This is a genomic window from Ferdinandcohnia jepli, from assembly GCF_047246645.1.
Taxonomy (GTDB): domain Bacteria; phylum Bacillota; class Bacilli; order Bacillales; family Bacillaceae_L; genus Ferdinandcohnia.
Map to the genome: position 1 here is coordinate 1 of NZ_JBFOKR010000011.1, position 57,671 is coordinate 57,671.

Below are 57,671 nucleotides of genomic sequence, written 5' to 3' on the forward strand. Positions count from 1 at the left end.
TAAAGAAAAACAAAGAAATACTAAGAAATCTGTAGGTTTCGTGAGGGAGGCTCACGGTCCGCCCGCGGAAAGCGAGTGCCAGGAGCGGAAATCACAAAACTTTGTACCTTTCACTCTCACTGAAAAGACGCAAATAGCAACAATTTTAAATAAGAGCTTATAGTTAGGAGGAAACGAAAGATGGATGTAACTAAAGTGTTAGATGCAAAAGGACTTGCATGTCCTATGCCAATTGTAAAAACGAAAAAGGCTATGAATGAACTCGAACCAGGACAAGTTTTAGAAATACACGCTACGGATAAAGGTGCTAAAAATGATCTTGCAGCTTGGGCAAAGTCCGGCGGTCATGAGTTAGTGAAGCATGAAGAAGAAGATGAAGTTTTAAAGTTTTGGATAAAAAAAGGCTAATTAATAAGGGAACCGTTTTGGTTCCCTTTTCTTAAGAGGAGGTTAAAAAACAATGGATTTTGCATTTATTATTACAATCTTTTTAATTGGATTTATCGGTTCATATATTTCAGGAATGCTTGGAATTGGTGGATCCATCATCAAATATCCAATGCTATTATATATTCCGCCTTTATTTGGATTGGCTGCATTTAGTGCTCACGAGGTATCAGGAATCAGTGCAATACAAGTGTTTTTCGCAACAATCGGTGGTGTTTGGGCCTACCGTAAAGGCGGTTACTTAAATAAAGCCCTTATCTTGTATATGGGTGTTAGTATTTTAGTAGGTAGTTTTGTTGGTGGATTTGGTTCCAAGTTCATGTCTGAAGGTGGAATTAATGTTGTATACGGTGTGTTAGCATTAATTGCAGCTATCATGATGTTTGTTCCGAAAAAAAATGTGGACGATATTCCATTTGACCAAGTTACTTTTAATAAATGGCTTGCAGCAATTCTTGCCTTAATCGTGGGTGTTGGTGCTGGAATTGTAGGAGCAGCTGGTGCGTTCTTACTTGTACCAATTATGCTCGTGGTCTTGAAAATTCCAACAAGAATGACAATCGCGTCATCACTTGCAATTACGTTTATCTCATCAATCGGTTCTACAATCGGGAAAATTTCCACAGGACAAATTGAATATACTCCAGCCATTATTATGATTGTGGCTAGCTTGATTGCATCACCATTAGGTGCAATTGCAGGGAAGAAAATAAACACAAAAATTCTACAGGTAATTCTAGCGATATTAATTGCTGCTACTACCGTTAAGATCTGGATGGATATTCTGTAAACGCCAATAGGCGTTTTTTTTACTAATCTTTTAAAAAATAGAGATTATAATATAAACATACCCTATTTGGTATAATAGAAATAAGTATATGTTTAGTACTGTAACTATCACATCTATAACGTTATGGAGGTCTAGAATGCCTGTCTTTCAAATTGGTAGTTTGGCAATAATGGTAAAGTGGCTAATCTTAGGTATAGCTTTATTAGTTGGAATGTTAATTTCACGTTTTTGGCTATTAGGGACACAAGAGAAAGAAATAGGAAAGAAAGCTTTTGGTCAACTTACTAATAGTATTTTTATAGGCTTTTTAGCATGGAAAGGAAGTTTGCTACTTTTAGACCCGGTACTAGTTTTAAAAAACCCATTATCCCTTTTATATTTCACGGGAGGTACAAAGGGAATTTTTATAGCGATTATTATTATGGTTTTTTACACCATCTATCAACTTAAAAAACAAGTAATACAGCCACGCTTGTTAATTCACTCTACTTTACTTCTTATTCTTGGTACTCAGGTGGCATATTTTGTGTTGGCATTGCTACTACTAAATCAACATGATATTTTCTACTTTGTAACAAGCATATGTACATTTCTTCTATTACTGGTGACACTACTAATTAAGGATTTACAAAAAGTAGAATTCAAAAAGGAAGTGCTATCTGTGAACAAGAAGGTGGCTGTAATTACTGCTCTCTTTGGTTTGATTGTTTGGACTTTATATACTAATTTCTCCACAGAAGGGATGTCTTCACCAATGGAGACAGAACAATTTCGGGAGGTTGATTTGGAAGTAGGAATATCAGAAGGACAATTAGCACCTGACTTCATATTACAAACGATAGAAGGCGAAGAACTCCAGCTTTCCAGCTTAAGAGGAAAGAAAATAATTCTAAACTTCTGGGCTACTTGGTGCCCACCGTGTAAAGCCGAAATGCCTCATATGCAGCGTTTTTATGAAGAACAAAACGTAAACAATATAGAAGTGATTGCTGTAAACCTAACAACAGCAGAAAAAAGTACGAAAGATATCGCTCCTTTTGTAGAAGATTATGGTTTAACTTTTCCTATACTATTAGATGAAACAGGTGACATCGGTAACACGTACCAAGCATATACAATTCCAACTAGTTACGTTATTGATTCGTATGGAATTATTCAAAAAAAAATAGTGGGCCCAATGGATAAAGAAATGATGGAAGAACTTATTAAGAACATTAAATAAAAGATTAAAAATGGAAATACAATGCATTTGACTACATACCTAATAGGGTATAATATGATTGTAGATTATATACTATAATTAGCAGCGAGGTATTTAAAATGATATTATTACTTACAGTAACGCTTAGCGCTGTTGCATTTTTAATCTTTTATCGATATTTCCCGGTATTGGGGATTCAATGTAAAGATATAACAAATTTACAAGACACAAACCTTATAGTAGTTGACGTTAGAGATTACAATATATCGTACAAGAATCCTTGTAAATCAGCAATTAATATACCAGTTGCGTATCTCGAAAGATTTTACAACGAAATACCTGAAAAAAGGATTCATATAATAGCCTCCACTCAGTTGGAAAAAAACGTGGCTATTCGTATACTGAGACGGAAAAGGTTTATCGTTACTGGTTATACCTTAACAGAATATTGTTGTAAAAAAGCAACCGATTTTGCTGTATGATAATAGATAGAATAAAAAAGAGGTGTTTCATATGGATTACAACGATCAAATGAAAAACCGTGTAAAACGAATTGAAGGACAATTACGCGGGATCTTACGTATGATGGAAGAAAATAAGGATTGTAAGGATGTTATTACTCAGCTTTCTGCTGCACGCACAGCTATCGATCGGACAATTGGGGTAGTAGTAAGTTCAAACCTAGTTGCTTGTGTACGAAATGCAGACGAAAAGGGAGAAAATACCGAAGAACTAGTGAAAGAAGCAGTAGAACTATTAGTGAAAAGCAGATAAAGACCTCTTGATAGGTCTTTTTTATTTTGCCTACAAATTTAATTATGAAATGTTTCGTAAATAGACAAAAATATACAAAATCTTAGTGAAATCTGTCACTTATAATATAATTGTCGAAGTATTTTTACTAAATTGACGTTCAATATATTAGTAATTATTGGGAATAAGGAGCATTTATAATGGTTAAATGGTTGGACGATTTACATATTCACGAGCTGTTTCACCAAGTACTTGATGTAAATAGTGATTTGTATTGCTTCAAGAGTGACAAAGGCACATGGCAATATACAAACGAGTATATTTTAAAGCTATTAGAACTTGATAAAACGGAAGTAATTGGAAAAAATGATTTAGAACTGGCCGCCTTATATCCTCATTTAAGAATCTTTTTTGAAAATAGTAATCATACAGATGAACAGACATGGAAAAGTCATAAGGTAAAAAGATATGTTGAAAGAATTACCACGAAAAAAGGAGTTTCACAATTTATAGAGGTTATTAAAATGCCCTTTTACTATGAAGATGGTAGCCGTAAAGGGTTATTAATAATCGGTAATGATATTACAGTTGAAAAATTTAATGAGATTGAGCTTGCATCAAGGATAAGAGAGCTCAAGGATTTTAAATTTGCATTAGATCGATCTTCTATACTCTCAATTACGGATAAAAAAGGTACAATCACTTATGTAAATGATGCCTTTTGTAAAGCTTCTCAATACAAAAGAGAGGAACTACTTGGTAAAAATCATAGAATACTTAATTCGGGCTATCACACAAACATCTTTTTTCGTAAATTATGGAGAAAAATTCAGAGTGGACAAGTTTGGACAGGTGATATAAAAAATCGAAAAAAAGATGGTACAGAGTACTGGCTACGAACGACAATTGTTCCCTTTTTTAATGAAGATGGTGAGCCGTATCAATATATGTATATTCGTCAGGATATTACAGAGCAAAAGGATAATGAGGCCAGGATTCTTCAAATGATTTATCTCGACGAGATGACGGGTCTGCGAAATCGCCGATGTTTTCAAGATGAAACAAGCCAGTGGTTAACAGAGAATGAAGAAAAAAAAGAGATGGCCCTTATCTTTTTAGATTTATATCGTTTTTCGTATGTAAATGATACATTGGGACATAACGAGGGTGATGTACTTCTTCAAGCTGTTGCGGAACGATTATCTCTCCATTTAGAAGGAAAAGGTGATGTGTATCGATTCGGTGGGGATGAATTTATTATTGTACTTAAAGGTATCCCAAAAGAAGAGGTTGAAGCTCGTGCTCAAGAGTTAGTTTCTTTGTTTGATGAACCCTTTTATACAAAACACGAAAAGGTATATTTAACGATTAAGATTGGTATTAGTCTATACCCTCACGATGGTGAAGAATTAGAATCACTAGTAAAAAGAGCAGATCATGCAGTATATATTGCAAAAGACCTTGATACGAAAACAATTCAATTTTTTACAAATGAAATATACGAACACATGACGAGAACGATGAAGTTGGAAAAAGCTTTGCGAGAAGCGGTAGAAAAGAAGGAATTAACATTAGTTTATCAGCCTCAGGTAACCATTTCTTCTACTGAGATTGTTGGGGTCGAGGCTTTACTACGCTGGGAGCACCCAACGTTAGGAAGTGTTCCACCGTCGGCTTTTATTCCATTAGCTGAGCAAACGGGTTTAATCGTTCCCTTAACAAAGTGGGTGATTGAAACGGTATGTAAGCAGCATTTGGTATGGAGGGAAACGGGGTTACCCCCGGTCAGGGTAGCAGTTAACTTGTCGCCAGCATGTGTAAACAATGACACCATTCAGTACATGGTTAAAATACTTGAGGAGACTCGTATAGAGGCTCACTATCTAGAATTAGAAATAACTGAAAGCGTGATGAAGGACCCCATTTTCAGTACTAAAATTGTGCAACAACTGAAAGCCTTGGGGATTCGAGTTTCCATTGATGACTTCGGCACCGGTTACTCATCTTTGGCTTATCTAAGACAATTTCCAATTGATAGTTTAAAAATCGACCGCACGTTCATTAATGAAATTCAAAGAGACAATGGAGTTATTGTTAAGACCATTTTAGATATGGCCTCTCATTTGAAATTAGGTGTAGTTGCTGAGGGGGTAGAAAATAAAGAGCAGGCTGAATTTCTCAAAAGCCTCAATTGCGATGAGGGACAGGGTTATTTTTACGCAAAACCGTTACCAGTTGATGAAGTTACAAAACTGCTCTTTAATCAAAGGGAACTAGTTCCAAAATCTATGTAAAGCAAAAAAGAAAAGTGAGGGAATCACTTTTCTTTTTTTGGCGGTTGACTACTAGCCAGTTCATCTATCAATTTTTCAGCGGCTCTTTTATAAAATAAACTACTTGCTGTTAAAGAAAGGATCAGTAGGATCTTTTCCAGCTTTTCAGTGTCTTTATCAGTTAATGAAGACACTTCCTCAGTTACATCTTCCACTTTCATTTTTAGGTCTACTGAAAATTCAGCAGCATTTTTTTTGTGCAAATTAAGGTAGATATTATAAAAGTTTTCAAGATTAAAATCATGATCAATATTAATTTTCTGTGTTAAACCATCTAATGTAGTTTTTATATCATTTATTGATAGACCACTTTTTAATTGATAAATCAAACTAAGCAAAATGAGGTGCTCTCTAGAATATTTTTTATTTTTTATAGGGACAAGAAGTTTCCCTTTAGCGTAATTATTAATCATTGTCTTCGTTAAAACCTTTTCATCTTCATTTCTTTTTGAAGGACCATATGTATTTTCAAAGAGCTGGATTACCTGGTCCATATATAAATCGATGTTTGGAATGTCGTCTAACGAAATATTTCTTTCTATATCTAAGGAATTCAGAATTTCATATTTGTGGTCCATCATATACCCTCATTTTTCATAAATTTTCTCATCTCTTATTTTAGCCTAAAATTATTTTTCAGTAAACATTGACTACTTGTTGGAATGGGTATATTATAATAAGTAGTATCGGAAACTACATGTTAGGGTTTTGGTAATCAAGAAGTGCATCATCTGACACTCATAGAGTCGGTGAAAGCTTAACAGTATTGAAGGAAGCGAAAGTTAGTCATTCATAAAGGTAATGCAAGCCATAATATAATAAAAAAGCGGTGATAAAAATGAAAATCGTTTGTTTTGGAGATAGCTTAACAAGAGGAGTTTCATATGTAAAAGGCCGGATGCGCATTTTAAAAGAAAACTATCCTGCGTTTCTACAGGAGCTAGCGTTGGTAAATCAAAAAGAAGACCTTGCTGTCATTAACAAAGGTGTATTTAATGATAATTCAGATTTACTGTTATCAAGATTACAAAAAGATGTCATTCAAGAACATCCGGATTATGTAATTATTGGAGTTGGCGGGAATGATTGTAATTTTAGATGGGATGAAGTTGCAGTAAAACCAGATGCAGAACACCAACCAATTGTTCCAATAGACCGTTATATTGAAAATTTAAAACAAATTATTAATCAAGTAAGAGAATCAAATAGTGTTCCGATATTAATGACATTACCACCACTTGATCCAGTTCGCTATTATAAGCTTCTCTCTGAAAGATACGGTAGTTCAATAAGTCATTGGATTAGTTTACAAGGTGGAATAGAACATTGGCATGGCCTTTACAATCGCAACTTAACAAAACTAGCAGAACAGCTTGAAGTAGTAAAAATAGATGTAAGAACCGCTTTGAAACAATCTGGAGACCTTATGAATTTTATTAGTGATGACGGAATCCACTTAACAGGCGAAGGATATAAAACAGTAGGCGTTGAAATATTTTCTGCGCTAGTAGGGAAAAATCATCTTGTAACAAATTAAAGAATTGCCTCCATGTGGGGCTTTTTTTGTTAGCATTTTACATAAAATACGAGCTGGCAAAAGCTACAATATTTTAAAAAAGGGCTCTATATTTTATGGGACCTTAGCAAAATGATTGTAATTAATAAAAGGAAAGACTGTATATTAATGGACATAGACTAAAAAGAAAAGATAAGATAGTTATAACATTAATAGAAAAGGTAGTTGAGAAGCATGAGTTATCGTTCAGATTACATACTTACAATGAAGGATATTGTTCGTGAAGGACACCCCATTCTTTCGGTGAAAACAAAGGATGTACAACTCCCACTATCCGAAGAGGATAGAGAAACATTGATATGTATGATGAATTACGTGAAGAATAGCCAGGACCCGGAGTTAGCTAAAAAATATGGATTGCGCCCAGGAGTTGGACTATCTGCGAATCAAGTTGGTTTGGATAAGAGAATGTTTGTCGCTTATTTTACAGACTTTGATGAGAAACTACATGAATACGCATTATTTAATCCAAAAATTGTAAGTCATTCTGTTTCAATGATATATCTGCCCGATGGTGAAGGCTGTTTATCTGTTGACCGACCTGTTGAAGGCTTGGTACCACGATATGAGAAAATTAAGGTGAAAGCAGTAGACCTTGAAGGAAACGAGGTTGTACTACGGCTTAAAGGATATGCTTCAATTGTTGCACAGCATGAAATTGACCACTTAAATGGCATCATGTTTTATGATCGCATTAATAAAAACAATCCTTTCCAACTTCCAGAAAATGTAGAAATTAAAAGCCTTTACTAGGAGGTCCCTGATATGAAATATGATTTCAATGAGCACGTCGACAGATTACAAACGGGTTCAGTAAAATGGGATGAAGTCGAGAATCTTTTTGGAGATAAAGAGATTCTTCCAATGTGGGTAGCGGATATGGATTTCAAGTCGCCACAACCAGTAATAGATGCACTCCGGGAGCGGGCTGAACATGGGATATATGGTTACACAACAAGGCCCAATTCATACTATGAGGCTACAATCGGTTGGATGAAACGTCGTCATAATTGGGATATTGAAAAAGATTGGATTTGTTATAGTCCAGGTGTAGTACCAGCTCTGAGTATCATTGTAAACACATTTACCCAGCCTGGGGACAAGATTATTGTTCAACCACCTGTCTACTATCCTTTTATGAATGTGATAAAAAACAATGGAAGAGAAATCGTTCATAATCCACTGAAGCTACAACAAAATCAATATGTAATGGACTTTGATGATTTAAAATCAAAGCTAGATCCAAGTGTAAAGATGATTATTTTATCAAGTCCTCATAATCCAGTTGGCAGAGTTTGGACCAAAGCTGAGCTACAAACACTAGGAGAGATTTGCGCTGAACATAATGTATTGGTTGTTTCCGATGAAATACATTTTGATCTTGTCTATAAAGGTAATGTCCACACACCGTTCGCAGCTATAAGTGAGTCTTTTGCACATAATTCAATTACTTGTACAGCACCAAGTAAAACATTTAATCTTGCTGGCATGCAAACTTCAAATATCATAATTCCAAATGAAGACCTTCGTAATCGATTTAATAAGTCAATGGAGAATTTGGCCTTGGGTTTGACAAACACCTTTGGAGTAACTGCACTTGTTAGTGCATACGAGCAAGGGGATGATTGGCTTGATCACTTACTTGATTATCTAAAAGGTAATCTTGAATTTCTTACAAAGTATATTGAAGAAAATATACCAAAGATTAAAGTAATTCAGCCTGAAGCAACTTATTTGGTTTGGTTGGATTGTAGAGGCCTTGGAATTAGCGCAAAAGAATTAGAGCAGCTCACTCAAAAACAAGCTAAGGTAGCTTTAGATGAAGGATATATTTTCGGAATAGAAGGAGAAGGATTTACAAGGATTAACATTGCCTGTCCTAGAAAACTTTTAGAAGAAGGATTATTTCGTTTGAGTAAGGCGATAAGTAATTTAAAATAGTATAAGTGAAGCAGGAGCGAGAAGAATAACCAAAAAGCTTGAAAGGAAAAGAATTCCTTCCAAGCTTTTTTAATTAGTATTCTGGATTGAAATCTTCTTTTTGCTTTCGAACTAAGCAAAGGATTCCAGCAATTAAGTAAAGGATACTTGCAATTATTGATAATAAGAATGTTGCTAGCGTACTTAAAACTGCAACAATGATTAGAATGATTCCTGCAGCCTTAGGTCTTTTATTACCTTTTAATAGTACAAGTGAAACAATACCAAGAACGATTGACAGTAGTCCAACGATGATAAAATACCAACCACCTGCTACTACCATATCTGTAATCATACCCATGTCAACTCCAGTTAAGGCTGGGTCTGTAGCAGCTGCATTTTCCATTTCAGTAGCGAATTCATCGTTACCTCCTAAACCTAAGAAGATAAAACCAAATAATGTAATAAATGCAAATAAACATGCCCCAATAATAGTTAAAACAATTTCTCCTGTGCGTTTCATTAAATGCTCTCCCCTTTAGAAAATATTCTCTTTAGTTTTGATTTTACTAGTTATAACCTATTAAACACAATACCTCATTACTCCTGTTTCAAAAAAGAGTTTACTTTATTTACGCAGAAAAATAAAAAAGGTTTCAAAAAAAGTAAATCTACTATAAACATAGATTATTGCTGTTGTTACAAAAATATTAAAGGAATATTAAAAAAATTTTGCGTAAATCCATAATTATATGTTAACCTATACTTATATAGGATTTTATTTGGTATTTATTCCAGATAATTCCTTTTTATTTTAGTGGTAGTAAACCTCTTAATCTAGGGGATCTACATAAAAAAATAATATTTTTAGGGGGAATGCAAATGCTTAAGAAGTACTCGTTTCTTACTTTGCTATTAGCATTGGTTTTAGTCATTGCTGCATGTAGCAGTGATAACACGAATGGTGACGACAAAGATGATAGTGATGAAGGAACTGGAAACACAGAGACAGTTGATCTTCTCATGGGTACTGGTAGCCAAGGTGGTACATACTTCCCACTTGGTGCCGAAATGGCGAATGTTTGGAACAACAATATTGAGAACGTAAACGTAACATCAACAGAATCTGGTGCTTCAGTAGAGAACTTAGCTAAGATTTCTAATGGTGAATTTGACTTAGGAATGACAGTTAACCTTCCTGCTTATAATGCATTAAATGGAACTGGAGATTTTGAAGGTAAAAAGGTAGAAAACTTTGCGTTTATCGGCCATATTTACCCAGAAGTACTTCAAATCATTACACGCGAAAGCACAGGTGTTGAAACAATTGCTGACTTAAAAGGTAAGCGTATTGCAATTGGACCACCAGGAAGTGGAACACAAACTGCAACAAAAGCAGTACTTGCTGCATATGGAATTAATGATGGAGACTATGAAGCATACCAAGAAGGTTTTGGTGACGCGAAATCAAAACTTCAAGATGGTACAATTGACGCTTCATTCGGTTTATTAGGACTACCAGATGCTGGTATTGATGAACTTCAGGCTTCTGTAAAAGATGTTAAATTCTTAGAAGTGACTGGTGCTGAGTTAGCAAAAGTAGAAGAAAGCAGTGGTTACACTGGTTATACAATTAAGGCAGGTTCTTACGAGTGGTTAAAAGAAGATGCTAATGTTGTATCTGCTTATGCAGTACTAGTTGCTAATACAGACACAGTTGATGATGAGCTTGCTTATCAACTTGCTAAAGTAATGATTGAGAAAGCTAGTGAAAATACACATGCTCAATCAGCTCATATGACAAAAGAAAATGCTTTAAGTGGTTTAGGTGACCTGCCAATTCACCCAGGCGCTGAAAAGTATTACAAAGAAATTGGAATACTAGATTAATAGCTTTAGAGTGTAAGAGGGCTTGACACATTGTGTTTTAGCCCTTTTTTTAAACGTGAGGAAGTTTTGGATTTAAAGTCGTATTTGGTAGGTGCTAGGCGTGAAAACGTGCAAAGCGGCATATGAAAAGGCTGGTAGGAGCTAGGCCAGAAAAAGTATCAAACGGCACATGAAAAAGCCGTATAAGGTAGGAGCTAGGCAAGAAAAAATATCAAGCGGCACATGAAAAGACCGTATAAGGTAGGAGCTAGACAGGAAAAGTATTCAGCGGCACAGGAAAAGCCGCAATAAGGTAGGCGCTAGGCCAGAAAAAGTGTCAAGCGGCACAGGAAAAGGCAATATACGGTAGGTGCTAGGCAAGAAAAAGTGCCAAGCGCCACATGAAAGCTCAATAATAAAAAAGTAGATTTTACAGGTGGTGAGATGTATGAAGTTTTGGAGGGCACGTCGTATGAAGGAGATGAATGATTCAAACGATCAATCAAAAGAAAACGAAAATCTATCGACTGATGAGATATTGGAGAAATACGATAGGGAAAGTACGTACCGCCGTAATTTAGGTCACTGGAAGTGGCTTGTCTTAGTAATGGCTGTAGGCTTAACTCTGTTTCATCTTTATACAGGATATCGTGGTGCCTTTGAAGCAAGGATACAAGGTCCCATACATTTAGGTACAGCATTGGCATTAATATTTTTACTATATCCAATAAAAAAAGGATTACACCGTAAGCAAAAGGGAATACCTTGGTACGATGTGTTACTAGCTATTATTTCTCTTTGTGTGGGATATTACAATGTTGTCTTTTATGAAGAATTAGTTTCAGAGAGGATAGTATTTGGCTATACGACCCCTGACTTTATTGTGGCAACACTTGGGGTTTTATTAGTTTTAGAGGCTGCGAGAAGGTGTGTGGGGCTACCAATCGTCATCGTTTCAAGTATTGCAATTCTATACGCATTATATGGAAATCTAATCCCAACCAAATTATTTGCACACCGTGGATTCTCTTGGAACACATTGGCTACTGATCTTTATTTAACGACTAAAGGAATCTATAGCACGCCAATTCAAGTTTCATCAACTTTTATTTTCTTGTTCTTGTTATTTGGTGTCATGTTAATTCGAACTGGTGTTGGTCAATTTTTCAATGATATTGCGTTTGCTATCACAGGAAGATACACAGGCGGTCAGGCAAAAGCGGCAGTAGTTGCCAGTGCGCTGCAAGGTATGGTGTCAGGTAGCTCTGTTGCAAATACTGTAGGTTCAGGCTCTTTCACCATTCCAATGATGAAAAAGGCAGGTTATAAACCTGAATTTGCAGCAGCTGCAGAGGCTTCTGCTTCAACGGGTGGTCAGATTATGCCGCCGATTATGGGAGCGGCCGCTTTTATTATGGCATCCTATACAAATATTCCGTATAGCCAGATCATGTTAATTGCAATCATACCTGCGGTCCTATATTTCTTAGGTGTATTTTTAGCGGTACACTTTGAGTCAAAGAAAATGGGAATTACCGGAGCTCCAAAGGAAACTTTACCTAGAGCAAAAGAGTTAATGATTTCTAGAGGATACTTGTTATTACCATTAATAGTCATTTTTTATACATTATTAACTGGTAAAACACCAATGAGGGCTGCACTTCTTGCTATATTGGTTTCATTCCTTGTTAGTTTAGTTAGGAAGGACACAAGGATGTCACTTAAAGGTATTATCAGTGCTCTTGAAGAAGGTGCAAGAGTTGCGTTACCGGTTATTGCGGCTTGTGCCTCAGCCGGTATTATCGTTGGTGTAGTTGTTCAAACAGGACTCGGAGGACGTATTGCAGATGGTATTATTGCACTTGGTTCTGGAAGTCTCATATTGACATTGTTCTTTACGATGATTGCATGTTTAATCCTAGGTATGGGATTACCAACAACTGCAAACTATGTAGTAACTGCAACAATGGCAGCACCTGCGTTGATCCTTGGATTAGATGTTCCGGTATTAGCTGCTCATATGTTCGTATTCTATTTTGGTATTGTTGCAGACATTACACCTCCAGTTTGTTTAGCGGCCTATGCTGGCGCAGGGTTAGCCAGGGCAAATCCATTTAAAACAGGTGTAACAGCTACAAAGCTTGCGACAGCAGCGTATATTATTCCATATATCTTTGTTATAAATCCACAAATGCTGTTAATTGATTTTGAGGTTCCATTCTTAACGATATCAGTCATAACAGCGATTATAGGAATGGTTGGGATTAGTACAGCAATGGTAGGCTTTTTTATACGAAAAGCGTTTGTATGGGAACGCCTAATTCTATTTGCTGCGGGTCTATCCTTAATTTCACCGAATGTTTATTTTGGTCTTGCTGGAGTTGTGGCTCTAGGATTGGTTTTATTTATTCAATCACGACGTCCGAAAGAAACAATCCAAGCCCCAACAGTTGCACTTTAATAGAACGATAAAACCACCCTTAAGGGTGGTTTGTTTGTTTATAGAATTCGTTTATTTCCTCTACTATTTTTTGTGCTTCATGGTATCCAGTATCCGTTTTCTTTGTATTACCAGAACTTATCCCTTCAAGCTGTGTAGTCATGGCTTTCATATACTCTTCAATTGATTTTTGGATCTGTTGCTTAACCAAACGTAATGTCTTATTTTCAGGGGTAGAGTCTAATTCAATAAGATTATATATATACAGTGCCTCTTGGTTTGCAATGTCCATTGTATCTATTGCTGCTTCTAATTCATCATTATTTTTCATTTCTTCTAATAACATAGTTAATTCGTTGTTCAATTGAATAAACTTTTGGACATGAGATCGTAAACTATCAAAATTCACTTGGTCTTCTTTCGATAACTCACCTTCAAGTGAAGAGTATAGGTCACTAGGTGAATCTGAGCCGCAACCTGTTAAAATTGTCACTAGTACAAGTAAGTAAATGTTTAACTTAATTACTGTATTTTTCATATCAAATCCTCCTAAACATCCATATAAAAGAATATGAAACTTGTCCATTTTGTATGACATCAAGTTGTGGTTATCTAGTTTGACTTTTACTAGAAGGTATATTATCTTGAAGTTAAGATATTTGAATATGATTTATATTCCTTATTCAACTTTTATTATTTACGGGCAATACTAGGAACAGCAAACTGATTTTGGAGGGAGACGTATGAAACATATATTTCAAGAAGGTAAAGATAAAACAAGACCAACATTATTATTATTACATGGTACTGGGGGCACTGAAACAGATCTATTACCACTTGCAAGTCATATTGATGAGACTGCATCCGTATTAAGTGTTAGAGGGAATGTTCTTGAAAATGGCATGCCACGATTTTTTCGTCGGCTAGCTGAGGGTGTGTTTGATGAAGAAGATCTTATTTTTCGGACAAAAGAGCTAAATGATTTTCTTGACGAAGCAGCAAATACGTATTCATTTGACCGATCAAATATTGTTGCAATTGGTTATTCAAACGGTGCTAATATTGCCGGTAGCCTTTTGTTTCATTATAGCACCGCACTAAAAGGAGCGATCCTGCACCATCCAATGGTCCCAAGACGTGGTATAGAATTGCCAGATTTATCAGGGACTCCTGTATTTATTACTGCAGGTAAAAATGATCCGATTTGTCCTGCACAAGAAACGGTTGATCTTCAAGAGCTATTAGATAATGCAAAAGCAGACGTAGATGTTCATTGGGAGTACAATGGTCATATGCTCACCGGTACTGAGGTTGCAGCTGCTGCGGAATGGTACAAAAAACACTTTTAAATAGGAAACCTAATGCCATATCAGCATTAGGTTTTTTTCTATTTCAGGGCATCGGCCCTTTATATCCAATATTTGCAGTCGTATATCAATTGAATAAAAATTATTTTGTGCTATAATAATTTTCTGTTGACTTATATAATAAATGGATAAAATAGCAATGGATAGATACCAAAATTCTATCCTTTTTTATTTGTTAGGCTGGTTGCATTTCTAAAATAAAGTGGAGGGATTCAATTATGAAAAAATGTAATATAAAACATAGTCCTCTACTTTTATTCGGACTACTTGTTTTACTCTTTTCTATTAAAACGTATATTGCGTATAACGTGGAATTTAACCTTGATATTAAAAATGACATACAAAAATTTTTACTTGCGATAAATCCAATTAGTTCTGCAATCTTTTTCTTAGCAATTGCTTTCTTATTTACTGGCAAAAGACGCCATGTGGCATTTGTAACAATCCACTTTTTACTATCCTTTGTACTCTTTGCAAATATAATGTACTATCGTTTCTTTACGGATTTCATTACATTACCAGTTCTTATGCAAACAAAGAATTTTGGAGACTTAGGTGGGAGTACATTAGCGTTATTTGAAGCATATGATATTTTGTACTTTATAGATGTAATCATTGGAATTGTAATCATTCTCTCGGGCGCTTTTTCACTTAAGGGGACGATAAGAAAACGCACAGTTGCTTCAGTATTTGTATCAGCTATCCTACTTTTTATGGGGAATTTACATCTGGCTGAAGAGGATCGTCCTGAACTATTAACTAGATCATTTGACCGAAATTATTTAGTTAAGTATTTAGGAATGTACAACTATCATATTTATGATGCTATTCAAACAGCAAAGTCATCCTCTCAACGCGTTTTAGCCGATAGTGATGATATTACTGAAATTGAAAATTATACAAAAGCTAATTTTAGTCAACGCAATGAGGAGCTTTTTGGACAAGCCAAAGGCATGAATGTCGTTTATTTGGAATTAGAGTCTTTTCAAACATTTGTGTTAGATTATAAACTTCATGGTGAGGAAGTTACACCGTTTTTAAATAGTCTTACAAGAGATGAGAGCACATTTTATTTTCCTAACTTCTTCCACCAAACTGCACAAGGAAAAACATCGGACTCTGAATTTATCTTAGATAACTCGATTTATGGTCTCCCGCAAGGTGCTGTATTTATGACAAAGGCACAGAATACGTACCAAGCTTTTCCAGCAATTTTAAAGGGGAATGGTTATGAGTCAGCATCATTCCACGGTAACTATAAAACGTTCTGGAATCGTGAAAATATGTACAAGGCATTCGGGTATGAACACTTCTTTGATGCAGAGTATTATGAAATGACACCAGAAAATACAATTAATTATGGTTTAAATGACAAACCGTTTTTTGAACAATCAATGCCATTATTAAATAGTCTTCCAGAGCCGTTTTTCGCAAAATTTATTACGCTCACAAACCATCATCCATTCGTTTTAAAAGAGGAAGATGTAACGTTAGCACCAGGTGATTTTGGAAGTAAAACAGTTAATCAGTATTTCCAAACTGCGCGTTATATGGATGAAGCTATTGAAGAGTTTTTTGGATATTTAAAAGAGAGTGGTTTGTATGACAATACTATGGTTGTACTTTATGGTGACCACTATGGTATATCTGAAAATCATAATAAGGCAATGGCGAAGGTGTTAGGAAAAGAAATTACACCATTTGAAAATGCACAATTGCAACGAGTACCTTTGTTTATACACATTCCAGCTGCTGAAGGAAAACAAGTAGAAACCTATGGTGGTCAAATTGATGTTAGACCAACTATTCTCCACTTATTAGGAATAGAAACAGAAGAATATATTGAATTTGGATCTGATTTGTTCTCAGATGAACGTAAGCAAATTGTACCTTTCCGTAATGGAGATTTTGTAAAGAAGGATTACACTTATGTTAAAGGTGTTTGCTACGATAATGCTTCTGCACAAGAAGTTGAAAAGGATTCTTGCCATGCATCGAATGAGTATGTAAAATCTACACTTGCGATATCAGATAAACTTGTATATGGAGACTTATTACGCTTTTATCATCCAACTGGTTTTACTCCGGTTGAACGTTCCCAGCTTGATTACTCAATACGAAATACGGCTATAGATTCTTTAGAACAACAAACAGAACGAAATGAATAGTGATTGAAGGCATCTCTTATAGGAGATGTCTTTTTTTAGGGGGATTTTTTAAAAATATGAAACCTTTTACGGCAGTTATCGTCTATACTACACAGGAATAACCGGTCATGCTTTCTCATGGGGGGATTACATGAAAAATTCAGAAGCATTTGAGAGCTTAACTAATGAGTTGCTCATTGAAAAACTGATAGACGAATATAGCGATATGGTAAAACGTCTTTCTTATACTTATGTGAAGGATTGGCAAGTAGCAGAGGATATTACGCAGGAGGTTTTTATAGCTTGTTATAAGAGTCTGGGTCATTTTAGGAAGGACTGTAGTTATAAAAACTGGATATACAAAATTAACATTAATAAATGCAAGGATTTCCTTAAAGGAAAATGGCTTGTGCCGAAAGAGTTCCTTGAGAAATTATTTTTAAACGAAAACCAAAAAAGTTTGTCTACCGAAGAAAGAGTTATGCTCATCAATGAGGAACGAATCTTATCACAAAATGTGCTTAGCCTACCAGTTAGGTATCGTGAAATTATTATCCTATATTATTATGAAGACATGAAAATGAAGGAAATCTCAGATTTAACTGGTTTACATATTGCAACTATAAAAACAAGATTGAGCCGTGCAAAGAAAATCCTGCGTAAGATTTATGAAGGGGTGTGACAAAATGGAGCTAGATAAAAAACTGAAACACCTCCATAAGAGTATGGATCAGTCCGTGTTTAAAAATCACGCTTCAACCGTTTCAGATAAGGAAAGGTTAAAGAATATCGTACTTTACTCTTCTACTACCGATACCAGAAAAGACCGCTATTATAGATTTACAATGGTTTCTCTTACATTAGGTGTCACTTGTATATTCTTACTTGTAATGAGTCTCTACCTTTCTACTAAAATTGAGAATCTTGAAAAGAAAGTATCCGATGTGGTTCAGGCTGACCATGATAAGAAGATTATGTTGGATTTTAAGATTAAGAGCGGCGGTGGTACCTACTTACCTGACTTGAATATTAGTAATTATGCAGAGGGGATGGTGGGAAGTGACAAATATACCATTTATGCTGGTTCTTCAAAAGAAGCTCATGAGACTGGGTTGCTTTACTTAGTAATTAATAGAGGAGAAGGATATACCACCTCAATTAGATATAATTTTGGAATGGACGGTCCCTTAAAGATTTCGTCGATTAAAGATCAAGAATTGGTTTTACATGTGGATGATGGATATGTTATTTATTTCGATATTTTAAATCGTACTGTTTTATATGGAGAAGAGCGATTAGGAAATTTACTGAATAGATAGAGGACATAGAGAAGGGGGGCTTTTATGAAATTAGCATTAAAGGTTGGAAGGTTACTTTTGGTTAATTTTCTGGTTGTGATTGGATTAATTTTAGTGACCATGATACCTAGAGAGACAAATCAGGTAGAGCTAAATGAGTTTAATGTAAAATATATTTTTTCAATTCAGGCGTATTTTACGAATTTCCTTGACTATGTGAAGGAGCGATTTGAGACCCTTAATTTAGGAGAGACTTGGGATCATACGTCAGTTTTTCAAGAAACTATTTTCTACTTTTCAAATAGTCTTCAATTAATGGGTGTTTCCTTACTTTTAGCATTTGTCATAGGTATTGTGTTGAGTTTTCTAGCACCTAAGACTAAAATGCCAAGTTGGTTGAAGGTACCTAATTTTCTACTTATGATACCGCTGGTTTATTCAATTTCTCTAATTGGAGCTGTGAAATCGGTATTCTTTATATCCGTGTTAATTTCTTTATATCCTTCTTTTTATATTGCTAGCCTTTTGAAAGAGAAATCAACTTTACTTAAAGAAAAAGTCAGTTTTATATTTACCAATTTATCTAAAGTAATTTTACTGTTACTCTCAAATCTAGTTCTTGTTGAATGGCTAACAGAATTTACGGGTGCTGGATATAAGCTTGTTACCTTAATAGACTTTAGCGCGGAGCCTTTTACAAGAGCCAACCGTAGCTATGAATATGAGCTTGTAATAAGTTTATTACTTTGTTTTATTTTTATGGTGTTACTCGCGCAATGGATTGAGTTTCTAGTGAAAAAGTATGTAAAAGAGATTGAGACACACTGGGGTTGGTATGTGTTTTCTCATTCTTTAATCATCCTTGGTACTGTCATTCTAATCTTGATTCCACGCGGTGCAACTCAAGACTATACAGATATCGTGTATATTTTTTCCATGGATACATATAAAGACAACATTACGCAGCTAGTTAATGGAATCATACAAGATCAAACATTAGGAAAAACTAAATCTGGCTTCATTGTTGAAGAGGAGATCGCCAACTATTTCCCACGGAGTTTAAAGATTATTCTTTTTGCCTTCATTATTAGTATTGTAATAGGAATTGCAAAGGGTATTTTTGACTTTACATATCAAAACAGGTGGTTTTCGTTTATTGGTAGAGGAACGACATGGCTAACGTCTTCCTTTCCTGACTTCTTTTTAATTATTCTATTGCAGTGGTTTGTATTAGTAAACTTTCAATCTATTGATATTATGGGATATGAAGAATGGTATAACTTTATCATTCCTTCATTATTGATCTCGATTCATCCGATTATGTATGTAGCAACAATTACACGAGGCTCATTTATCGATGAGAATGGTGAGCAGTATGTATTAGTTGCTTATTCAAAGGGGTTAACCAAAAATAAGGTTATCATCAGGCATATTTTTAAAAATGCAATTCCAGCTATCTGTAACCATTTACCTTCCGTTATCCTGTATATAATGTCAAACTTGTTAATCATTGAATGGTTATTAGATTATAAAGGTGCCGCATATCGCTTATTCAAAGCTATCGAATTTAGTAAGTCGATTCCATTACAGGGGGGGCTTGCAACCGAAGAGGCGCCACTCATATTTGGTATTTTGCTCTGTTTTATGATTCCATTAGTTCTTGCGCAAGTGATAAGTGTAGTGACCAAATATAAATTTAACAAGGTGGGGAGGGAATAGCGTGAAGAAAAATGCTTTATTATGGGTTGGAATCGGAATGTTTCTTGTGTTAGTTGCAGCAATGATTGCTTCGCCATTTATTATAGGTGAAGGGGAAGTTGAGCCTGAACGTGTGAGGTTTTATGATGACGGATCTATGGCAAGAGCACCTTTTCCACCTTTTAAGGAAGATGTACTTGGTACTGATCATGAAGGTAGAGGTATCTTAGCCTTGTTAGTGGTTGGTACGAAGGATACTCTACTTATTATCTTTTCGATTACGTTGCTTCGATATGTCATCTCGATTCCATTGGCATTACTTGGCTCCGAGAAAAAGGGTGCGTCACATTGGATTATAACGATGCTGCATTCTTTCTTTTCTGCTATTCCGACATTAATTGCTGCTATTTTATTTATTAATCTACCATTTTTAATTTTTTCGCAAACGAGAAATATCTGGGCCGTACTCATATTGGCATTTATAGAAGTAGATAGAACGAGCCATCTCTTTCAACAACAAGCACATGATATATCGCAAAAAGAATTTATTCGAGTTGCAATTGTACAAGGAAATAGCCCAATTGGACTTATCTTTAGACACTATATCCCATATATGCTACCGAATATAATAAGTAACTTTTTTATGGACCTTGGCAGGGTAACCGTATTAATCGGCCAACTTGGTTTATTCAGCATTTTTGTGACTCAAAAATTTGTAGAATTGGGTCATGGATTTGGCGAACTGCAAAATACAAGTCTAAATTGGGCAACTCTACTTGGGGAAACAAGATATGCACTCATGTCAGCACCATGGGTCCCGATTTTTCCCGCACTGGCGCTGTTTTATACGATGCTCACCTTTAATATTATTGGAGAAGGTCTCCGTAGAACATTTAGTAAGAAGGCGGAATACTTGTAGATTGAATTTGCAACTAATCCTATTTGGGGTGGTTGCTTTTTTGTGTTCATTCTTAAATAGTGTTAACGTGCATAGAAACCTATTAACGAGCATAGAACCCTACACTAAAACCCTTACGATAAACGTAAGGGTTCTAGTTACATTAAGATATATCCAATGGTCTAAGGTTTGCTTCAATTTCCTGTCGTTTTGGTTCAAGAAACGGTGGGAGAGCAAGTGTTTCTCCTAGCGTCTCTAAGGGTTCATCCACATCAAATCCTGGTGTGTCTGTTGAAAGCTCAAACAGAATTCCGTTTGGTTCTCTAAAATACAGAGCCTTAAAGTAAAAACGATCTACTTTTCCTGAATTAGGTAGTCGGGTTGCTCTAATTTTTGTAAACCACTGTTCATACTCTTTCGCATTTGGTATGCGGAACGCGACATGATGGACTCCTCCACGTCCTAAGCGCTCCTTTGGCAAATCTGGACGAATTTCAATATGAACCTCTGCACCTGGACCACCTTCTCCAGTTGCATAAACACTAATATCAGGAAAATCGCCTGCTAGAGAAGGATAGGAGGTAACATAGCGGAAGCCCATGACCTCTGTTAAAATTCGAACAGTAGGTGCTGCGTCAGAAACAGTAAGTGTGACTGGGCCTAAACCAATAATTGCGTGCTCTGATGGAATACCTTCAACACCCCAAGGTTCTCCGGCAGATACTCCCTTTTCTCCGTTATCAGCCACTAAAATAACTTTAGTTCCCTCATAATCTTGAAAGGCTAGTGTTTCTCTATCTGCTCGTTTTGTTATATCATCGGTTTCAATACCAAATTCCAACAATCTCATTTTCCAAAAATGCAAAGAATCTGTATTTTTCACTCGTAAAGAAGTCGAAGAAATACTTGAAACACCAGGATGAGTTCTACCTAGTCCGGGGATGTCAAAGAAAGTAATTTCTGTTCCTGGATTCCCTTTCGCATCTCCATAAAATAAATGATAGGATTGGGTGTTATCTTGATTAACGGTTTTCTTAATTAGGCGCATCCCTAAAACCTTTGTGTAAAACTCAAAGTTTCTTTCAGCTTTTCCAGTTAAAATGGACACGTGGTGTAATCCTAAAAGCTGCATACTACCACTCCCTCTATATAAAATTATCTTGAATTCAAGATAATTATACCATACTAACACAATTTAGCCATGGGAAAAGACCAAGGCAAAGCCTTGGCCAATTAATCATCTTTTTTTAGGACATTCTGTTTTTCAGCTTTTACTTCTGTATATGAAGCAAACTCTACAAGCTCTTCACTAATTCTATTGCCTTTTTTTACATTGTTATTACGTTGAGCATTTGCATTTCCTCGTTTTGTTCTACCCACATCCTCATCTCCATTCTTAATAGTCATAATGGAAGTAGCTTAACATTTGGTAGTATGGGTAATTTAAGTTGAATTATGTACTAACATTGTGTATGGTCTGTGTCTAAGTAGCAATGCGTATATCAGTTTTTTTACAGCAAGCAGGAAATTCGTTGTTCCTTAGAGAAAGGTTTAAGGTAGTTTGATCAAGTAAGGGGTGTTTGCTATTTCAGATGCAAAATCATTAACGATTCTAACGATTTCTCGGGTTGGAATGTTTGTTTTTTTAAGTATTGTTTATTATTTAGATTCATCGTTAGTTTGGGAGAAGGTACTTACCGTTTTCTTATTAACTTTATTGGTTTCAAATCACTTCCTGATGCATACGGAGTTTGGTAAAAAACATGTTGCTGTTTTATTCTTGTTTGATATGTTGTTTTGTTCCATTTTTGGTTTTATATTTGGAGCGCAGGATTCTTTGTATTTAATATTTTTTGGAATTCTTGCTGTTACATTATTCATTATTATAGATAATAAATCGATTTTAAAAAGGTATATCTTCCTTTTTTTCGCTTTATGGATTGCTATCATGTTAGTCAGCTATCTCAGAACTGGTGTTGTACATTTTGGGAGTAATATTATTAGTTTTTCATTTGTTGTCTTCGGTGCAATAGTAGGACAACTCATACGTAAATTAATGGATACGAAAGAAATCGTTGAAAAGCAATATAGAGAATTAGAGGAATCTCATGTAGCCTTAAAAGAAGCAAATTTACAGCTAAAGACATATTCAAACCAGGTTGAGGAATTAACTACAATACGTGAAAGAAATAGAATTGCTCGGGAGATACATGATACTGTTGGGCATAAAATGACAGCCTTGCTTATACAAATTCAGCTTGCACAAGAAATTATGAAAGTGAATCAAGAAAAAAGTGTACAGACATTACAAAACTGTGATCAACTTGCAAGAGAAGCATTACAGGAAGTACGCTTATCCGTTCGTGCTATTCATGAAGATGAAGGAGAAAACAGGAATCTGGTCGAGGTTGTTAAGAAAATGCTGCATGACTTTTCAACTATGACAAGCCTTGAAACAGAACTTGAACTTCAAGGTGATTTATCACATATACCAACGTCCATTCAACCTGCCATTACAAGAATAATTCAAGAATCTCTTACCAATTCCAAAAAACACGGACAAGCAACAGATTGTAAGGTTAGGATACATAGTTCAATTGAATCGATTATCGTTGAAATTTCGGACAATGGAATGGGGTCCAAACAGATTTTACCGGGATTCGGTTTAGTCAATATGAGGGAAAGAGTTCAAGAACACGGAGGACAATTGAAATATTTTAGTGAAAAGGACAGTGGATTTACAATCAGAGTAGAGTTTCCACTTATTCAATTAAAATGGAGTTCAGGAGTGTAGAATGATGATAAAAGTAATGGTTGTGGATGACCAAGAGTTAATGAGGGACGGACTGGCAACAATTCTTAACCTGCGTCCCGAGATAGAAGTGGTTGAAACGGCCGGTAACGGTCAAGAGGCATTTGAAAAAGCACAACTTGTAAAACCAGATATCGTATTAATGGATATACGAATGCCAGTTGTAAATGGTGTGGAGGGAACAAAGCTCATAACAAAGGCACTGCCAGATATAAAAGTGTTAATGCTGACTACTTTTAAAGATAGTGATTTAATTTTTGAAGCACTAGATGAGGGAGCAAGTGGATATTTACTAAAGGATATGCATACCCAAACAATAGTACAAGCAATTATGACAGTGCATTCAGGCGGGATGGTTCTTCCAAAAGAACTCACTTCTCAGGTACTGAAGGAGATAAGACATACTAAGGTTCTTGAACAGGGGAAAGAAGAAGCACAGGTACCAGAAGATGTTGAAAAAATACTCAAGGAATTAACAGAACGTGAATACGAAGTCCTTACTCATCTTGGGTACGGCTATAATAATAAGGAAATCTCGGAAAAGCTTTTTATAACTGAAGGGACAGTGAAGAATCATGTCTCAAATATTATTAGTAAACTACAGCTAAGGGATCGAACACAGGCAGCAATTTTTTCGGTCCGCTATGGCATATCAACTTTCGATACATGACTTTTGGCATATAGAAATAAAAAGGCGACTGTAAAAGTCGTCTTTTTTCATGGCATAAATCTATCGCTAGAGAGATGGAGTTATTTTCCAGTCGTACTACAATGAAGCTAGATAAGAACAATAAGTGAAATGGAGTGAGCAGAATGTTAGCTGTTGAAAATATAAAAAAATCGTACGGAAAAAAAGAAGTGATTCATGGTATTACCTTTTCTGTGAAAAAAGGAGAGTCTTTCGGGTTACTTGGACCAAATGGTGCTGGGAAATCTACTACCATTTCAATGATTAGCGGCTTACAATCAATTGACTCAGGTGACATTACGATAAATGGTGTGTCCGTAAAAAAAGAACCGATGAAAAGCAAAAAATTAATTGGTGTAGTTCCACAAGACATAGCTTTGTATCCAACGATTTCTGCAATGGAGAACTTAGTGTTTTGGGGAAAGATGTACGGATTATCTGGAAAACACGCAAAACAAAAAGCGAAGGAAGTACTTGAGATAGTTGGCTTAACTGACCGTGCCAAAGATAAAGTAGGAACCTTTTCAGGGGGAATGAAAAGAAGAGTCAATATTGGCGCTGCACTCATGCATAATCCAGAGCTATTAATTATGGATGAACCTACGGTAGGTATTGACCCACAATCACGAAACCACATTTTAGAAACTGTTAAAATGCTTAACAAACAAGGAATGACCGTGATTTACACAAGTCACTATATGGAAGAGGTCGATTTTTTATGTGAACGAATAGGGATTGTGGATGGAGGGAATGTGATTGCAACAGGAACAAAAAAAGACCTCTGTGACCGATTAGCGGGAGGCTCTATTCAACGAATAAGGGTAGATCAAATAAAAGAGCAGTTTCTTAGAAAATTAAGGACTATAGAGGATATTGGCGAGGTAATAGTTAATGAAGATGTCATTGAAATAGTGGGAGCGGAACAATCATTGTCACACATCATTCAAGTAGCGGATAAAGAAAATACGAAGGTCCTCTCAATAGAGGTACAAGAACCAAACCTGGAGTCGTTATTCCTACAATTAACTGGTAGAAAATTAAGGGATTAGAGGTGTAGACTGTGAAAAGCTTTCAAATTGCATGGAAGGATTTTTTAATACAGATACGAGACAGAAAGACTTTTTTACTAATGATTTGTATGCCGCTCCTTTTGACTGCGATATTAGGTGCGGCATTACAGGACGTTTTTGGTTCAACTGAAAGTTTATCTATGAAAATAGGGGTACTTAAACCTGATAACGATTCGTTAGCAGATACATTAGTAAATGAAGTTTTAAATGGAGTAGAACTGAAAGATTCCATCGAGATTGTTGAGGTACAGTCAGAAGAGATACTTGAGCACATGATTGTAGAAGAAAAAGTGGATGTGGGAATGATTTTACCAGAAAAATGGAGCGATGGTATTGAAAAAGGGAACCTTGAAACGGTAGAAATACTTGCAGACCCCTCGAAAGAAATTCCAAGTTCAGTACTAAGTTCTATTGTTACTTCATTTACCGAACGTGTGAATGCCATATCAGTTTCAACTAAACTAGTTGTTTCAAATCTAGCGATGGCTCAACAAGTAAGTACTGTAAATCAGGATTTGGATGCAATTGGAACAAGTGTTGTAACTGAATTACAAGAAAAGGCAGATTTAAAATCGTCTATGTTTGTTGTCAAACAGCCTATTGGAGAAAAAATGGTTACGAGTATGCAGTATTATGCTGCTGCAATGGCTGCTATGTTTCTATTATTTAATATGACAGTTGGTGCAAAATCGATTATAAAAGAGCGCTCAACAGAAACACTCTCAAGACTGCTAAGTACGCCAACAAGCAAACAAAGTATACTCTTTGGTAAGTTTTTAGGAGTATTTTACTTCGCAACAATGCAGTTCTTTCTTTTTATAGTAGTTACGTATCTTGGCTTTAACGTTTATTGGGGAGACAATATTATACAACTCATTTTTGTCGGGGTATCTTATTCAATTGCAGTTTCTGGTTTATCAATGCTATTTGCTGCAATTTTAAAAGAAGAAAAAACAGCTGACACTGTGGGTGGAATGGTTGTTCAAGTTCTATCACTGCTTGGGGGATCTATGCTTCCACTTGCCATATTCCCTGATACATTAAAAATGATTGCGACTATTGCACCTAATAACTGGGCGTTAACAAGCTTATTAGAAATTATGGGCGGAACAACCTGGGAATCAATATATCCAGCAATAGGTGTTTTGTTAGGGATTGGTATAGTATCAGTTCTGATTGGTTCAGTTCGCTTACAGGTAAAATAGAAAGGAGGAGTAACGATGAAAAAAATACTTTCAATTTGTATGTTTGAAGTTGGAAAGGTGTTTAAACGACGCCAATCATATCTTGTCATGTTTGCTATGCCATTGGTATTTACATTATTATTTGGAAGCTTATTAGACTCTGAAGGTAGTACTGACAAAATTGAAATTTCAGTTGTTGATGAGGATCAAAGTACATTGTCAAAGAGATACCTTGAAATGCTAACTGACAACGAATCGTTTTCTTTTACTCCCTCTACCTTGGCAGAAGCAGAAGGAAGAGTACTAGATAAGAAACTCACAGGGTTCATTGTGATAGATAAGAATTTTGAAGAGTTGTTATTGAGCGATAAACAACCACAAATTATGTTTAAGCATGGACCAGAATTTACAAGCGGAATGATTGTCTCTGAGATTATCGGTAATAAACTGATAAACTTAGCGATAGAAGCTAAAGGTGCGGTAATTTGGTCAGAACACTTTGAAGAGGAATGGGAGCCGAAGTTCCAAGAAATTGCAATCGAGACATCTGCTAGTAAACCTTCAGTAGAATCTACAATTATTACTAAACAAGCAACAAATAAAGAAATGGATAATATGTCCGAACGGGCAGCCGGGTTCGCAATTATGTTTGTAATGATCGTGATGATGTCTTCGACAGGTACTATCTTAGAAGCGAAAAGCACAGGAGTATGGTCAAGATTACTTACAACCCCGACTGCTAAATCAGAAATAATGCTAGGCTATCTGGCAGCATTCTTTATTATTGGGTGGGTGCAGTTTGGAATATTAATGGTAACAAGCACCTTGTTATTTAATGTGAGTTGGGGGAATATGGTGGGCATTATCGCACTCGTTTCTGCAATTTTAGTGTGTGTGATCGGGCTTGGTCTAGTAATCTCTAGTTATGCAAAATCTGTGGAACAACAAGCAGCGCTTGGTAATCTCATTATCATTTCAACCTGCATGCTGGGAGGAGTTTTTTGGCCATTAGAAGTGGTGCCCGAGTTTATGCAAAAGATAGCTGAGTTTATACCACAAACATGGGCTATGAAAGGATTCACAGAGATCGTTGCAAGAGGGGGAACAATAGCAGACATAGTTCTCCCAGTCACAATATTAATGGGTTTTGCGATTGTTTTTCTATCACTTGGGATACGACGGGTACGATTTGAGTAGGGAAACAGTGTTATGTGAGCTAGTTTTTTAATGAGGGTTAGGATACAGAAAGGCTATTCTATATTGTAGGTTTAAGACAATCTTAAGAATCTCTTCAGTTTTATAACCGTTAGTTTTAAGAAATTCTGGATATAATTGGAATGGAGATAAAGCTAGGGGAGAGGTTACATAAATGAAAAAAATACTAATAACCGTATTAATTGCTATTGGAATTTTTATCTTTTTCAACAGTTTTAGTGAAAGTAGTCAGTTTACAAAAGGTACAGAACAGGATTTACTTATTGAAGGTAAGGCCGCGGTTTTACTTGATAATGAGAGCGGTGCTGTACTGTATCAAAAGAATGGAGAAGAAAGAATTTATCCAGCAAGCACGACTAAGATTATGACTGCACTTTTAGCGGTTGAAATGGGAAATATGGATGAAATAGTACGTGTAGGTAATGAAACGAAAATGAAGGTGGATAATGAAAGCACTGCATGGCTTGTTGAAGGGTCACAAATGAATCTTAAGACACTAATAGCCGGGATGATGCTTCCTTCAGGAAATGATGCTGCACGAACAGTTGCGATTCATATTGCAAAAAAGGATAGTAATAATTCACGTCTTACTAATGAACAGGCATTAGCTTATTTTGCTAAATTAATGAATCGCAGAGCTAAGGAGATAGGAGCTACTCATTCGCACTTTGTTAACCCACATGGGTTACATGATGATAACCATTATACAACGGCTAAGGATTTAGGGATTATTGCTAGGGAAGCAATGAAGAATGCAACATTTCGCGAAATCGTAAGTGAACAAAAATATGTCGACCCGGCGGTCACGTATGTGAATCGCAATAAGCTATTAGATCCAACAAGTGGTTTCTATTTTGAGGGTGCAAATGGCATAAAAACTGGTTTTACAGATGAAGCAGGTTATTGCCTAATCTCTTCCGCAACCCGTAATGGCAAAGAGGTAGTCGCTATTGTTCTACAGTCAACTGATGCTTCTGTTTGGACTGATTCAATCACCTTATTAGAGCATGGTTTCACAAAGTTGGTTGCAACAGCAAACTAAGAAATACCCTCACAATACGTGAGGGTATATGAGGGTAGATGTGGAACTAGCGATTTTTATTTTGTTGAGATTGTTGGTTTTGTCTTCTAACTTCTTCAACATTTGTTTCGCTAGCAAATTCTGTACTGAATGAGGATCCTGTTGATGATGTGAATTGTTGTTGCCCAACATAAGATTGTATCTGTTGTGCTGCCTGCCCAATTTGGTCTAACTGCTGAGCAGCATTCAATTCACGTCCTGCAAATCCAGGAGCTGCTTGCTGCACTTGAGGTGAGCTTTGTTGGAACTGCTGTGCATTTTGCTGCTCGGCTTGGCTCAATTGTTGTGCAGTTTGTTTAATTTGATTTAATACTTGCTGAGCTTGAGCTGGAATTTGCTGATTATTGTTTTGCATTCGGAACCCTCCCAGTACGAATTTTTGGATTGAGAAGCATAAATGGCTCCTTACAATCCTTTTTTAATTTGTGATATTTCGTTAGTTCGCATGTATTGAAAATTCTCTCAGGTTAGGTAAATTTATATTTGATTTTTATGGTATAATTAATTAATCAAAAAAAGTAGATGTAATGGAGGGCTGAAAAATGGAGCAAATTCCTTTACTAGATATATCTCTTGATGAATCCTTCGAAAAGTATGAATCAAAGTTTAAGGCACTAGCTGACAAAAAGAGACTAAAGATTATGAACGAAATCGTTAAAAGAGGCAATTCCTGTGTATGTGATCTTTCCGAAATCATTGATATGCCTCAGTCAAAGCTTTCGTATCATTTGAAGATTTTACTGGATGCTGAACTATTAATAAAAACAACAAAAGGGACTTGGAGTTACTACGAACTAAACACGAAGGAATTAAATCACTTATTATCTGAAGAACTGTGTTGTTTATTTAGAGGAGACAATACACCGAATGATACTTGCTGTTAACAAGCCGGACTATCCGGCTTTTTTAATGTTCGTTTTTGTCGAACGATAAATCAAAAAAAATTGTTATTAGGTATTGAAATTATAATTGGAATGTTTTACTATTAATTCATCAAGAAAAATTGATTTAATGGAGGAGATAGTGGTGAACAATAATCATATGTTTTTCAAGTATGAAGCAGCTTATAGACAAAGTAATCTTTTAACAAGAACACCTACTAAGATGTTTGAAGATAGCATTATCATCAAAACATCTGTGAAGCCAAAAGAGGTCAAACCTGTAGTAGATATAACTACTTGCTGTGCTCCAGTTTGTTAATTATGAATAATTAATCAAAAAAAATTGATGTAGATAAAGGAGGAATTTCTATGCTATTAAGTAAAAAGAACAAGGACTGTTGTAGTGTTGACTTTAAAGAGGTAGTGGAAAACAACTGTGAAAGTAAGGGCCAATCTTGCTGCTAAAGGTTTATGTAATTAATCAAAAAAAATTGATGGAAAGGAGTGATAATAATGCTGTTTTTTAAAAAGAAGAAGGATAATTGCTGTGATATCGAAATTAAGGAAGTAGAAGAAAATAAAGAATGTTGTGATGGAAAAACAGAGTGTTGCTAATACCGAAGATAACCCATGAAGAGTGGCTTCTTCATGGGTTTTGGATACTATCGGTATGCGGCACAGATTAATCCAAAATAGGTGGGTGCTTCATATGATAAAAATTCAGAATTTCTTTCATCAGAGTTTATAGCTCCAGCGAGTATTAGCGCCTGCCAAATACCATCAGGTTTAGCGTTATCTATGAATTCAGATTCAAATCTCATCATATCTTCTATTTGATTTTGTTTTAAAAGTGTAACAACTTGATTATCCAATTCTTTTGCTGCAGGATGGTATCCATATGGACCAGATGGGTCATGTGCATGAGCCCAATCGCAACTGGCGATTAGAGCAACACGTTTATTTGATTGGTTAACTGCATTTCGCAATGCCTTTCCAAATTGAAGATGCTCTTCAAAGCCTATGTCACGAGAAGGTGTGATAACCACAACCGGGACATTAGGCATAAAGCGTAGGGGTACAATGACTCCCCAATCTAACGGTAATGATGAAATTGGGCCAGCGCTTGTACCGTAATTGATCGAACCGACAGGCAAGTCGAGGTCTTTTGCTTGTTTCTCAATTTCATTTGCAAGTGTACGATCAACTACACGACTTAGTGAAAAGGAGGCATTATTTTCTTCCACCGTACCAATCATATTTTCGGAATTACTTATCGAAAACTGTCCATTAATTCGTGTACCATGTGGTGTTAGGACAATAATTGTATCAGGGCTTGCCTGTTCCATATACTCCCCTAGCCTATACATGCTATTTCTAGTAACACCCATACGATCGGGGTTTGCACCAGTTAATTCTGGAATAATCTCACCTCCATGGGGCGTTATACAAGCAAATACAAATGGATTCATTTGTGGCATCTCCTTTAGTTGAAAGTTTATTTATCCCGGTGTAAACGTCCGTAAGACTCACACTTCAAAACCTGAAGTGACAAGGTGGAAGATAACGGAAGCTATCGACCGAGTGGTTTAACTAACAATCAGTGGGGATGAACAAATTCCCACTAATAAAGTTTCACTTTATAAATAAAATTCTATAAAGGATGTAAAATACCTACCTGGAGTGTGAGTTTTTTCACTGATAAATATAGGGTGATGGGGTATAATGTGTTATATGGTGTTAAAAAGCTTTATTTTAAAATTTTTTATAAAAAGCACTTTACATACTATAGGGGGGTATGGTAAATTAATGTCAAGGAGGGGAGATAATGGAAATTACTGATCAAAATCAAAAAGAATTGGTTTTAGATGAAGGGTCTGATAGCTGTTGTTCTCTCCACAGTGAACGCAAAAGCCATCACTCCGACGAGGTTAAAAAGAACCTTGTTACTCGCTTAAACCGAATTGAAGGGCAAATCCGTGGAGTAAAAGGGTTAATTGAGAAGGATACGTACTGTGATGATGTAATAACTCAAATTGCAGCTGTTCAATCTGCTTTAAACAGTGTTAGTAAGATTTTATTAGAAGGACACTTGAAAAGCTGTGTGATTGAGCGTATCCAAGAAGGAGATCTAGAAGTATTGGATGAAGTGCTTGTAACTGTTCACAAATTAATGAAAAAATAAAAGGAGTGTTTATAGATGGAAAATGTAACGTTAAATGTACAAGGAATGTCATGTGGTCATTGTGTGAAAGCAGTTGAAGGTAGTGTTGGAGAATTAGCTGGTGTAAAGAAAGTAGAAGTTAACCTTGGAGAAGGTAAAGTTAACGTAGAATTCGATTCAGCTGTTGTAACTTTGGATAAAATTAAGGAAACAATTGATGAAGAAGGTTATGAAGTAGTAGCGTAAAGGGATGTAAGAGTGAATGTGCTATTTGAAATAGCACTTCTCTTTTACATAAAAATATACCCCTATACAGTATATTGGAGGGTTCAATATGAGTAATGTAAAAGAAACTAATCTACAAATTACAGGGATGACATGTGCGGCTTGTGCGAACCGTATTGAAAAAGGCCTTAACAAACTAGAAGGTGTAGAGGCTGCAAATGTGAACTATGCATTAGAGAGATCTACAATTACGTTTAATCCAGAAGTAGTAACTATTGAAGACTTTGAAAAGAAAATAGAGGCACTAGGTTATGGTGTTGTTTCTGAAAAAGCAGAGTTTAGCATCACTGGAATGACATGTGCAGCATGTTCTTCAAGAATTGAAAGAGGACTTAATAAAATGGAGGGCATCACAAAGGCAAATGTAAACCTAGCATTGGAAACAGCAACGGTTGAATTCAATCCATCTACAGTAGCTGTTAATGACATTATTAAAAAAGTTGAGAAATTGGGATATGGAGCAAGTGCAAAAGCAGATAAACAAGAAGAAATAGAAGATTATCGTGAGAGAGAAATTGAAAAACAAAAAGGTAAATTTATCTTTTCTGTGATTTTATCTCTGCCACTTTTATGGGCGATGGTCGGTCACTTTAGTTTTACTCAGTGGATGTATGTACCTGATATGTTTTTGAATCCTTGGGTACAATTGGCACTGGCAACACCTGTTCAATTTGTCATTGGTAAACAGTTTTACGTTGGTGCTTATAAGGCGCTTCGAAATGGTAGTGCAAATATGGATGTGCTTGTGGCATTAGGTACTTCAGCAGCATATTTTTATAGTTTGTATCTGTCTATTGCTTCTATAGGTACTAATGCACATATGGTTGAACTTTATTATGAAACAAGTGCTATTTTAATCACGCTTATTATTTTAGGTAAGCTTTTTGAAGCAAGAGCGAAAGGTAGGTCTTCTGAAGCGATTAAAAAGCTAATGGGTCTACAGGCTAAAACAGCAACGGTGGTTAGAGATGGAGCTGAGCTTGAGATTCCTTTAGAAGATGTTCTAGTCGGTGATGTTATCTATGTAAAGCCTGGTGAAAAGGTGCCGGTTGATGGAGAAATCATTGAAGGGCGTTCAGCACTTGATGAATCAATGCTAACAGGTGAGAGTGTACCTGTAGATAAAACAGTTGGAGATACCGTAATTGGTGCAACAATTAATAAAAATGGATTCTTAAAAATAATAGCAACCAAGGTTGGAAGAGATACTGCACTTTCACAAATCATTAAAATTGTCGAAGAAGCACAAGGATCTAAAGCTCCTATTCAACGATTGGCAGATAGAATTTCTGGAATTTTTGTCCCAATTGTTGTTGGAATTGCGATTGTTACTTTTCTTATTTGGTATTTTGTTGTAAGTCCTGGTGAGTTCGCTGTAGCTCTTGAAAAGTTAATCGCGGTACTCGTTATCGCATGTCCGTGTGCGTTAGGATTGGCAACACCAACTTCTATCATGGCTGGCTCTGGTCGTTCTGCTGAGTTTGGAATTTTATTTAAAGGTGGAGAACACTTAGAGTTAACACATCGTGTAACAACAGTTGTACTTGATAAAACAGGAACAGTAACAAATGGTGCACCAACATTAACAGATGTAATTCCTGTTGGAATAGAAGAAAATGAACTACTTCATATTGTAGGAGCAGCGGAGAAATTATCAGAACATCCGCTTGCTGAAGCAATCGTAGAAGGCATTCGTGATAAGGGTATGGAAGTAGCAAACCCTGATGAATTCGAAGCAATCCCTGGCTATGGTGTTAAAGCAGTTGTAGGCGGGAAGGTAGTGTTTGTTGGAACTCGTAAATTGATGGCACAGGAAAATATTGATGTAGCTTCTGCTATTAGTACTATGGAAGAAATGGAGCGCAATGGGAAGACTGCAATGCTTGTAGCGATTGATGGATCATACGCAGGGTTAGTTGCAGTTGCTGACACAATTAAACCAACTTCCAAGGAAGCAGTCAAACGACTACAAGATATGGGTCTAGAAGTAATCATGATGACTGGCGATAACCAACGTACAGCTGAAGCAATTGCAAAACAAGCTGGAATTACTCAAGTGATTGCAGAGGTGTTACCAGAAGGAAAAGCGGATGAAGTGAAACAGCTTCAGTTACAAGGTAAAAAAGTTGCCATGGTTGGTGACGGAATTAACGATGCACCAGCACTTGCTATCGCTGATATCGGGATGGCGATTGGAACAGGAACAGACGTAGCGATGGAGGCTGCAGACATTACCCTTATCCGTGGTGACCTTAATAGCATTGCAGATGCAATCTTTATGAGTAAGAAAACCATACGTAACATCAAACAAAACCTATTTTGGGCATTTGGGTATAACACAATAGGCATTCCAATCGCGGCACTTGGCTTCCTGGCCCCATGGCTAGCAGGTGCGGCAATGGCCTTCAGTTCAGTCTCAGTCGTCCTAAACGCCCTCCGCCTCCAAAAAATCAAAATCTAAAGGCAGATGTGGTGCCAGATGTGGTGCCAGGCACCACAAAAAGACAAATGTATTTCTTGGGTGTCAGGCACCGTAGAAATACATTTGTCCATCTGGGGCGTACACTTTTGTTTAGATATGTATTTTGGGGTTTATGCTTCGGTTAGTTATGGAAAGGCTAAGATTTGATATTGATTGAAGGAGAGTTTGCTATGAAGAAATGGGCAATCGCAGCAGTTGTTTATTTGTTGGTTGTGATGGGTGGATATACTATTTATGCTTTTGTTGCGGAGGATGAAACTGGAAATAAGTCTGAACATGGAGCATCAGATCCACATGCAAGCGAAGAAACTGAAACTACACAAGATGAATCAGCTACTCATGGACATAGTGAAGATGGACATGGTAGTGAACAAGCACCTGGAAATACTGATGTAACAAGTGATATTGCGGAAAAAGACGGAGAACTCACCATTACTATTAAAGACAAAGCTGGTAACATGGTAGAGGAGCTGGAAGTTAATCATGAGAAACTTTTACATTTGATCGTCGTTGATGATCATCTAGAGAAGTACTATCATCTACATCCTGAGCAGGTCGGACCAGGAACTTTTACCATTCAAGTTGATTTAGAAGAAGGTGCCTACAAAGCATTTGTTGATATTAAGCCGAAGAATGGAACTTATCATGTGTCACCTTTAGAATTTACAGTTGGAAATGTAGAAGATCACGACCATGCTTCATTGCAAGCAGATGCGGATTTTATCAAAACAATTAATGAGATCAAAACTACATTATATCCAAGTTCATTAAAAGTAGGGGAACCTGTTACGCTTAAATTCGATGTAGAAGCAGAGCAACTTGAACACTACCTTGGCGCAATGGGGCATGTAGTCATTTTAGATGAACAAGCAAATGAATTTATACATGTTCATCCGGCTAGTGAGACTGGAACGATCTTCGAGACTGAATTCCAAGATCCAGGACTTTACAAGATTTGGGCGGAATTCAAAGTGGACGGTACTGTTATTACTTACCCGTTTGTAATTGAGATAATTGAATAAAATGGAAAAGAGATTTTGGAACTCGGCATTTGCCGGGTTTCTTTTTTTACTGTTCGTTTTCTCCGGTTAGGTATATAATTTTAGTAGTGAGAGAGGTGAGCGTAATGAAGCGTATTGATTTTTGGGGACGCGATGAACATGATGAAAGACTTCTTGAAGAGGTACTAATTGGAATTAAGACTGTAACCTGTACACCAAAGGTTTGGTACGACCAACTCCCAGAGGAAGAAAAAAGTGAGGTTGGAGCTATTGTTCAGGTATATACTAAACAGAACATTCATAAAGCAAACCTTCAAATTACGGACTTATATGAAATCCCTTTTGGCGACATTAAAGGGGAAATTGGAGAGAAAATTGCTAAAGGCGAAAATTCAACTTTAGAAGAATATATAAAAGACCATATTTTCAGTTGGGAAAAACCATTACAAAATGACGGATATGAATTAAACGAAGATACGATTATTGTTGTAGAACATTTTAAAATCGTTGATATATTTGAAGAAGTTGAAATTGATTTGCATATCGTACCAATGTCCGAAAGCGAAGAAAAAGAGATTGCAGGTTGGACAGATTTTGCATTATTGGACGGCAGTGGCTATGAAAATCACCTGTTTTTCTCAGTTTATAAAGGGAAAGAATTTGTTGCTTTTATAAGATATAGGCATAGCGAGTTAAATACGTATTTATTTTACAATGTTAATCCTTCTTATGAAGGTGAATGTAATGAAAAAGATTTAATTATTAAGGCGGAAAAGTACGCAAATGACATCTTATTAGCAAATAATCTAATACACGAATGGAGTGCTACGTATAGCTATCAAAAGTAGTTATATATATCACTTATAACCAACAAAGCTCACTATGGGCTTTGTTTTTTTGTTGAATAAAACCATGGAGTGGACAATGTACATAAAAAAATTTTAAAGAATTAGGAAATAGCTATTGTAAATAGACAATAGTGTCGGTTATAATAACGACAAGGATGTCGGTTAAATTGATTGAAATAGGAGATGGTAGAAATGGAGATGGAACGAAAAAGTGGATTATCGAAGAACAAACCTTATTTATTCTTAATTAGTTCGCAGATAGTTTCGAGTCTTGGAGATTGGTTAGACATGTTGGCTCTAATGGCATTAGTGGCATTAAAATGGGATGCAACGCCACTTGAAATGACCGGTGTAGGTATATGTATGGTTGCACCTATGGTTTTAATTGGTCCAATTTCAGGTATACTTGCAGATAAATTTGAGAGAAAAACGTTAATGATTATCTCGGATGTACTAAGGTGCATCATTGTACTATCATTTGTTTTTACAACAGCCATTTGGCAGCTTTACTTACTGTTGATTCTAAAAAGTATCTTCGGATCTCTTTTTGTACCTTCTAAAAATGGGAAACTGAAGGAAATTGTACCTGAAGAAAATATGCAGGCGGCGATGGCAATCAGTGGAATGATTGATAGCGGGAGCAAAATTATTGGTCCAATGATAAGTGGATTACTAGTGTCACTAATCGGGATTCAGTGGGCATTTTATCTAGATGCCGGTACTTTTATATTGTCAGCCCTACTACTTATCGGAGTACCACGGAGAGTAAGAAATGAAAACTCAGTAGAGACTGACTCTAAGCAAATATCTTTCGTAAAAGAGCTCAAAGAAGGATTCGACTTTTTTAAAAAGCTTCCAGTTTTATTATTTGGATTAATAGTGCTGAGCGTTTCTATTTTAGTTCTTCAACTTGCAGACACGCAACTTATGATTCTGTTGCGGGAGGTTGAGGGAATTGATCCTGTAGATATTGCAGGGTATGCAATTGCCGCAAATGGCCTAGGGATGTTTGTCATGTCACTCATTTTAAGTAAGAAGAAAATTAATTCAACGTTTATATATATGGCAATCGGATCAGCAGGGTTGGGTTTTACCTTTATCGCTGGGGCACTCTCGATTCAGTTACCCGTCTTGCTTTTGACTATTTTGTTCCCACTTATTTTCTTGATTTCAGGGTTCGCAGTAGACGCAATTATGATACCATTCCAAGTAGATGTTCAAAAAAACACGCCTGTTGAATATACAGGTCGAGTGTTCGGTACTATTAATTCGTTGACAACGCTAGCTTCTTTGCTAGGTATGGTGATAGGTGGAATACTAGCTGAAGCTTTAGGTGTAGTGTCTGCATATATTGTGTCTGGAAGCTTGCTGGTTGTTGTAGGAATTGTAGTATATATAATGAGATTTAGACTAGAAGGTAGGGATTTTAATGCCGAAAGTAAGCGACGATTACAAGGAGAAACGCCGTTATGAGATTTTAATGGCGGCAGAAAAAGTATTTATCGAAAAAGGGTTTAGTGGAACTACGATGACTGATATCGTTACTGCATCCGGGTTAAGCCGTGGTGGTTTATATCATTATTTTTCAAATACAGATGAAGTCTACCAAGCGCTTTTAAAAGAAAGAGATAGTGAAGCGAACGAATACTTTGAAAATCTTCTAAAAGATAATCAAACTGCTTGGGGTGCAATGGAAAGCTTTCTATCCATGGTTGAGCAGTCACTGACTCATTCTAAGGATAGTCTAGCACCTGTTAATCTTGAATATTTCATTATAGGTAGACATGTAAAAGGACGCTTGGAATTTATTAATGCAAGATTTGATGCTGCTCTTGGGTCTTTATTAAACCTGTTAGGAACTGGGGTTGAGCGAGGAGAATTAGCCCCGATTCAACCACTTCATACAATTGTAAACTTTTTGCTTAATACAATCGATGCCATGCACATCCAAACAATTATCATGAGTAGCGAAAAAGCTGATATCAAAGGCCAAGTTGAAGCCATTCGAATTTACCTCAAACAAGCACTCGGCGCCAAATGAAGAGGAATGTTGGTGTCAATTGGTGGTGAATTGGTGGTGCCAGGCACCACAGAAATACAACTGTCCATCTGGAGAGGACACGTACAAAAAACCTGAATCGATTTTTACGATTCAGGTTTTTTGGTTTGGTTTATAGACTTCTGTCCCATTCAGATGTTTCATGTACCTGTTATCCAATTTCCCTATTTCCCAATTTCCCTTGGTTCTGCTTAGACATAGTGTTCATCGCTGCTTTAAAAGTTCTTGGTAATACTCAGTATATAACGGAGTATCATTTTGAAGAGGTACATATGGTGAATTTATGTATTTGTAATAATTTTCACGTTGTGGTGTCGGAAAATAAGAGAGTAGTTGTGATGAATGTAGAAGAGGTACATTTATTTGCTTGGGTAAATATCCTCTAAAGCTACTCCAAGGATAATACTCAGGTTTTTCAACGATACCTGCCTTCACCGGATTTAAATGGATATATTTACTGACATCAAGTTCATACTCGGCTGTTTCAATTAATTGCGCACCATATCTGTCTTCAAAAACATGACCTGTAAAAGAATACTTTTTATTGAAGTACTTTGCATAAACGGTATGGATATTTTTTATAAGTTGACTAGTTGGAATTTGGATTGTTTCGATTTGAAGGTGAATATGTGTGGTCATTAAACAGTATGAATGAAGATAAAATGGGGATGTTTTCTTTGTCTCCTTGAGTAAAAGTAGATACTGCTTTCGATCAGCATCGTCAAAAAAAAGCGCAGACTTACGAATACCTCTACTAGTAATATGAAATTTTGCACCTGGAAACCAGATACGGTGTTTTCTGGTCATTAAAACACTCCTTAACTTTGTTGAATTTTTCTAACTTTATTACGATAGCGAATGGGGAAGCTAAAGAGAAAAAGAAGGACAGGCTATTAAAACTTTCTACATCCATTCCTTTAATCCTGCATAATACAAATAAGATTCAAAAAATATACTTCAATTTCTATTGATAAATAATATATAAGCAAAGTACACTTTTACTATATAGAAACAAAGGGAGAAGTGAGATGAAACAGCTATATGTAACAGTAGCACTCGTTTTTTTATTTGCCTTTTATCCGATAGTGGCGTTTGCTAATGAAGATAAACAAGTATCAGACCCTACAATACAGAGTGAATCGGCAATTCTGCTAGATGCAAATACGGGGTCTATCCTATATGAAAAAAATAGTAAAGAAACAATGTATCCAGCTAGTTTAACAAAGATGGCGACAGCGATATATGCGATTGAAAAAGGAAAACTCGATGATATTGTAACGGTAAGTGAGAATGCATGGGAAACCGGTGGTACAAGAGTCTATTTAGAGCCTGGGGAGCAAGTACCCTTAGAGAAATTGGTTCAAGGTCTACTAATAAACTCAGGAAATGATGCAGGTGTTGCAATAGCCGAACATCTACATGGTGATGTTGAATCATTTTCGAATGCTCTAAACGTATATCTAAAAGAGGAAATTGGTCTTCAGGATACAAACTTTGTTAACCCACACGGTTTATTTGATGAGAATCACTATACAACGGCACACGATTTAGCTGTACTTACTCAGTATGCACTGAGAAACAAAGAGTTCACTGAAATATTTGGTATGAAAGAATTACCTTGGGTTGGTACAGGTTGGGAAACGACTATATATAATCACCATCGATTACTATTAGGCGAAATTCCTTATGAAGGAATAATCGGAGGGAAAAATGGTTTTGTGCAGCAATCCAGATTCACATTGTCAACTGCTGCTGAGCAAGGTGAGTTAAAACTAGTAGCAATTGTGCTTATGGCTCACACGAGTGATATTTCTTATGATGACACAGTAGAGTTGTTGGATTATGGATTTGAAAATTTTGAGGTATCAGAGGTTTCAGGAGACCAATCATTTTCAACCAGTAAAGGTAGGGAGTCATATCAGTTAAAAGCTCCTCTTTCTTATACACATAAAAAGGATGAAGTAGTCAACATAGAATTGGATGAACTAGGTGTACTAAAAGTACAAGGTGATGATGGCAGAATACTGGCGTCAAAGCAACTTGAGCAGAACATGCCTAGAGAAGTAGTAAGTACGCGTGCAGAACTAAAAGATACAGAGGTTAGAAAGTCTGGTATCTCCTATACTTACATTTTCTTAGCCCTATCCTTTATATTCGTTGGTATTGCAATTTACCTTCGAAATAGAGTAAACACGTACCCGGAATAAATACTAACAAAAGCACTTGATTCACTCATAGGTGAATCAAGTGCTTTTTAGCAGGTGTAAACAGCCAGACTACTGAAAAACATGTGGCTTAAATTTCACCTGAGAAATGTGTTCAAAACCTATAGTGTCCGCCTGAGAAAGACAAGTGTATTTCTTGGGTGCCTGACACCACCCGTGGACAGTTGTCTTTCTTGGGTGCCTGACACCACTCGTGGACAGTTGTCTTTCTTGGGTGCCTGACACCACCCGTGGACAGTTGTCTTTCTGAGGTGCCTGACACCACCCGTGGACAGTTGTCTTTCTGAGGTGCCTGACACCATCAAATGACACTATCTGAGTACACCATATTGCCCCGATTAAGCCTTGTTTGTAAAAACGATGTGTTTTTGGCCGAGGTAGTTGGTGATGGTGTAGAGTATGGTACCGAATAGGATGGCGAGGTAGTTGGTGTTTTCCGCTTGCACACCAATAGCCAGTACCATCCCGCTAACTATCCATTTGCTTACAGAATAAGAGAATACATAACAAGATAGTATAACCACCACAAAGAGCGGAATGCTTTTCCATAAAGCTACTTTGCTAGCAAAGGTAAAGCGTTTATTTAATAAATAACTGACAGCGGCGCCTATTGAATTTCCTATAAATGTAGCAACCCAATAAGAAGTCCCTAATAGATGTAAAAGTAAAAACATGCACGAGAGGCCAACCAGAGTATTTAACAATCCCACCAGTAAAAAACGGATAAAAGAATGAGGTGGTTTTAGGGAATCAGTGATAATCAACAGATAGATTCCCTTCTTCACCAAGATCTCGCCCATGTACAGACTCTTCTTCTATACCATCACCACCGTCTACTTCAGGTATGGCTAAATTAAACGTATCAATATCAACTACATATCTTGGCCGTCGCTTTGTCTCTTTGTATACTTTTCCGATATACTCTCCGATAAATCCTAATGCAATTAATTGTAATCCACCAATTAACCAAATAGAGGTAATGAGAGAAGTCCAACCAGTCTGGGTTTGTCCACTAAATTTCAGAAAAAAGAAATAGCCTCCAAATACTAAGCTAACAAAAAATGAAATAAATCCCATTAGTGAAATGAACCGAATCGGGGTTACACTGAACGAGGTTATACCATCCAAAGCAAAGGAAAGCATCTTACGTAACGGGTACTTTGTTTCACCTGCTAATCGTTCCTTCCTATCATAATAAACAGAGGATGACTTAAACCCTACTAGTGGGACGACACCTCGTAAAAAAAGATTACTCTCATTAAATTGCTCAAGTGCATATACTGCACGTCGACTCATTAGCCTGAAATCTGCATGATTATAGACAAGATTCACTCCCATCCATTTCATCAACTTATAAAAACCTTGTGCAGTATGTTTCTTAAAAAGGGTGTCTGTATTGCGTTCCTTCCGAACACCATAGACTACGTCATACCCATCCAAATAGCGATTCACAAACTCTCGAATAACTGAAACATCATCCTGTAAATCTGCATCGATTGAAACAAGACAATCAGAGTAGCGTTTTGCAGCATGTAAACCGGCTAGAAGAGCATTTTGATGGCCGACATTTCTTGCTAGCTTAAGCCCTTTAATACGCACATTTTCAAGCCCTGTTTTATAAATAATCGACCAAGTCTGATCCTTGCTGCCATCATCTACAAATAATAGTTTGCTTTTGTCTGATATAAGCCCCTCTTTAACTAACTCTCCTACCAAATAATCAAGCTGTTTTATTGTTTCAGGTAATACTTCTTCTTCGTTGTAACAGGGAATAACAATTGAAAGTACAGGTGCAACCATGAAGACCCTCCCTTTTGAGACTTTACGAAATCGAAACCCTATATAAATAAATTCTCCATGCTGACTCAGGTGAATCAAACGTTTTCTCCAGTTCTAAATTGTTGTCTGCAGCATTTTTTATTGGTATCGCTGAAAAAATAAATCGCCCACCCATATCGTAAAAGGCTTGCATATTCAGTTCCATTTTTTCGATTTCTTTTTTCGAACTCTTTTTGAACATATAGTGTTTACCAATTTCATCTAAAAAGAGGTAGCAACGCCCACCCCATTCATCAAAGTACTCACGAAGTTTCGTGTTCTTATCCAGTTCCTTTTCAATAATCTCACGAAACTGATATTTATAAGTCAATGGGTAAAAATTGTTATAGGTATCAAGTGTGTAAAATCCATTAAACTGAGCAATCGCTGGGTGAAGTCCAATACTTCCCACTCGATAGGATTCAAGAGGTTCGCCAATATAGTTTTTAATCTCCTCAAACTGTTGTTCAGCATAAAATTCCCTAAAAGAAGGCTTCTTTCGATACACTATTTCTTCATTAAAGCTCCCTAGAACGACCAACTGTGCTAATAAAAAAAATACTGTTGCACGTTTCCAACCTGAGCGGAACTCCCATAAAATTTTTAAAGAAAGTGCAAATAAAACATAGATTATCATTGGGCGCAGAAAATGATATCTGGCAAAATTGAACGTATCGAGAAAGTGAAACTTTTTAGTTAATGGCACCCAACCTTTATAAAACCAAAACGCATACCATATCGATAAAACGGCGTTACATATATGTAAATATAAAAATGCTTTTTCTTCCCTCCAGGTATTCTTTAATATCACAACATATAAAGCTAAAAGAGTAACAGGTAGAATAACTAACCCATGAACTGACATTACATGAGTGTGACCGAGTACATAGTTTTTTAAGGATAACCTTAGTGCTCTAATAAAAGTTAACCGAGCATGAAAATATTCATCACGACTATTAGGCTCATCAACAAAAAAGAACGAGTAGACAAGTCTGTACTCAGCAATCATAAAGATTAAAGAAAAGTAAATAATCGCCCATAAAAATCGCGGGTTCCACCCCTTCCCTCGTACAACATCTGTCAACCAAAATAGCCCCATTCCACTAATGAAAAAGAAGAACCCTAGTACAATGCTTGAATAAAGAGGCAGCAGTGTTAGTGTTAGCCAGTTCACCCATGACTTTTCTCCCGCACGGATATTTAGTAGAGCCCATAATGCAAGGGGCATGCCGAGGGTACTTAGCATACCTGATGGCCAGAAGGGAGTCAGTGCAAATGCAAGGGACACGCCAATCGTAAGGAATTGCCACTCTGACTGCTTTAGAAAATGTTTTCGTAACAATAAATACATACCAAGAAAGGCAAATAGTCTTGTAATTAACTGACTTAACCCATATGCAATCATTGTAGGAAAGAATGTATGAAGCCAAACGATTCCACTAAACTCCGTTCCAAAAGCCCCTCTTTGTAGTTGTCCATTGATAATCTGAGGGATTGTTGCATCTAGTGGTCCCATTAACTGATTACTTTCTGCCAAAACTTTGTACCATGCAATATTTGAGTCCAAATTGTCATGAACTCGTATATGAGCATTTTCACCCAATATAAAGTAAGGTGATACAAAAAGAAAAATAAGTAATATTGCAACAATGATAAGAAGATACTTATGCTTGTGTAGAGTTCTTTGATGAAACAATGTACTTCCTCCAGTTACAAAAAACTAGCAAATTTGGAATTCCAACCTTATTTTTACCAATGCTCTAAAGAATATGAATGAAAAAAGGTGGAAGAAGTCCCACCCTTAGTTACTCGCGTTTATTTTTATTTGTTGCTTGCTCAAGTGCACCAACCATATCAATTAGTCCTTCACCAAAATATATATCTCTCCCAACATTTCCGAGATCTAGACTTGTTGTTTTGATGATATTCATTATATCTTTGTTGGAAAGATCCGGATTTACGGAACGAATTAACGCGGCTAATGCAGCAACATGTGGTGCTGCCATTGATGTTCCAGAAAGGGCAGCATATTGTTCATCAATATACGTGCTTGGAATCGTAACACCAGGAGCTGAAACATCAATGTAATCCCCATAATTTGAAAAATCTGCCCGATCTCCATTTAAGTCAACGGCTGCTACACTAAGAACTTCAGGGTATGCTGCGGGGTAACTTGGTTGTCTTGAATTATCGTTTCCTGAAGCAGCAACCATTACCACATCATGCTGATATGCATACGATACCGCTCGTTTAAGTAGCTTTGAGCCTTCATAATTCCCAAGACTTAGATTAATCACGTCAGCACCATTGTCTGTTGCCCAAATAATACCTCTTGCTATATCAAAGGTTGAACCATACCCATCAGACCCCATCACCTTGACTGGCATGATTGGATTAAACCATGTAATACCAGCAATTCCTTCATAATTATTCGTTTGCGAGGCAATAATCCCAGCTACATGTGTTCCATGCCCATTGTCATCATCAGGTATATTATTGTCTTTCAACACGTTATAGCCTTTTACAATTCTGTTTGATAAATCAGGGTGGTCAAGGTCTACCCCTGTATCGATTATGGCAATCTCAACATCTTCTGCTCCTTGGGTCAAATCCCAGCCATTTTCAGTATCAATCATGCGGAGATTCCATTGGTAGTCATTATAGAGAAGGTCGTTAGGAGCATGTTGATTTTGCATCAAAAGATAATTTGGCTCGGCAAATTCTACATTTTCCATATGATCAAAGTATTTAATTAAATCTGTGGTTTTTAATGTATCTGATTGGAAAATGTACGAAGAATCGAGTGACTTTAAAAGTTTCCCTCTTATGTCCTTCTCAATCTTTTTAATTTCATGCTCTTGTAACTTACTTTTAAAATCAACAATAACCTGGTGATGGTGATAATGACTTTTCTCCTCTCCGTTATGGTTAATTATGTCAATTTCACTATCAACATCTAACTGTTTTTGAACCTTGTTGTATAGTTGTATCGAGTCCACATTCATTATATGTGGAGAACTGTCCGGTTGATCTTTACCAATGCCTAAAGGTCCAGGATTAACCGAAGAAGTTCCAGGGGCTTGTTTCTCTCCTTTATCGATTAAGGAAAAAGAAACAAATATTGAAAGACCAATTGCAATTACTAATGCCGCAAAAGCTATAAACTTTCTATTTCGCATATATTTCACCTCGATATTTACTCTATTTCTTACTAGTATCTAGCCATTAGGATTGTTTCATGCCAATATTGTTGAACTTTGGTGTACCAATAATTTCTCCATAAGCTAATTTTTCTTTAAACGTAGATAGTGCCCTATATCCCATGTGAATTTAGTATAGTGCTTGTTCCAAAATCAGAAATTAAATGCATAAATACCATGATTTTCAAGAATAACTAACAAAAGGGATATTCATGTAGATAACTTCCTGTTTTAGAAAAGATAGTGGCTATTAGAAGCGGAATAAAAGCAAAATTGTTTAATCCGAAGTTAAACTCTTAATGTAAAAAAGGGGATTCATATGCCTAATTGGTTCAAAAATGAGAATAAAAAACCAAAGCTAACAGAAGAGGTATATCAGACCTTTCGAAAATCTGAGGATTTTGTTTGCCAATTAAATAATCAAGCTATACGACCTTTTTGGCTTTGCTATCAAAAAAATATAGTTGATACCAAGGTAATTCATCAGAATATTCTTCCTTACTTGCTATACGCAAAAATACCAACAATTAAGGAACTTAAGTCAATAATACCCATAGAGAACCTTGTTATAACAAATAATAAAGATGATATTGAAAATAAGCTTTTACAAGGGTCAATAATGGTACAGTTTCATAAATATGATGGTTATTGTGCATTAATAGATGCTCCAAAGTTCGATAAAAGGTCAATACCGATACCAGAAGTTGAATTTAGTGTAGTGGGACCAAAAGAAGCATTTATTGAATCAATAGATGTAAATTTAAATCTCATTCGAAAACGGCTGCCAGTACCTGAACTTAGAGTGAAGATGCTCACTATTGGTAAAGTAACTAAAACAAAAGTAGCTGTCCTATATATAAGTGACATTGTTGACAAGGTAAATGTCCAAACTGTCCTTCAGCGATTAAATGATATTGAATTTGACCAAGTTAGTGATAGTTCGTTTATTGAACAGATAATTGATGACAATCGAAATTCACCCTTTCCTCAAATGCTCCAAACGGAACGCCCTGACAGAGTTGCATCTGTACTTGTCGAAGGAAAGGTAGTTATATTATCAGACGGTTCGCCTCAGGCACTTATTACACCGACAACTCTTGTTGAGTTTTTCTCATCGTTTGAAGATTATTTCATGAATTGGTATATTTCTTCCTTTATTCGTCTATTGCGAGTGGGGTCAGTTGTTTTTTCAATTTTAATAACCCCAATATATGTAGCAGTTCTCTCCTTTCATCATGAATTAATTCCGAGAGATTTGCTGGCAACACTTATCACTTCAAGAAGGGAAGTACCACTTCCCCCTATATTAGAGGCGCTTTTCTTAGAATTGACAATAGAGTTACTAAGGGAAGCCGGAGCAAGACTACCAACCAAAGTCGGTCAGACAATTGGTATCGTGGGCGGTATTGTAATTGGAACTGCTTCGGTTGAGGCAGGACTTACCAGTAATGTTTTGCTTATTATTGTTGCACTTTCTGCACTAGCTTCGTTTACAACACCGGTATATGCAATGGGTAATACGATTCGATTAGTGAGATTTCCCTTCCTACTATTTGCTGAAATTTGGGGGTTACTTGGTATCGTATTGTGTTTCTGTTTTTTACTAACTCATCTTATACAGTTAACGTCATTGGGCAGACCATTCCTTGAACCCGTTTACCCACCACGTTTACGGGATTTAAAGGATGCGTTTATTAGATTGCCATTTTCAGAACTATCAAAGCGACCGGTATTTCTGAGAACACAGGATACTAGCCGTTTCAATAAGAAGGACGCAAAAGCAAAGAAAGATATTGATGAGTAGCCAGAAAATAAGGAGTTGCAGCTATGGATAGGATTAAGGAACAATTTTTAGTATCCCCTTTTCTGGTGTTTTTCCTAATCCACTCTATGCAAATCGGAATAGGGATGTTAGGATTTCAACGAATCATTGCAAAATCTGCAGGTTTTGACAGTTGGATCTCTATTATCATAGTGGGTATATGCGTCCATATAATCATTTGGATGATTTATCGGATTTTAGACAACTCGAAAGGGGATATTGTACATGTCCATAAAGAGATCTTTGGAAAGTGGATTGGCGGCTTTATAAGTCTGTTATTTATTCTTTATTTAATGGCCATGTCTGTAACTGTATTACGTTCGTACATTGAGGTAGTGGAAGTATGGATGTTTGCTGACTTTAACAAATGGGTTTTTGGATTTTTTACACTTGTGCTTGTATATTACATCATTAGTGGTGGATTTCGTACTGTAACTGGTATCAGCTTTTTTAGTGTGGTACTCCCGTTTTATATTCTTTTAGTCATGATTTTTCCTCTTGGCTATGCTCATGTGAGAAATTTGTTACCGATTATGTCTCATAGCTTCATGGATATAGCAAAGGCAACAAAAGACATGAGTTTAAGCATAATAGGTTTTGAGGTCATTCTTTTCTACTATCCTTTTATAAAAGATGCAAAAAAGTCACAGAAGTGGGCTCATTTAGGTGCTTTAGCAACAACTATTCTATATTTAGGAGTAGCTCTAACAGCATTTATGTTTTATAGTGAAGCACAATTGGATAAACAAATTTGGGCTACTTTATCCATGTTTAAAATTGTAATATTACCCTTCGTCGAACGTTTTGAATATATCGGAATTACTTCATGGTTTCTTGTAGTCCTACCTAATATTTGTTTAACATTATGGGCATCAAGTAGAGGTATCAAGCGAATGTTCGCAGTAAAACAGAAACATTCATTGATAGTTATTATGGCTATCGTACTTGTGGCAGTAGGGATGTTTAAAACAAGATTTCAAATAAATATGCTCAATGATTATATGGCAACCTTTGGATTTTATTTTGTATTTTGTTATATTCCAATACTTTTTGTACTAAACTTTATCATTCGAAAACTGAGGGGCAAAAAATGAAAAAGTATATATATGGAATTAGTACAGTTATTGTAGTAGCAATAACATTAATATATGGCAGGGTTGAAAAAGAAATTATTGATGATATAAATGTAGTAACAGCCGTTGGATTTGATGATGCAAAAGGGGAAAAAATCAAAGGTACTGCTGTTATTCCAGTATTTAATGCGGATAAGAGTATTGATAATGCTACGTTTACTGATGAATCAGTATTAGCAAAGGAAATTATTAATGTTTTACAAAAGAAGTCTGCAGACCCACTTGCAACAGGTGGAATTAGAGTAGTTTTATACCAAGATAAGCTTGCTAGAAAAGGGATATTAAAGTTTGTAGATGCGCTTCAACGGGATGCAAGCGTAGGCTCAAATATGTATCTTGCAATAGTGGAAGGAGAGACACAAGAAGTCCTAAATACAACGCTTGGAAACAGAGGAACAGGTGAATATTTAGCAACTATAATGGAACATAATACGGAACGTCGTGATGTTCCAAGATCAGACTTACATACATTTCTTTTTAGACATCACGCAACAGGAATGGATCCGTATCTTCCATTAATGAAATTACTAAAAGATAAAATGGAAATTACCGGTTTAGGGATGTTTCAAGATGGAAGGCTTGTTTACCAAATTGATGAACCAGATATGTTTTTTTTTAAGGCAATGGTTGAAAATTATGGAGCAGGCTCCTATACGCTCAATTTAAAAGCAACAGGTGAATATGCATCAGTGAAACGAATTCTGACGAAAAGAGATGTTCGAGTTGAGAAAGTTGGAGCGACGCCAGAGGTAAATATATATATTCAGTTTGAAGGAATTTTAAGTGAGTTTACTGGAAGAAGAACGAACCCTGCTATAATTGATGAAATTATCAAAGAGTTAGAGAAAGAGATTGTTACAAAATCGGAGAAAATGTTGAAGGACTTTCAGGATAGAGGGATTGACCCAGTTGGAATTGGTTACATGGCTAGAAATTCAAATCGTGACTTTGATAATGTAAAATGGGAAGGGGACTATCCTAAAATTGATATGAAAGTACATGCGAAAGTTGTGTTAACGGAGACTGGTATAATTGAATAAGACAGGACCTTTGAACCATGAGTAACTATGGATGGTAATTTATACGTAGTAAATAGTAAAATTACCTAAGGGAAATAAGTAGTATAAGAAAAGTCTAATAGAGGTGGCATTTTTGAAGTATTTTATTATTACTGGAACATCAAGGGGATTAGGAGAATCCATTGTTAAGCAGTTATTGGACAAAAATAACACGTTATTTTGTATTTCAAGGAAGCAAAATAATGAACTGAAAGATATAGCGAGTCAAAGAGGAATTAATTTATATTATTTTTCGTGTGACCTTCAAAAAAATGAAGAGATAGAAAAAGTAATGGAACGAATCTTTTCTTCAATTGATTTTTCAAATGCAGAGGGAATATTTCTGATTAACAATGCTGGTGTAATTGAGCCGATTAAACCAATTGGAAAAGCGAACACAAGAGAATTAACAGAAAGTGTTCATGTGAATTTATTAGCACCTATGATTATAAGTACGTATTTTATTCGACATACATCAGAGTTTGCAACCAAAAAAGTGATTGTAAACATTTCGTCTGGCGCAGCAAACAAACCAAGACACGGCTGGGCTGCTTACTCAAGTTCAAAGGCTGGGATAGATATGTTTACAAAAACAGTTGGACTTGAACAGGAAGCAGCTGAACATCCAGTGGAAATCATATCATTTTCACCTGGTGTTATGGATACTGATATGCAAGGTGTAATAAGAACAGCTAAAAAAGAGGATTTTACAGATGTAGAGCGCTTTATTGAATTCAATGAAAAAGGCACGCTCAGATCACCTGACTTCATCAGTAGCGTCATCCTCGACCTGATCTTTAACCAACAAATTATAAATGGACAGGTATACGATATCAAATCTTTCATTTAAAATCGGCCTCCTTAACTAGTACAATAACTAGAAAAGGAGGTTGTTTTGTATGATAAATTATTTCGTTAATCTAAAAACGTCCACGTGTGAAAGACAAATGTCTTTCTGTGGTGCCTGGCACCACCAGGTTGGACGAGTTGGTTAGAGATGATTATAATAGAGTGGAATGTGCAAGTGAGGAGAGGTTTAGATGAAGAATGTGAAGGTTGGGGTTGTAGGTTTAGGTGCTATAGGGGAGAGATTGATTCAGGGATTTATGGCAAATGAACAGACAACTGTTGTTGCAGTTGTTGATACTGATCGTAATCGAGCAAGTTCCATGGCTGAGAAGCTAGGTGGAATCAATTGGTATGAGAGTCATATGGACATGTTAAACAGTGAGACACTTGATCTTGTGTATGTCGCTGTCCCACCCAAGTATCATCATAAAATTACTGTAGATGTAATTGAAAAGGGCATCCATGTATTGTGTGAAAAGCCACTAGCAAATTCTGTTGTAGAAGCAAAGGACATGCTAGTCAAGGCAGAGGAAGCAGGAATTATTCATGCGATGAACTTCCCATTAAATTATAGTGCTTCAGCTAATCAGTTCGATAAATTAGTAAAAGAAGGATACATAGGAAAAGTTCGTAGAGTAGAGCTTACGATGAATTTCCCACAATGGCCTCGTTTCTGGCAGAAGAATGAATGGGTTGCAGGTCGTGAGCAAGGTGGCTTCGTGTTAGAGGTAGGCGTTCACTTTATACAGTTAACACAACGTATTTTTGGTGCAATTACGCATCACTTTACTCAACTTGAATTACCAACAGACTCTAGTAAGTGTGAAACGGGTGTGTTTGCTTCACTAGAATTAGCAGATGGAACTCCATTAATTATTAACGGAATTAGTCAGATTGCTGGCGAGGAAAAAATAGCGTATACAGCGTATGGAACGGAAGGCACTCTCTCCTTATTGAACTGGTCTATGCTAGAGGGCGGGAAACTCGGAGAAGAGATTAAACCAATTGAAAATGAGGTTGATGAAACTTCTACTCTTATTACGAACCTGGTTAACGCACTTTCTGGTAAAGATCATAAACTTTATGATTTCAAAGCTGGTTATGATGCACAAGTTATACTTGAAAAATTGAGAAATAACGAATAAGCTCGTGAACTAACAAACGGCAATCCAGAAAGGATTGCCGTTTTCAATATCTTACTTAGCAAGTAACTCTTCAATATCATCAAGCATTAGATTTGCAGCCAGCACTCCACCAGCAGTATTCCAAATAGGATCACTTACTTGGTGTACATTACCTGCCTTAACTGCTTCAAGTCTCTGCCAAAGCTCATGCTCTGTCCATTCAGTTTCAACTGCAGTCGCTTCGCCATTACCAGTTTCATAAGTGAAGTAGAAAATAACGTCTCCATCCATTAGAGGTATCTTCTCCTGGTCAACTTCTCTTGCGAATTGATCATCAGGATTTTCAGCGAATAATTCTACCTGTTGTGCAGGGCGCTTTAACCCAAGTTGGTCAAATATTACACCAGAAAATGAGTCCGTATAATAGATACGTGTTCTACCCTCCATAAAGCGAACGACAGATACCTCAGTAGCGGTATCAATTTTTCCTTTCAAGGTGTCGATACGTTCATCAAACTCTGCAAGAATCTTTTTTCCTTCTTCTTCTTTATTAATTGCCTTTGAATACAGAGTAAAGTTTTTCTTCCAGTCCCCGCGTAAATCTTCCGCAAAGACAGTAGGAGCAATTGCCTTTAACTGCTCATAAATATTTTCTTGACGCATTTTGTTACCGATAATTAAATCTGGCTCAAGGGCAGCGATAGCTTCTATATTAACATTGCTTTCTTCACCGACAACCTCAACACCATCCATTTGTTCTTCAATATGTTCATACCAAGGATCACCTATCCATGAACGAACTGCCCCAACAGGCTTTACCCCCATTGCTAAAAGGGCTTCAGTTCCTTCGTTGGTTAAGATAACAATTTTTTCAGGAGTTTTCTCAATTGGTGTAGAACCCATCGCATGTTCAATCGTATATGTATTGCCATCAGTGGTTTCTTCTACAACATCATCTTTGTCCTTATCTGTATTATCGGCAGCTCCACAAGCTGCTAGAACAAGAGAGAAGACTACTACTAATAACATTGTAAAAAGAGTTTTCTTTTTGATCATTTTGTACCTCCTATGTATTGATAATGATTTTCATTTACAATTAGATGATAAAGTGCACAAAGATTTCTGTCAATAATCAATTTCACATTGGAGTCTTTGCTCCCGAGATTTTTTTGAGATTGTACGTTAACAAACAGCCATCCGCTAGAGGCTTTAACTTTATTCGATTGGATTTTGCCCACCGAAGAATTAATTATTCTTTTTCATCACACTATTACTATTTATGGAATTTCTGAATAAAGTTAAATTGATAATGATTTTCATAGTCATTGACAGTAATTCTCCTATCAAATAGACTAGAATTAAAGGATTGATATGTAACGCTTTTTCCTTTGTAGTTAACAGATTTACCGCAAAAGCAGTTCACATTTATCTAATTCGAGTTTTCTTAATAAATTGTGGAAAGCTAACAATGTTACGTAATCAAAGATTCTATTACTAAGATAAACATGTTTTACTCTTGTCATACATGTAATTATAAAGGTATTCATCGTTTCAGGTGCAACCGTCCGTATGATTTTCAATCTGTTTAGGTAAGAGATTTCGGATGCTAGCACCTCGATTGGTAAGGTAAGGTTTTCTTATGGCTTTAACCCTTAGAAGAATCTACAGGCTTTGCGTGTGCAAAACCTCCACTTATCAAAGTTTCACTATTAAGGGGACTTATAAAATAATGGTTTTCAAAACAAATCAATCTAGATTATTAGGTTTAATACTAGGATTAGTAGTGTTAATTATTTGTATGTGTGCAAGTATCGTATATGGTTATACAGATACGTCCTGGAGAGAAGCTTACTATACTTTTACCGCTTATAATGGTTCAAACGAACATATTATTATACAATCAATTCGTCTTCCAAGAGCTTTGATTGCAGCAGCTGTAGGTGCCAGTTTAGGAATAGCAGGAACATTAATGCAAGCATTAACAAAAAATCCTCTGGCATCACCGGGTATCTTTGGTGTTAATGCAGGTGCAGGATTTTTTATAGTAGTCGCTGTATCAGTGTTTTCTGTTTCTTCCTTACAAGCCTTTACATGGATTGCATTTTTAGGTGCAGCAGTTGCAGCATTCACCGTTTATTTTATTGGCTCCTTAGGTCGTGAGGGTTTAACACCAATGAAGCTTACATTAGCAGGTTCTGCTATGGCTGCCATGTTTTCTTCCTTCACACAAGGTTTGCTCGTAATTGATGAAATGGCTTTGGATCAAGTGCTATTTTGGCTAGCTGGTTCCATTCAAGGCAGGAAGCTAGATGTACTGCAAAGCGTCATTCCCTACCTGGGAATAGCCTGGGTGTTTTCACTGCTGTTAGCAAATAAAATAAACATTTTAACAATGGGTGAAGATGTAGCTAAGGGATTAGGACAACGCACTGGCACTGTTAAACTACTAACAGCAATAGTCATTATTCTTTTAGCGGGAGGTTCGGTTGCGATTGCTGGGCCGATAGGTTTTATTGGGATTGTTATTCCTCATATCACTCGTTCCCTTGTCGGGAATGACCATCGTTGGATAATTCCATATAGCGGGATACTAGGTGGAGTTTTACTTTTATTAGCTGACATCTCTGCTAGATATGTGGTAATGCCTGAGGAAGTACCAGTAGGTGTTATGACAGCACTAATTGGAACACCTTTCTTCATATATGTAGCAAGAAGGGGGTTTCGTAAATCATGAGTAAATATAAAACATTCAGATTAGGAAAAAAAGGTAGTATTTCTTATCTAATTGATAAAAGAGCCTTACTAACATTTACTACCCTTTTGCTATTAGTAATTGGCTTATTTTTAATAAGTACAGGGATGGGAGATATGAAAATTGGTCCACTCTCTGTTATTAAATCACTTTTTGGGTATGGAACAAAAATGGAACAACTGGTTGTTACCCAATTTCGTTTGCCAAGGATATTAATTGCTTTTTTAGTGGGAATGGCATTAGCAGCTGCCGGTAGTATTTTACAAGGAATTATCCGAAATCCACTGGCCTCCCCTGATATTATTGGGTTGACAGGAGGGGCATCGGTTGCAGTTGTTGCGTTCCTTACAATATTTAGTAATTCAAGTAATGCCTTAACGGTTAGTATAAAATGGCTTCCTGTTGCAGCATTTATAGGGGCAACTGTTGTTGCAATTGTAGTATATGTGCTGTCTTGGAAAAACGGAGTTTCACCTATACGCCTTGTGTTAATAGGGATTGGGGTGTCTGCCCTCGCACAAGCCCTAACAACAACCTTCATGGTCATGGGACCTATTTATCAAGCGAGCCAGGCAAATATTTGGATAACAGGATCTGTAAACGGGTCTACTTGGGGAAATGTTCAAATCTTAAGTCCAGTGGTTATAGTACTTCTACTACTAGCTTTTATCCTGGCGCGTAACTTAAATGTTCAGGAACTAGGGGAAGAACTGGCAACAGGTGTTGGTAGTGCAGTGCAAAGGCAACGATTTTTACTGCTACTAGCGAGTACTGCTCTAACGGGTAGTGCAGTTGCATTCGCCGGTGGAATTGGATTTGTTGGATTAATGGCTCCTCATATGGCGAGACGATTAGTTGGTTCAGCGTTTGGGGCATTACTACCTACAGCTGCTCTAATTGGTGGGTTGTTGGTTATGGTTGCCGATTTAATTGGTAGAACACTATTTTCACCAATAGAGGTCCCGGCAGGTGTATTTACGGCTGCAATTGGTGCACCGTATTTTATCTATTTATTATACAAAAGTAGAAATAGCTAATAAATGTACAGCAAGGGTGCAAGTAAGTACCATTTACAACTAGAAAATGCATCTAGATGGTACATATAACTTTGTAAGGGGGCATTACAATGAATGCGTTAGAGACAGATGCACTCACACTTTCATATGGTGAGTCCATTATCATAGATAATCTCAAACTAGAGATACCTAAAGGTGAAATTACCGTATTAATAGGTGGTAATGGTTGTGGAAAATCAACACTGCTCCGTTCATTAGCGAGATTATTAAAGCCTAAATCAGGAGCTGTACTATTAGAAGGAAATGCGATTGCGAAGTTACCAACTAAGGAGGTCGCCCGCAAGCTGGCAATTCTCCCACAAGGACCAACAGCCCCTGAAGGATTGACAGTACTTCAACTAGTTAAGCAAGGTCGTTATCCATACCAGAACTGGCTCAAACAATGGACGGAAGAAGATGAAAAGGCAGTAAATCACGCATTAGAAGCAACAGGTATGACTGAGTTTGCAGAACGAGCGGTTGATTCATTGTCTGGGGGACAACGTCAGCGTGCATGGATTGCCATGACACTTGCGCAAGAAACCGATATTATCTTACTTGATGAGCCTACAACCTATCTTGATATGACACATCAAATCGAAATTTTAGATCTTCTTTTTGAGCTAAACGAAACAGAACAGCGAACAATTATTATGGTGTTGCATGATTTGAATCTAGCATGTCGATATGCTCACCATATTGTTGCCATAAAAGACAAACAAATCTATGCTCAAGGTAAACCAGAATATGTTGTTAATTGTAGTCTTGTAAAAGATGTTTTCGATATGAATTGTGAGGTTACGATTGATCCTCTTTTTGGAACACCATTATGTATTCCACATGGCAAAGGCCGTTGTATCTTGCAAAAAAAGGTAGGGATATAAAGATGTTAGTACCCCTCCAGATAAATGAGATAGAGCAATTGAAAGAATTTAGATATATAGATAGACAATTTGAGTCTGATCTCTCGATACCCGTTAGCGATTTATTAGATGAAGTTAATTTAAGCAGGTATGTTACGAATATTCAAAAGAAGATAGCTGCTCCTGATAAGCGAGTAGCTGCTTCCATGTTTATGAAAAGGTACGGTTTTTTTGCTGTCCTTAACCTATATGCCATGACAATCTTAAATAAACGGTTGGATTCCAGTCTAGCAAATGTATCATTAGAAACGAATGAAAATGAACAGGAAATTTGGTACTGGAATCCCAAGTTTTATCTTCAAACATTAGATACTATACCGGCACCACAAACTTCTCGTAAAAAATGGCGAGATGAGACGATAAGGGCTATTTTTCACGAGCATATTCATGAGGTACTCATAAAATTTGCTGAGCAATCAAAACTATCAAAGAAGGTTTTATGGGAAAATATTGCAATTTATATCTTTTGGTTATATGAATCTTTACTATCTAATCCAAAATTTGAGGAGAAAAAAGCACGTATTCAGGATGATTATGAGTATATTGTGAGTAAAGCAGATGGGGAATTATTTGGTCCTCTGAATTTTAACCCTTTAACTCGCTTCTATGGACAAAAAGTATATCGACCGGAATATGATCAAGAAATACGAATGCGTAAAACCTGCTGTCTTTACTATAAAACCAGTAATTCAGGTGACCGTTGCAAAACATGTCCCCTTGGCTGTGTGAAATAAGTTAGGAGAATGAGAGTGGATAAACAAATAGTTGAACAATTAGATGGATTACTAGAAAAGTATACTGAATTATTGTTAGGAGAAAGCACCCCTGAGCTAAAAGAAAAAGTGAAAGCCTGGTCAATCTATATGCATATTTCGAAATCAATGCCGCCACTAGCAAAGCACTGGAACGATACATATCCCGATGCAAAAGAAAATATTAAAGAGATTATTGCGGAAATCAAAAAACTAAATGAAGAGCATCGTGCGAAAAATAAGTAGAGATGAGACACCATTGGTGTTTCATCTCTTTTTTTATATGGTGTAAATAAACTTACTTATATGCGTTACTTCAACTACTGCTCTTTTGCCTATAGTCTCGACAATAGCGGAGTTTTCTAATTATGTAGCTAGTCTATTGTAGGTTATGGTTTGGAAACTGTGTTGTTGTGTAGTTATAAAACTGCTGAAGCTTTTGCTGTACCTTTTTCG

Annotated in this window: 57 protein-coding genes (1 of these 57 running past the window's edge); 43 read left to right on the forward strand and 14 right to left on the reverse strand. The window is 36.4% G+C overall.

Annotated elements, in window-relative coordinates; translation table 11 throughout:
• The first annotated feature begins 180 nt into the window (after nucleotides 1-180).
• The 6 genes from AB3M96_RS12770 to AB3M96_RS12795 all read left to right on the forward strand — a co-directional run bounded on the left by AB3M96_RS12770 (nucleotide 181) and on the right by AB3M96_RS12795 (nucleotide 5,485).
• Nucleotides 181-408: a sulfurtransferase TusA family protein gene (locus AB3M96_RS12770; RefSeq protein ID WP_412968006.1), complete on the forward strand. Its 228-nt coding sequence runs from the start codon at nucleotides 181-183 to the stop codon at nucleotides 406-408.
• Nucleotides 409-460: 52 nt separating this feature from the next.
• Nucleotides 461-1,237, forward strand: a complete 777-nt coding sequence (locus AB3M96_RS12775) for a sulfite exporter TauE/SafE family protein (protein ID WP_412968007.1) — start codon at nucleotides 461-463, stop codon at nucleotides 1,235-1,237.
• A 136-nt stretch (nucleotides 1,238-1,373) separates the two neighbouring features.
• Nucleotides 1,374-2,459 (forward strand): redoxin domain-containing protein, encoded by a 1,086-nt coding sequence (locus AB3M96_RS12780; protein WP_412968008.1) that lies wholly within the window; start codon nucleotides 1,374-1,376, stop codon nucleotides 2,457-2,459.
• 98 nt (nucleotides 2,460-2,557) lie between these two features.
• Nucleotides 2,558-2,920, forward strand: a complete 363-nt coding sequence (locus AB3M96_RS12785) for a rhodanese-like domain-containing protein (protein WP_412968009.1) — start codon at nucleotides 2,558-2,560, stop codon at nucleotides 2,918-2,920.
• Nucleotides 2,921-2,951: 31 nt separating this feature from the next.
• Nucleotides 2,952-3,212, forward strand: a complete 261-nt coding sequence (locus AB3M96_RS12790; protein ID WP_412968010.1) for a metal-sensitive transcriptional regulator — start codon at nucleotides 2,952-2,954, stop codon at nucleotides 3,210-3,212.
• A gap of 179 nt (nucleotides 3,213-3,391) precedes the next feature.
• A complete protein-coding gene (locus AB3M96_RS12795; RefSeq protein ID WP_412968011.1) occupies nucleotides 3,392-5,485 on the forward strand; it encodes an EAL domain-containing protein in 2,094 nt (697 codons plus the stop codon).
• A gap of 23 nt (nucleotides 5,486-5,508) precedes the next feature.
• On the opposite strand, the gene AB3M96_RS12800 is transcribed toward AB3M96_RS12795, so the two are convergent.
• Nucleotides 5,509-6,102: a DUF1836 domain-containing protein gene (locus AB3M96_RS12800; RefSeq protein WP_412968012.1), complete on the reverse strand. Its 594-nt coding sequence runs from the start codon at nucleotides 6,100-6,102 to the stop codon at nucleotides 5,509-5,511.
• A gap of 260 nt (nucleotides 6,103-6,362) precedes the next feature.
• On the opposite strand from AB3M96_RS12800, the gene AB3M96_RS12805 reads away from it, so the two are divergent.
• From AB3M96_RS12805 to AB3M96_RS12815, 3 genes are all read left to right on the forward strand, one after another.
• Nucleotides 6,363-7,061: an SGNH/GDSL hydrolase family protein gene (locus tag AB3M96_RS12805; protein WP_412968179.1), complete on the forward strand. Its 699-nt coding sequence runs from the start codon at nucleotides 6,363-6,365 to the stop codon at nucleotides 7,059-7,061.
• Between the two features lie 213 nt (nucleotides 7,062-7,274).
• Nucleotides 7,275-7,853, forward strand: coding sequence for a peptide deformylase (gene def, locus AB3M96_RS12810; protein ID WP_412968013.1), 579 nt, complete (start codon nucleotides 7,275-7,277; stop codon nucleotides 7,851-7,853).
• Nucleotides 7,854-7,865: 12 nt separating this feature from the next.
• Nucleotides 7,866-9,041, forward strand: a complete 1,176-nt coding sequence (locus AB3M96_RS12815; protein ID WP_412968014.1) for a MalY/PatB family protein — start codon at nucleotides 7,866-7,868, stop codon at nucleotides 9,039-9,041.
• Nucleotides 9,042-9,114: 73 nt separating this feature from the next.
• On the opposite strand, the gene AB3M96_RS12820 is transcribed toward AB3M96_RS12815, so the two are convergent.
• Nucleotides 9,115-9,543, reverse strand: a complete 429-nt coding sequence (locus tag AB3M96_RS12820) for a DUF4064 domain-containing protein (protein WP_412968015.1) — start codon at nucleotides 9,541-9,543, stop codon at nucleotides 9,115-9,117.
• A 359-nt stretch (nucleotides 9,544-9,902) separates the two neighbouring features.
• On the opposite strand from AB3M96_RS12820, the gene AB3M96_RS12825 reads away from it, so the two are divergent.
• The gene (locus AB3M96_RS12825; protein WP_412968016.1) at nucleotides 9,903-10,910 is read left to right on the forward strand and encodes a TAXI family TRAP transporter solute-binding subunit; all 1,008 of its coding nucleotides are present in this window, start codon (nucleotides 9,903-9,905) and stop codon (nucleotides 10,908-10,910) included.
• A gap of 427 nt (nucleotides 10,911-11,337) precedes the next feature.
• Nucleotides 11,338-13,350: a TRAP transporter permease gene (locus AB3M96_RS12830; protein WP_412968017.1), complete on the forward strand. Its 2,013-nt coding sequence runs from the start codon at nucleotides 11,338-11,340 to the stop codon at nucleotides 13,348-13,350.
• 19 nt (nucleotides 13,351-13,369) lie between these two features.
• On the opposite strand, the gene AB3M96_RS12835 is transcribed toward AB3M96_RS12830, so the two are convergent.
• Nucleotides 13,370-13,867, reverse strand: coding sequence for a hypothetical protein (locus AB3M96_RS12835; RefSeq protein WP_412968018.1), 498 nt, complete (start codon nucleotides 13,865-13,867; stop codon nucleotides 13,370-13,372).
• Nucleotides 13,868-14,072: 205 nt separating this feature from the next.
• On the opposite strand from AB3M96_RS12835, the gene AB3M96_RS12840 reads away from it, so the two are divergent.
• From AB3M96_RS12840 to AB3M96_RS12865, 6 genes are all read left to right on the forward strand, one after another.
• Complete coding sequence (locus AB3M96_RS12840) at nucleotides 14,073-14,678, forward strand: alpha/beta hydrolase (protein WP_412968019.1); 606 nt, start codon at nucleotides 14,073-14,075, stop codon at nucleotides 14,676-14,678.
• Nucleotides 14,679-14,914: 236 nt separating this feature from the next.
• A complete protein-coding gene (gene ltaS / locus AB3M96_RS12845) occupies nucleotides 14,915-16,864 on the forward strand; it encodes a lipoteichoic acid synthase (RefSeq protein WP_412968020.1) in 1,950 nt (649 codons plus the stop codon).
• Nucleotides 16,865-16,994: 130 nt separating this feature from the next.
• Nucleotides 16,995-17,525 (forward strand): sigma-70 family RNA polymerase sigma factor, encoded by a 531-nt coding sequence (locus AB3M96_RS12850; RefSeq protein WP_412968021.1) that lies wholly within the window; start codon nucleotides 16,995-16,997, stop codon nucleotides 17,523-17,525.
• A 4-nt stretch (nucleotides 17,526-17,529) separates the two neighbouring features.
• The gene (locus AB3M96_RS12855) at nucleotides 17,530-18,162 is read left to right on the forward strand and encodes a hypothetical protein (RefSeq protein WP_412968022.1); all 633 of its coding nucleotides are present in this window, start codon (nucleotides 17,530-17,532) and stop codon (nucleotides 18,160-18,162) included.
• A 24-nt stretch (nucleotides 18,163-18,186) separates the two neighbouring features.
• On the forward strand, nucleotides 18,187-19,860 hold the full coding sequence (locus AB3M96_RS12860; RefSeq protein ID WP_412968023.1) for an ABC transporter permease subunit: 1,674 nt from the start codon (nucleotides 18,187-18,189) through the stop codon (nucleotides 19,858-19,860).
• A gap of 1 nt (nucleotide 19,861) precedes the next feature.
• Nucleotides 19,862-20,758, forward strand: coding sequence for an ABC transporter permease (locus AB3M96_RS12865; RefSeq protein ID WP_412968024.1), 897 nt, complete (start codon nucleotides 19,862-19,864; stop codon nucleotides 20,756-20,758).
• Between the two features lie 142 nt (nucleotides 20,759-20,900).
• Here the strand turns inward: AB3M96_RS12865 and AB3M96_RS12870 are convergent, their stop codons facing one another.
• Both AB3M96_RS12870 and AB3M96_RS12875 read right to left on the reverse strand, forming a co-directional pair.
• Nucleotides 20,901-21,869, reverse strand: a complete 969-nt coding sequence (locus AB3M96_RS12870; protein WP_412968025.1) for a ring-cleaving dioxygenase — start codon at nucleotides 21,867-21,869, stop codon at nucleotides 20,901-20,903.
• A 101-nt stretch (nucleotides 21,870-21,970) separates the two neighbouring features.
• Nucleotides 21,971-22,117, reverse strand: coding sequence for a hypothetical protein (locus AB3M96_RS12875; protein WP_412968026.1), 147 nt, complete (start codon nucleotides 22,115-22,117; stop codon nucleotides 21,971-21,973).
• 196 nt (nucleotides 22,118-22,313) lie between these two features.
• Here AB3M96_RS12875 and AB3M96_RS12880 point away from each other — a divergent pair, with 196 nt between their 5' ends.
• The 6 genes from AB3M96_RS12880 (at nucleotide 22,314) to AB3M96_RS12905 (ending at nucleotide 28,748) form a co-directional block, all read left to right on the forward strand.
• Complete coding sequence (locus tag AB3M96_RS12880) at nucleotides 22,314-23,531, forward strand: sensor histidine kinase (protein WP_412968027.1); 1,218 nt, start codon at nucleotides 22,314-22,316, stop codon at nucleotides 23,529-23,531.
• A gap of 4 nt (nucleotides 23,532-23,535) precedes the next feature.
• Complete coding sequence (locus AB3M96_RS12885; RefSeq protein WP_412968028.1) at nucleotides 23,536-24,219, forward strand: response regulator transcription factor; 684 nt, start codon at nucleotides 23,536-23,538, stop codon at nucleotides 24,217-24,219.
• Between the two features lie 143 nt (nucleotides 24,220-24,362).
• Entirely contained in the window at nucleotides 24,363-25,286 is a 924-nt protein-coding gene (locus tag AB3M96_RS12890; protein WP_412968029.1) for an ABC transporter ATP-binding protein, read from the forward strand.
• A gap of 11 nt (nucleotides 25,287-25,297) precedes the next feature.
• The gene (locus AB3M96_RS12895) at nucleotides 25,298-26,512 is read left to right on the forward strand and encodes an ABC transporter permease (RefSeq protein WP_412968030.1); all 1,215 of its coding nucleotides are present in this window, start codon (nucleotides 25,298-25,300) and stop codon (nucleotides 26,510-26,512) included.
• Nucleotides 26,513-26,527: 15 nt separating this feature from the next.
• The gene (locus AB3M96_RS12900) at nucleotides 26,528-27,688 is read left to right on the forward strand and encodes an ABC transporter permease (protein ID WP_412968031.1); all 1,161 of its coding nucleotides are present in this window, start codon (nucleotides 26,528-26,530) and stop codon (nucleotides 27,686-27,688) included.
• A gap of 172 nt (nucleotides 27,689-27,860) precedes the next feature.
• Nucleotides 27,861-28,748 (forward strand): D-alanyl-D-alanine carboxypeptidase family protein, encoded by an 888-nt coding sequence (locus tag AB3M96_RS12905; RefSeq protein WP_412968032.1) that lies wholly within the window; start codon nucleotides 27,861-27,863, stop codon nucleotides 28,746-28,748.
• A gap of 46 nt (nucleotides 28,749-28,794) precedes the next feature.
• Here the strand turns inward: AB3M96_RS12905 and AB3M96_RS12910 are convergent, their stop codons facing one another.
• Nucleotides 28,795-29,142: a gamma-type small acid-soluble spore protein gene (locus tag AB3M96_RS12910; RefSeq protein ID WP_412968033.1), complete on the reverse strand. Its 348-nt coding sequence runs from the start codon at nucleotides 29,140-29,142 to the stop codon at nucleotides 28,795-28,797.
• A gap of 187 nt (nucleotides 29,143-29,329) precedes the next feature.
• Between AB3M96_RS12910 and AB3M96_RS12915 the strand changes: the two genes are divergently transcribed.
• Both AB3M96_RS12915 and AB3M96_RS12920 read left to right on the forward strand, forming a co-directional pair.
• Nucleotides 29,330-29,671 carry an ArsR/SmtB family transcription factor gene (locus AB3M96_RS12915; RefSeq protein ID WP_412968034.1) on the forward strand — a complete coding sequence of 114 codons (342 nt, stop codon included), beginning with the start codon at nucleotides 29,330-29,332 and terminating at the stop codon, nucleotides 29,669-29,671.
• Nucleotides 29,672-29,813: 142 nt separating this feature from the next.
• The gene (locus tag AB3M96_RS12920; RefSeq protein ID WP_412968035.1) at nucleotides 29,814-29,987 is read left to right on the forward strand and encodes a hypothetical protein; all 174 of its coding nucleotides are present in this window, start codon (nucleotides 29,814-29,816) and stop codon (nucleotides 29,985-29,987) included.
• A 343-nt stretch (nucleotides 29,988-30,330) separates the two neighbouring features.
• Here the strand turns inward: AB3M96_RS12920 and AB3M96_RS12925 are convergent, their stop codons facing one another.
• Complete coding sequence (locus AB3M96_RS12925; protein ID WP_412968036.1) at nucleotides 30,331-31,137, reverse strand: DODA-type extradiol aromatic ring-opening family dioxygenase; 807 nt, start codon at nucleotides 31,135-31,137, stop codon at nucleotides 30,331-30,333.
• Between the two features lie 356 nt (nucleotides 31,138-31,493).
• Between AB3M96_RS12925 and AB3M96_RS12930 the strand changes: the two genes are divergently transcribed.
• From AB3M96_RS12930 to AB3M96_RS12960, 7 genes are all read left to right on the forward strand, one after another.
• On the forward strand, nucleotides 31,494-31,850 hold the full coding sequence (locus AB3M96_RS12930; protein WP_412968037.1) for a metal-sensitive transcriptional regulator: 357 nt from the start codon (nucleotides 31,494-31,496) through the stop codon (nucleotides 31,848-31,850).
• A gap of 15 nt (nucleotides 31,851-31,865) precedes the next feature.
• Nucleotides 31,866-32,075 (forward strand): copper chaperone CopZ, encoded by a 210-nt coding sequence (copZ, locus tag AB3M96_RS12935; RefSeq protein ID WP_412968038.1) that lies wholly within the window; start codon nucleotides 31,866-31,868, stop codon nucleotides 32,073-32,075.
• 88 nt (nucleotides 32,076-32,163) lie between these two features.
• Nucleotides 32,164-34,575 carry a heavy metal translocating P-type ATPase gene (locus AB3M96_RS12940; protein ID WP_412968039.1) on the forward strand — a complete coding sequence of 804 codons (2,412 nt, stop codon included), beginning with the start codon at nucleotides 32,164-32,166 and terminating at the stop codon, nucleotides 34,573-34,575.
• A 191-nt stretch (nucleotides 34,576-34,766) separates the two neighbouring features.
• A complete protein-coding gene (locus AB3M96_RS12945; RefSeq protein WP_412968040.1) occupies nucleotides 34,767-35,618 on the forward strand; it encodes a DUF8832 domain-containing protein in 852 nt (283 codons plus the stop codon).
• A 104-nt stretch (nucleotides 35,619-35,722) separates the two neighbouring features.
• Nucleotides 35,723-36,445 (forward strand): ASCH domain-containing protein, encoded by a 723-nt coding sequence (locus AB3M96_RS12950; protein WP_412968041.1) that lies wholly within the window; start codon nucleotides 35,723-35,725, stop codon nucleotides 36,443-36,445.
• Between the two features lie 192 nt (nucleotides 36,446-36,637).
• On the forward strand, nucleotides 36,638-37,918 hold the full coding sequence (locus AB3M96_RS12955) for an MFS transporter (protein WP_412968042.1): 1,281 nt from the start codon (nucleotides 36,638-36,640) through the stop codon (nucleotides 37,916-37,918).
• Nucleotides 37,875-38,486 carry a TetR/AcrR family transcriptional regulator gene (locus AB3M96_RS12960; protein ID WP_412968043.1) on the forward strand — a complete coding sequence of 204 codons (612 nt, stop codon included), beginning with the start codon at nucleotides 37,875-37,877 and terminating at the stop codon, nucleotides 38,484-38,486. Before AB3M96_RS12955 ends, AB3M96_RS12960 begins: the two co-directional genes overlap by 44 nt.
• A 222-nt stretch (nucleotides 38,487-38,708) precedes the next feature.
• On the opposite strand, the gene AB3M96_RS12965 is transcribed toward AB3M96_RS12960, so the two are convergent.
• The gene (locus AB3M96_RS12965; RefSeq protein ID WP_412968044.1) at nucleotides 38,709-39,311 is read right to left on the reverse strand and encodes a transposase; all 603 of its coding nucleotides are present in this window, start codon (nucleotides 39,309-39,311) and stop codon (nucleotides 38,709-38,711) included.
• Between the two features lie 221 nt (nucleotides 39,312-39,532).
• On the opposite strand from AB3M96_RS12965, the gene AB3M96_RS12970 reads away from it, so the two are divergent.
• Nucleotides 39,533-40,711 (forward strand): D-alanyl-D-alanine carboxypeptidase family protein, encoded by a 1,179-nt coding sequence (locus tag AB3M96_RS12970; RefSeq protein WP_412968045.1) that lies wholly within the window; start codon nucleotides 39,533-39,535, stop codon nucleotides 40,709-40,711.
• Between the two features lie 356 nt (nucleotides 40,712-41,067).
• Here AB3M96_RS12970 and AB3M96_RS12975 read toward each other — a convergent pair whose 3' ends face one another.
• The 4 genes from AB3M96_RS12975 to AB3M96_RS12990 form a co-directional block, all read right to left on the reverse strand.
• Nucleotides 41,068-41,514, reverse strand: coding sequence for a GtrA family protein (locus AB3M96_RS12975; protein WP_412968046.1), 447 nt, complete (start codon nucleotides 41,512-41,514; stop codon nucleotides 41,068-41,070).
• A complete protein-coding gene (locus tag AB3M96_RS12980; RefSeq protein WP_412968047.1) occupies nucleotides 41,480-42,529 on the reverse strand; it encodes a glycosyltransferase family 2 protein in 1,050 nt (349 codons plus the stop codon). The genes AB3M96_RS12975 and AB3M96_RS12980 overlap by 35 nt, the downstream gene beginning before the upstream one ends.
• A gap of 22 nt (nucleotides 42,530-42,551) precedes the next feature.
• Nucleotides 42,552-44,243, reverse strand: a complete 1,692-nt coding sequence (locus tag AB3M96_RS12985; RefSeq protein WP_412968048.1) for a DUF6044 family protein — start codon at nucleotides 44,241-44,243, stop codon at nucleotides 42,552-42,554.
• A 109-nt stretch (nucleotides 44,244-44,352) separates the two neighbouring features.
• Nucleotides 44,353-45,726, reverse strand: a complete 1,374-nt coding sequence (locus AB3M96_RS12990; RefSeq protein ID WP_412968049.1) for a S8 family peptidase — start codon at nucleotides 45,724-45,726, stop codon at nucleotides 44,353-44,355.
• Nucleotides 45,727-46,066: 340 nt separating this feature from the next.
• Between AB3M96_RS12990 and AB3M96_RS12995 the strand changes: the two genes are divergently transcribed.
• The 5 genes from AB3M96_RS12995 to AB3M96_RS13015 all read left to right on the forward strand — a co-directional run bounded on the left by AB3M96_RS12995 (nucleotide 46,067) and on the right by AB3M96_RS13015 (nucleotide 51,754).
• Nucleotides 46,067-47,551 carry a spore germination protein gene (locus AB3M96_RS12995; protein WP_412968050.1) on the forward strand — a complete coding sequence of 495 codons (1,485 nt, stop codon included), beginning with the start codon at nucleotides 46,067-46,069 and terminating at the stop codon, nucleotides 47,549-47,551.
• A gap of 23 nt (nucleotides 47,552-47,574) precedes the next feature.
• Nucleotides 47,575-48,663, forward strand: coding sequence for a GerAB/ArcD/ProY family transporter (locus tag AB3M96_RS13000; RefSeq protein WP_412968051.1), 1,089 nt, complete (start codon nucleotides 47,575-47,577; stop codon nucleotides 48,661-48,663).
• Nucleotides 48,660-49,742 carry a Ger(x)C family spore germination protein gene (locus AB3M96_RS13005; protein ID WP_412968052.1) on the forward strand — a complete coding sequence of 361 codons (1,083 nt, stop codon included), beginning with the start codon at nucleotides 48,660-48,662 and terminating at the stop codon, nucleotides 49,740-49,742. The genes AB3M96_RS13000 and AB3M96_RS13005 overlap by 4 nt, the downstream gene beginning before the upstream one ends.
• Nucleotides 49,743-49,845: 103 nt before the next feature.
• On the forward strand, nucleotides 49,846-50,610 hold the full coding sequence (locus AB3M96_RS13010; RefSeq protein WP_412968053.1) for a (S)-benzoin forming benzil reductase: 765 nt from the start codon (nucleotides 49,846-49,848) through the stop codon (nucleotides 50,608-50,610).
• Between the two features lie 190 nt (nucleotides 50,611-50,800).
• Nucleotides 50,801-51,754 (forward strand): Gfo/Idh/MocA family protein, encoded by a 954-nt coding sequence (locus AB3M96_RS13015; RefSeq protein WP_412968054.1) that lies wholly within the window; start codon nucleotides 50,801-50,803, stop codon nucleotides 51,752-51,754.
• 51 nt (nucleotides 51,755-51,805) lie between these two features.
• Here the strand turns inward: AB3M96_RS13015 and AB3M96_RS13020 are convergent, their stop codons facing one another.
• The gene (locus AB3M96_RS13020) at nucleotides 51,806-52,789 is read right to left on the reverse strand and encodes an ABC transporter substrate-binding protein (protein WP_412968055.1); all 984 of its coding nucleotides are present in this window, start codon (nucleotides 52,787-52,789) and stop codon (nucleotides 51,806-51,808) included.
• Nucleotides 52,790-53,462: 673 nt separating this feature from the next.
• Here AB3M96_RS13020 and AB3M96_RS13025 point away from each other — a divergent pair.
• The 5 genes from AB3M96_RS13025 (at nucleotide 53,463) to AB3M96_RS13045 (ending at nucleotide 57,461) form a co-directional block, all read left to right on the forward strand.
• Nucleotides 53,463-54,467, forward strand: a complete 1,005-nt coding sequence (locus AB3M96_RS13025; protein ID WP_412968056.1) for a FecCD family ABC transporter permease — start codon at nucleotides 53,463-53,465, stop codon at nucleotides 54,465-54,467.
• Nucleotides 54,464-55,522 carry a FecCD family ABC transporter permease gene (locus AB3M96_RS13030; RefSeq protein ID WP_412968057.1) on the forward strand — a complete coding sequence of 353 codons (1,059 nt, stop codon included), beginning with the start codon at nucleotides 54,464-54,466 and terminating at the stop codon, nucleotides 55,520-55,522. Before AB3M96_RS13025 ends, AB3M96_RS13030 begins: the two co-directional genes overlap by 4 nt.
• An 89-nt stretch (nucleotides 55,523-55,611) precedes the next feature.
• Complete coding sequence (locus AB3M96_RS13035) at nucleotides 55,612-56,424, forward strand: ABC transporter ATP-binding protein (RefSeq protein WP_412968058.1); 813 nt, start codon at nucleotides 55,612-55,614, stop codon at nucleotides 56,422-56,424.
• Nucleotides 56,425-56,462: 38 nt separating this feature from the next.
• Nucleotides 56,463-57,197, forward strand: a complete 735-nt coding sequence (locus AB3M96_RS13040; RefSeq protein WP_412968059.1) for an IucA/IucC family C-terminal-domain containing protein — start codon at nucleotides 56,463-56,465, stop codon at nucleotides 57,195-57,197.
• Between the two features lie 9 nt (nucleotides 57,198-57,206).
• Entirely contained in the window at nucleotides 57,207-57,461 is a 255-nt protein-coding gene (locus AB3M96_RS13045) for a YusU family protein (protein ID WP_412968060.1), read from the forward strand.
• A 133-nt stretch (nucleotides 57,462-57,594) separates the two neighbouring features.
• On the opposite strand, the gene AB3M96_RS13050 is transcribed toward AB3M96_RS13045, so the two are convergent.
• A protein-coding gene (locus tag AB3M96_RS13050) for a spore coat protein (protein WP_412968061.1) crosses the window boundary here: on the reverse strand, nucleotides 57,595-57,671 show its end. 268 nt of this gene lie beyond the right edge of the window; 77 of the gene's 345 nt are visible here — the last part of the coding sequence; the start codon falls outside the window, past its right edge; its stop codon occupies nucleotides 57,595-57,597.

Coding starts and splice junctions, on each gene's coding strand:
- AB3M96_RS12815 (WP_412968014.1), top strand. CDS start 7,866: ATGAAATATGATTTCAATGAGCACGTCGACAGATTACAAACGGGTTCA.
- AB3M96_RS12995 (WP_412968050.1), top strand. CDS start 46,067: ATGCCTAATTGGTTCAAAAATGAGAATAAAAAACCAAAGCTAACAGAA.
- AB3M96_RS13030 (WP_412968057.1), top strand. CDS start 54,464: ATGAGTAAATATAAAACATTCAGATTAGGAAAAAAAGGTAGTATTTCT.
- AB3M96_RS12825 (WP_412968016.1), top strand. CDS start 9,903: ATGCTTAAGAAGTACTCGTTTCTTACTTTGCTATTAGCATTGGTTTTA.
- AB3M96_RS12945 (WP_412968040.1), top strand. CDS start 34,767: ATGAAGAAATGGGCAATCGCAGCAGTTGTTTATTTGTTGGTTGTGATG.
- AB3M96_RS12805 (WP_412968179.1), top strand. CDS start 6,363: ATGAAAATCGTTTGTTTTGGAGATAGCTTAACAAGAGGAGTTTCATAT.
- AB3M96_RS12850 (WP_412968021.1), top strand. CDS start 16,995: ATGAAAAATTCAGAAGCATTTGAGAGCTTAACTAATGAGTTGCTCATT.
- AB3M96_RS12905 (WP_412968032.1), top strand. CDS start 27,861: ATGAAAAAAATACTAATAACCGTATTAATTGCTATTGGAATTTTTATC.
- AB3M96_RS12950 (WP_412968041.1), top strand. CDS start 35,723: ATGAAGCGTATTGATTTTTGGGGACGCGATGAACATGATGAAAGACTT.
- AB3M96_RS12870 (WP_412968025.1), bottom strand. CDS start 21,869: ATGCAGCTTTTAGGATTACACCACGTGTCCATTTTAACTGGAAAAGCT.
- AB3M96_RS12965 (WP_412968044.1), bottom strand. CDS start 39,311: ATGACCAGAAAACACCGTATCTGGTTTCCAGGTGCAAAATTTCATATT.
- AB3M96_RS12890 (WP_412968029.1), top strand. CDS start 24,363: ATGTTAGCTGTTGAAAATATAAAAAAATCGTACGGAAAAAAAGAAGTG.
- AB3M96_RS12910 (WP_412968033.1), bottom strand. CDS start 29,142: ATGCAAAACAATAATCAGCAAATTCCAGCTCAAGCTCAGCAAGTATTA.
- AB3M96_RS12980 (WP_412968047.1), bottom strand. CDS start 42,529: ATGGTTGCACCTGTACTTTCAATTGTTATTCCCTGTTACAACGAAGAA.
- copZ (WP_412968038.1), top strand. CDS start 31,866: ATGGAAAATGTAACGTTAAATGTACAAGGAATGTCATGTGGTCATTGT.
- AB3M96_RS12775 (WP_412968007.1), top strand. CDS start 461: ATGGATTTTGCATTTATTATTACAATCTTTTTAATTGGATTTATCGGT.
- AB3M96_RS13005 (WP_412968052.1), top strand. CDS start 48,660: ATGAAAAAGTATATATATGGAATTAGTACAGTTATTGTAGTAGCAATA.
- AB3M96_RS12820 (WP_412968015.1), bottom strand. CDS start 9,543: ATGAAACGCACAGGAGAAATTGTTTTAACTATTATTGGGGCATGTTTA.
- AB3M96_RS12770 (WP_412968006.1), top strand. CDS start 181: ATGGATGTAACTAAAGTGTTAGATGCAAAAGGACTTGCATGTCCTATG.
- AB3M96_RS12930 (WP_412968037.1), top strand. CDS start 31,494: ATGGAAATTACTGATCAAAATCAAAAAGAATTGGTTTTAGATGAAGGG.
- AB3M96_RS12855 (WP_412968022.1), top strand. CDS start 17,530: ATGGAGCTAGATAAAAAACTGAAACACCTCCATAAGAGTATGGATCAG.
- AB3M96_RS12795 (WP_412968011.1), top strand. CDS start 3,392: ATGGTTAAATGGTTGGACGATTTACATATTCACGAGCTGTTTCACCAA.
- AB3M96_RS12925 (WP_412968036.1), bottom strand. CDS start 31,137: ATGAATCCATTTGTATTTGCTTGTATAACGCCCCATGGAGGTGAGATT.
- AB3M96_RS13035 (WP_412968058.1), top strand. CDS start 55,612: ATGAATGCGTTAGAGACAGATGCACTCACACTTTCATATGGTGAGTCC.
- AB3M96_RS12940 (WP_412968039.1), top strand. CDS start 32,164: ATGAGTAATGTAAAAGAAACTAATCTACAAATTACAGGGATGACATGT.
- AB3M96_RS12830 (WP_412968017.1), top strand. CDS start 11,338: ATGAAGTTTTGGAGGGCACGTCGTATGAAGGAGATGAATGATTCAAAC.
- AB3M96_RS12990 (WP_412968049.1), bottom strand. CDS start 45,726: ATGCGAAATAGAAAGTTTATAGCTTTTGCGGCATTAGTAATTGCAATT.
- AB3M96_RS12885 (WP_412968028.1), top strand. CDS start 23,536: ATGATAAAAGTAATGGTTGTGGATGACCAAGAGTTAATGAGGGACGGA.
- def (WP_412968013.1), top strand. CDS start 7,275: ATGAGTTATCGTTCAGATTACATACTTACAATGAAGGATATTGTTCGT.
- AB3M96_RS12955 (WP_412968042.1), top strand. CDS start 36,638: ATGGAGATGGAACGAAAAAGTGGATTATCGAAGAACAAACCTTATTTA.
- AB3M96_RS13025 (WP_412968056.1), top strand. CDS start 53,463: ATGGTTTTCAAAACAAATCAATCTAGATTATTAGGTTTAATACTAGGA.
- AB3M96_RS12800 (WP_412968012.1), bottom strand. CDS start 6,102: ATGGACCACAAATATGAAATTCTGAATTCCTTAGATATAGAAAGAAAT.
- AB3M96_RS12780 (WP_412968008.1), top strand. CDS start 1,374: ATGCCTGTCTTTCAAATTGGTAGTTTGGCAATAATGGTAAAGTGGCTA.
- AB3M96_RS12860 (WP_412968023.1), top strand. CDS start 18,187: ATGAAATTAGCATTAAAGGTTGGAAGGTTACTTTTGGTTAATTTTCTG.
- AB3M96_RS13045 (WP_412968060.1), top strand. CDS start 57,207: ATGAGAGTGGATAAACAAATAGTTGAACAATTAGATGGATTACTAGAA.
- AB3M96_RS12785 (WP_412968009.1), top strand. CDS start 2,558: ATGATATTATTACTTACAGTAACGCTTAGCGCTGTTGCATTTTTAATC.
- AB3M96_RS12835 (WP_412968018.1), bottom strand. CDS start 13,867: ATGAAAAATACAGTAATTAAGTTAAACATTTACTTACTTGTACTAGTG.
- AB3M96_RS13020 (WP_412968055.1), bottom strand. CDS start 52,789: ATGATCAAAAAGAAAACTCTTTTTACAATGTTATTAGTAGTAGTCTTC.
- AB3M96_RS12900 (WP_412968031.1), top strand. CDS start 26,528: ATGAAAAAAATACTTTCAATTTGTATGTTTGAAGTTGGAAAGGTGTTT.
- AB3M96_RS12960 (WP_412968043.1), top strand. CDS start 37,875: ATGCCGAAAGTAAGCGACGATTACAAGGAGAAACGCCGTTATGAGATT.
- AB3M96_RS12915 (WP_412968034.1), top strand. CDS start 29,330: ATGGAGCAAATTCCTTTACTAGATATATCTCTTGATGAATCCTTCGAA.
- AB3M96_RS13015 (WP_412968054.1), top strand. CDS start 50,801: ATGAAGAATGTGAAGGTTGGGGTTGTAGGTTTAGGTGCTATAGGGGAG.
- ltaS (WP_412968020.1), top strand. CDS start 14,915: ATGAAAAAATGTAATATAAAACATAGTCCTCTACTTTTATTCGGACTA.
- AB3M96_RS12790 (WP_412968010.1), top strand. CDS start 2,952: ATGGATTACAACGATCAAATGAAAAACCGTGTAAAACGAATTGAAGGA.
- AB3M96_RS13000 (WP_412968051.1), top strand. CDS start 47,575: ATGGATAGGATTAAGGAACAATTTTTAGTATCCCCTTTTCTGGTGTTT.
- AB3M96_RS12840 (WP_412968019.1), top strand. CDS start 14,073: ATGAAACATATATTTCAAGAAGGTAAAGATAAAACAAGACCAACATTA.
- AB3M96_RS12970 (WP_412968045.1), top strand. CDS start 39,533: ATGAAACAGCTATATGTAACAGTAGCACTCGTTTTTTTATTTGCCTTT.